General features: G+C 46.3%; 56 protein-coding genes (2 of these 56 running past the window's edge). 1 reads left to right on the top strand and 55 read right to left on the bottom strand.

Annotated features, from left to right (window positions below):
- The 47 genes from infB to AC1MEO_RS00910 all read right to left on the bottom strand — a co-directional run.
- Positions 1 to 1,376: the 5' portion of a translation initiation factor IF-2 gene (gene infB, locus AC1MEO_RS01140; protein ID WP_480333800.1), read on the bottom strand. Its footprint begins 985 nt before the window's first position; only the first 1,376 of its 2,361 coding nucleotides appear in the window; it begins with the start codon at positions 1,374 to 1,376; its stop codon lies off the left edge, out of view.
- Entirely contained in the window at positions 1,354 to 1,698 is a 345-nt protein-coding gene (locus AC1MEO_RS01135) for a YlxQ family RNA-binding protein (protein WP_480333799.1), read from the bottom strand. The genes infB and AC1MEO_RS01135 overlap by 23 nt, the downstream gene beginning before the upstream one ends.
- Entirely contained in the window at positions 1,698 to 1,976 is a 279-nt protein-coding gene (gene rnpM / locus AC1MEO_RS01130; protein ID WP_480333798.1) for an RNase P modulator RnpM, read from the bottom strand. The genes AC1MEO_RS01135 and rnpM overlap by 1 nt, the downstream gene beginning before the upstream one ends.
- 20 nt (positions 1,977 to 1,996) lie before the next feature.
- Positions 1,997 to 3,124 carry a transcription termination factor NusA gene (gene nusA, locus AC1MEO_RS01125; protein ID WP_480333797.1) on the bottom strand — a complete coding sequence of 376 codons (1,128 nt, stop codon included), beginning with the start codon at positions 3,122 to 3,124 and terminating at the stop codon, positions 1,997 to 1,999.
- A 20-nt stretch (positions 3,125 to 3,144) separates the two neighbouring features.
- Positions 3,145 to 3,630, bottom strand: coding sequence for a ribosome maturation factor RimP (gene rimP, locus AC1MEO_RS01120; RefSeq protein WP_480333796.1), 486 nt, complete (start codon positions 3,628 to 3,630; stop codon positions 3,145 to 3,147).
- Positions 3,631 to 3,755: 125 nt separating this feature from the next.
- A complete protein-coding gene (locus AC1MEO_RS01115) occupies positions 3,756 to 8,063 on the bottom strand; it encodes a PolC-type DNA polymerase III (protein ID WP_480333795.1) in 4,308 nt (1,435 codons plus the stop codon).
- A gap of 119 nt (positions 8,064 to 8,182) precedes the next feature.
- Complete coding sequence (locus tag AC1MEO_RS01110) at positions 8,183 to 9,886, bottom strand: proline--tRNA ligase (protein WP_480333794.1); 1,704 nt, start codon at positions 9,884 to 9,886, stop codon at positions 8,183 to 8,185.
- A gap of 99 nt (positions 9,887 to 9,985) precedes the next feature.
- On the bottom strand, positions 9,986 to 11,245 hold the full coding sequence (gene rseP, locus AC1MEO_RS01105; RefSeq protein ID WP_480333793.1) for an RIP metalloprotease RseP: 1,260 nt from the start codon (positions 11,243 to 11,245) through the stop codon (positions 9,986 to 9,988).
- A 42-nt stretch (positions 11,246 to 11,287) separates the two neighbouring features.
- Positions 11,288 to 12,433, bottom strand: coding sequence for a 1-deoxy-D-xylulose-5-phosphate reductoisomerase (gene dxr / locus AC1MEO_RS01100; RefSeq protein ID WP_480333792.1), 1,146 nt, complete (start codon positions 12,431 to 12,433; stop codon positions 11,288 to 11,290).
- A 16-nt stretch (positions 12,434 to 12,449) separates the two neighbouring features.
- On the bottom strand, positions 12,450 to 13,241 hold the full coding sequence (locus tag AC1MEO_RS01095) for a phosphatidate cytidylyltransferase (RefSeq protein ID WP_480333791.1): 792 nt from the start codon (positions 13,239 to 13,241) through the stop codon (positions 12,450 to 12,452).
- Positions 13,238 to 14,029 carry an isoprenyl transferase gene (locus AC1MEO_RS01090; protein ID WP_480333790.1) on the bottom strand — a complete coding sequence of 264 codons (792 nt, stop codon included), beginning with the start codon at positions 14,027 to 14,029 and terminating at the stop codon, positions 13,238 to 13,240. Before AC1MEO_RS01090 ends, AC1MEO_RS01095 begins: the two co-directional genes overlap by 4 nt.
- 152 nt (positions 14,030 to 14,181) lie before the next feature.
- The gene (frr, locus tag AC1MEO_RS01085; protein WP_480333789.1) at positions 14,182 to 14,739 is read right to left on the bottom strand and encodes a ribosome recycling factor; all 558 of its coding nucleotides are present in this window, start codon (positions 14,737 to 14,739) and stop codon (positions 14,182 to 14,184) included.
- Positions 14,739 to 15,464, bottom strand: coding sequence for a UMP kinase (gene pyrH / locus AC1MEO_RS01080; RefSeq protein WP_006828253.1), 726 nt, complete (start codon positions 15,462 to 15,464; stop codon positions 14,739 to 14,741). The genes frr and pyrH overlap by 1 nt, the downstream gene beginning before the upstream one ends.
- An 81-nt stretch (positions 15,465 to 15,545) precedes the next feature.
- Positions 15,546 to 16,430, bottom strand: coding sequence for a translation elongation factor Ts (gene tsf / locus AC1MEO_RS01075; RefSeq protein ID WP_480333788.1), 885 nt, complete (start codon positions 16,428 to 16,430; stop codon positions 15,546 to 15,548).
- Positions 16,431 to 16,520: 90 nt separating this feature from the next.
- On the bottom strand, positions 16,521 to 17,240 hold the full coding sequence (gene rpsB / locus AC1MEO_RS01070; RefSeq protein WP_215099839.1) for a 30S ribosomal protein S2: 720 nt from the start codon (positions 17,238 to 17,240) through the stop codon (positions 16,521 to 16,523).
- Between the two features lie 482 nt (positions 17,241 to 17,722).
- Complete coding sequence (gene codY, locus AC1MEO_RS01065) at positions 17,723 to 18,502, bottom strand: GTP-sensing pleiotropic transcriptional regulator CodY (protein WP_480333787.1); 780 nt, start codon at positions 18,500 to 18,502, stop codon at positions 17,723 to 17,725.
- Positions 18,503 to 18,588: 86 nt separating this feature from the next.
- Positions 18,589 to 19,986 (bottom strand): HslU--HslV peptidase ATPase subunit, encoded by a 1,398-nt coding sequence (hslU, locus tag AC1MEO_RS01060; protein WP_480333786.1) that lies wholly within the window; start codon positions 19,984 to 19,986, stop codon positions 18,589 to 18,591.
- Positions 19,986 to 20,531: an ATP-dependent protease subunit HslV gene (gene hslV, locus AC1MEO_RS01055; RefSeq protein ID WP_480333785.1), complete on the bottom strand. Its 546-nt coding sequence runs from the start codon at positions 20,529 to 20,531 to the stop codon at positions 19,986 to 19,988. The genes hslU and hslV overlap by 1 nt, the downstream gene beginning before the upstream one ends.
- Positions 20,532 to 20,547: 16 nt before the next feature.
- A complete protein-coding gene (gene xerC, locus AC1MEO_RS01050) occupies positions 20,548 to 21,441 on the bottom strand; it encodes a tyrosine recombinase XerC (RefSeq protein WP_480333784.1) in 894 nt (297 codons plus the stop codon).
- A gap of 67 nt (positions 21,442 to 21,508) precedes the next feature.
- A complete protein-coding gene (gene trmFO, locus AC1MEO_RS01045; protein ID WP_480333783.1) occupies positions 21,509 to 22,819 on the bottom strand; it encodes an FADH(2)-oxidizing methylenetetrahydrofolate--tRNA-(uracil(54)-C(5))-methyltransferase TrmFO in 1,311 nt (436 codons plus the stop codon).
- 20 nt (positions 22,820 to 22,839) lie between these two features.
- On the bottom strand, positions 22,840 to 24,909 hold the full coding sequence (gene topA, locus AC1MEO_RS01040; protein WP_480333782.1) for a type I DNA topoisomerase: 2,070 nt from the start codon (positions 24,907 to 24,909) through the stop codon (positions 22,840 to 22,842).
- Positions 24,910 to 25,011: 102 nt separating this feature from the next.
- A complete protein-coding gene (gene dprA / locus AC1MEO_RS01035; protein ID WP_480333781.1) occupies positions 25,012 to 25,908 on the bottom strand; it encodes a DNA-processing protein DprA in 897 nt (298 codons plus the stop codon).
- Positions 25,909 to 25,977: 69 nt separating this feature from the next.
- Positions 25,978 to 26,880 carry a succinate--CoA ligase subunit alpha gene (gene sucD / locus AC1MEO_RS01030; RefSeq protein WP_142826569.1) on the bottom strand — a complete coding sequence of 301 codons (903 nt, stop codon included), beginning with the start codon at positions 26,878 to 26,880 and terminating at the stop codon, positions 25,978 to 25,980.
- Positions 26,881 to 26,898: 18 nt separating this feature from the next.
- Positions 26,899 to 28,059 (bottom strand): ADP-forming succinate--CoA ligase subunit beta, encoded by a 1,161-nt coding sequence (gene sucC / locus AC1MEO_RS01025; RefSeq protein ID WP_480333780.1) that lies wholly within the window; start codon positions 28,057 to 28,059, stop codon positions 26,899 to 26,901.
- Between the two features lie 111 nt (positions 28,060 to 28,170).
- Complete coding sequence (locus AC1MEO_RS01020; RefSeq protein WP_480333779.1) at positions 28,171 to 28,950, bottom strand: ribonuclease HII; 780 nt, start codon at positions 28,948 to 28,950, stop codon at positions 28,171 to 28,173.
- Positions 28,951 to 29,104: 154 nt separating this feature from the next.
- On the bottom strand, positions 29,105 to 29,971 hold the full coding sequence (gene ylqF, locus AC1MEO_RS01015; protein ID WP_480333778.1) for a ribosome biogenesis GTPase YlqF: 867 nt from the start codon (positions 29,969 to 29,971) through the stop codon (positions 29,105 to 29,107).
- 11 nt (positions 29,972 to 29,982) lie between these two features.
- On the bottom strand, positions 29,983 to 30,540 hold the full coding sequence (gene lepB, locus AC1MEO_RS01010; RefSeq protein WP_480333777.1) for a signal peptidase I: 558 nt from the start codon (positions 30,538 to 30,540) through the stop codon (positions 29,983 to 29,985).
- Positions 30,541 to 30,639: 99 nt separating this feature from the next.
- Positions 30,640 to 30,984, bottom strand: a complete 345-nt coding sequence (rplS, locus tag AC1MEO_RS01005; RefSeq protein ID WP_191714049.1) for a 50S ribosomal protein L19 — start codon at positions 30,982 to 30,984, stop codon at positions 30,640 to 30,642.
- Between the two features lie 137 nt (positions 30,985 to 31,121).
- Positions 31,122 to 31,847: a tRNA (guanosine(37)-N1)-methyltransferase TrmD gene (gene trmD, locus AC1MEO_RS01000; RefSeq protein WP_480335995.1), complete on the bottom strand. Its 726-nt coding sequence runs from the start codon at positions 31,845 to 31,847 to the stop codon at positions 31,122 to 31,124.
- On the bottom strand, positions 31,847 to 32,362 hold the full coding sequence (gene rimM, locus AC1MEO_RS00995; protein WP_480333776.1) for a ribosome maturation factor RimM: 516 nt from the start codon (positions 32,360 to 32,362) through the stop codon (positions 31,847 to 31,849). Before rimM ends, trmD begins: the two co-directional genes overlap by 1 nt.
- A 67-nt stretch (positions 32,363 to 32,429) precedes the next feature.
- A complete protein-coding gene (locus AC1MEO_RS00990; RefSeq protein ID WP_142826576.1) occupies positions 32,430 to 32,663 on the bottom strand; it encodes a KH domain-containing protein in 234 nt (77 codons plus the stop codon).
- Between the two features lie 13 nt (positions 32,664 to 32,676).
- Positions 32,677 to 32,949 (bottom strand): 30S ribosomal protein S16, encoded by a 273-nt coding sequence (gene rpsP, locus AC1MEO_RS00985; RefSeq protein WP_480333775.1) that lies wholly within the window; start codon positions 32,947 to 32,949, stop codon positions 32,677 to 32,679.
- 93 nt (positions 32,950 to 33,042) lie between these two features.
- The gene (gene ffh / locus AC1MEO_RS00980; RefSeq protein ID WP_480333774.1) at positions 33,043 to 34,401 is read right to left on the bottom strand and encodes a signal recognition particle protein; all 1,359 of its coding nucleotides are present in this window, start codon (positions 34,399 to 34,401) and stop codon (positions 33,043 to 33,045) included.
- Between the two features lie 12 nt (positions 34,402 to 34,413).
- Positions 34,414 to 34,737 (bottom strand): putative DNA-binding protein, encoded by a 324-nt coding sequence (locus AC1MEO_RS00975; RefSeq protein ID WP_480335994.1) that lies wholly within the window; start codon positions 34,735 to 34,737, stop codon positions 34,414 to 34,416.
- Between the two features lie 67 nt (positions 34,738 to 34,804).
- Complete coding sequence (gene ftsY, locus AC1MEO_RS00970) at positions 34,805 to 35,821, bottom strand: signal recognition particle-docking protein FtsY (RefSeq protein ID WP_480333773.1); 1,017 nt, start codon at positions 35,819 to 35,821, stop codon at positions 34,805 to 34,807.
- 15 nt (positions 35,822 to 35,836) lie between these two features.
- Positions 35,837 to 39,385 (bottom strand): chromosome segregation protein SMC, encoded by a 3,549-nt coding sequence (gene smc, locus AC1MEO_RS00965; RefSeq protein ID WP_480333772.1) that lies wholly within the window; start codon positions 39,383 to 39,385, stop codon positions 35,837 to 35,839.
- 2 nt (positions 39,386 to 39,387) lie between these two features.
- Positions 39,388 to 40,143, bottom strand: coding sequence for a ribonuclease III (gene rnc, locus AC1MEO_RS00960; RefSeq protein WP_480333771.1), 756 nt, complete (start codon positions 40,141 to 40,143; stop codon positions 39,388 to 39,390).
- Between the two features lie 155 nt (positions 40,144 to 40,298).
- On the bottom strand, positions 40,299 to 40,535 hold the full coding sequence (locus AC1MEO_RS00955) for an acyl carrier protein (protein ID WP_480333770.1): 237 nt from the start codon (positions 40,533 to 40,535) through the stop codon (positions 40,299 to 40,301).
- A 40-nt stretch (positions 40,536 to 40,575) separates the two neighbouring features.
- The gene (gene fabG, locus AC1MEO_RS00950) at positions 40,576 to 41,322 is read right to left on the bottom strand and encodes a 3-oxoacyl-[acyl-carrier-protein] reductase (protein ID WP_480333769.1); all 747 of its coding nucleotides are present in this window, start codon (positions 41,320 to 41,322) and stop codon (positions 40,576 to 40,578) included.
- Entirely contained in the window at positions 41,319 to 42,257 is a 939-nt protein-coding gene (gene fabD / locus AC1MEO_RS00945; RefSeq protein ID WP_480333768.1) for an ACP S-malonyltransferase, read from the bottom strand. The genes fabG and fabD overlap by 4 nt, the downstream gene beginning before the upstream one ends.
- On the bottom strand, positions 42,247 to 43,245 hold the full coding sequence (plsX, locus tag AC1MEO_RS00940; protein WP_480333767.1) for a phosphate acyltransferase PlsX: 999 nt from the start codon (positions 43,243 to 43,245) through the stop codon (positions 42,247 to 42,249). The genes fabD and plsX overlap by 11 nt, the downstream gene beginning before the upstream one ends.
- Positions 43,242 to 43,826 (bottom strand): transcription factor FapR, encoded by a 585-nt coding sequence (fapR, locus tag AC1MEO_RS00935; protein ID WP_480333766.1) that lies wholly within the window; start codon positions 43,824 to 43,826, stop codon positions 43,242 to 43,244. The genes plsX and fapR overlap by 4 nt, the downstream gene beginning before the upstream one ends.
- A gap of 90 nt (positions 43,827 to 43,916) precedes the next feature.
- Positions 43,917 to 45,959, bottom strand: coding sequence for an ATP-dependent DNA helicase RecG (gene recG / locus AC1MEO_RS00930; RefSeq protein WP_480335993.1), 2,043 nt, complete (start codon positions 45,957 to 45,959; stop codon positions 43,917 to 43,919).
- Complete coding sequence (gene sdaAA, locus AC1MEO_RS00925) at positions 45,949 to 46,848, bottom strand: L-serine ammonia-lyase, iron-sulfur-dependent, subunit alpha (protein WP_142826585.1); 900 nt, start codon at positions 46,846 to 46,848, stop codon at positions 45,949 to 45,951. Before sdaAA ends, recG begins: the two co-directional genes overlap by 11 nt.
- Positions 46,849 to 46,864: 16 nt before the next feature.
- The gene (sdaAB, locus tag AC1MEO_RS00920; RefSeq protein WP_480333765.1) at positions 46,865 to 47,527 is read right to left on the bottom strand and encodes an L-serine ammonia-lyase, iron-sulfur-dependent subunit beta; all 663 of its coding nucleotides are present in this window, start codon (positions 47,525 to 47,527) and stop codon (positions 46,865 to 46,867) included.
- Positions 47,528 to 47,660: 133 nt separating this feature from the next.
- A complete protein-coding gene (locus tag AC1MEO_RS00915) occupies positions 47,661 to 49,313 on the bottom strand; it encodes a DAK2 domain-containing protein (protein WP_480333764.1) in 1,653 nt (550 codons plus the stop codon).
- A gap of 18 nt (positions 49,314 to 49,331) precedes the next feature.
- Positions 49,332 to 49,694, bottom strand: a complete 363-nt coding sequence (locus AC1MEO_RS00910; protein ID WP_146556566.1) for an Asp23/Gls24 family envelope stress response protein — start codon at positions 49,692 to 49,694, stop codon at positions 49,332 to 49,334.
- Between the two features lie 220 nt (positions 49,695 to 49,914).
- Here AC1MEO_RS00910 and rpmB point away from each other — a divergent pair, with 220 nt between their 5' ends.
- Positions 49,915 to 50,103: a 50S ribosomal protein L28 gene (gene rpmB, locus AC1MEO_RS00905; protein WP_058384914.1), complete on the top strand. Its 189-nt coding sequence runs from the start codon at positions 49,915 to 49,917 to the stop codon at positions 50,101 to 50,103.
- Between the two features lie 153 nt (positions 50,104 to 50,256).
- On the opposite strand, the gene AC1MEO_RS00900 is transcribed toward rpmB, so the two are convergent.
- The 8 genes in view from AC1MEO_RS00900 to def are tightly spaced (at most 33 nt apart) and all read right to left on the bottom strand, a layout consistent with a single transcriptional unit that may run on beyond the window.
- A complete protein-coding gene (locus tag AC1MEO_RS00900) occupies positions 50,257 to 50,898 on the bottom strand; it encodes a thiamine diphosphokinase (RefSeq protein WP_480333763.1) in 642 nt (213 codons plus the stop codon).
- Positions 50,895 to 51,560, bottom strand: a complete 666-nt coding sequence (rpe, locus tag AC1MEO_RS00895; RefSeq protein ID WP_480333762.1) for a ribulose-phosphate 3-epimerase — start codon at positions 51,558 to 51,560, stop codon at positions 50,895 to 50,897. Before rpe ends, AC1MEO_RS00900 begins: the two co-directional genes overlap by 4 nt.
- On the bottom strand, positions 51,553 to 52,449 hold the full coding sequence (gene rsgA, locus AC1MEO_RS00890; protein ID WP_480333761.1) for a ribosome small subunit-dependent GTPase A: 897 nt from the start codon (positions 52,447 to 52,449) through the stop codon (positions 51,553 to 51,555). The genes rpe and rsgA overlap by 8 nt, the downstream gene beginning before the upstream one ends.
- 24 nt (positions 52,450 to 52,473) lie before the next feature.
- A complete protein-coding gene (gene pknB, locus AC1MEO_RS00885; RefSeq protein WP_480333760.1) occupies positions 52,474 to 54,444 on the bottom strand; it encodes a Stk1 family PASTA domain-containing Ser/Thr kinase in 1,971 nt (656 codons plus the stop codon).
- A gap of 2 nt (positions 54,445 to 54,446) precedes the next feature.
- Positions 54,447 to 55,196: a Stp1/IreP family PP2C-type Ser/Thr phosphatase gene (locus tag AC1MEO_RS00880; protein ID WP_480333759.1), complete on the bottom strand. Its 750-nt coding sequence runs from the start codon at positions 55,194 to 55,196 to the stop codon at positions 54,447 to 54,449.
- Positions 55,197 to 55,229: 33 nt separating this feature from the next.
- On the bottom strand, positions 55,230 to 56,582 hold the full coding sequence (gene rsmB, locus AC1MEO_RS00875) for a 16S rRNA (cytosine(967)-C(5))-methyltransferase RsmB (protein WP_480333758.1): 1,353 nt from the start codon (positions 56,580 to 56,582) through the stop codon (positions 55,230 to 55,232).
- The gene (fmt, locus tag AC1MEO_RS00870; protein WP_480333757.1) at positions 56,579 to 57,511 is read right to left on the bottom strand and encodes a methionyl-tRNA formyltransferase; all 933 of its coding nucleotides are present in this window, start codon (positions 57,509 to 57,511) and stop codon (positions 56,579 to 56,581) included. The genes rsmB and fmt overlap by 4 nt, the downstream gene beginning before the upstream one ends.
- Positions 57,508 to 57,671: the 3' end of a peptide deformylase gene (gene def, locus AC1MEO_RS00865; RefSeq protein WP_480333756.1), read on the bottom strand. The gene runs 346 nt beyond the window's last position; 164 of the gene's 510 nt are visible here — the last part of the coding sequence; its start codon lies beyond the right edge, outside the window — the gene reads right to left on this strand; it ends in the stop codon at positions 57,508 to 57,510. The genes fmt and def overlap by 4 nt, the downstream gene beginning before the upstream one ends.

The following is a 57,671-nucleotide window of genomic DNA, read 5'->3' as shown; positions in this document are numbered from 1 at the left end:
GGATTGGCTTTTAATTCTCCAACTTCAGATACAAGAAGGATCATTTCAAGCAACGAATCAATGCCATCGCCGGTCAAAGCGGAAATCGGTACGAAAATCGTATCGCCGCCCCAAGCTTCAGCTACTAATCCGTGTTCAGTCAATTCCTGCATCACACGGTCAGGATTTGCACTTGGCTTATCCATTTTGTTGACTGCAATGATAATTGGAACTTCTGCTGCTTTGGCATGGTTGATCGCTTCAACCGTTTGCGGCATAACGCCATCGTCTGCTGCAACAACAATAATTGCAAGGTCGGTCACTTTTGCTCCACGTGCACGCATCGTCGTAAACGCGGCGTGGCCAGGAGTATCAAGGAACGTGATTTTCTTGCCGTTGTCGTCAACAACCTGATAAGCGCCAATGTGCTGTGTGATTCCGCCTGCTTCTCCAGCAGTCACTTTCGTGTGGCGGATCGAATCAAGCAAAGTGGTTTTACCATGGTCAACGTGCCCCATGATGGTCACTACCGGCGGACGCTCTTGGTTTAGGCTTTCGTCTTCAGGTTCAAAGTAAACTTCAAGATCCGTTTTATCTACTAAGATCTCTTCTTCCACTTCAACCTCATATTCAGCACAAATTAATTCAATCGCATCTTTGTCCAACTCTTGGTTAATGGTAGCCATTACACCAAGCATGAACAATTTTTTGATGATTTCAGAAGGCTCACGCCCTAATTTTTTTGCAAGCTCTGCTACCGTCAATGACTCACTGAACGTGATTTTAGCCGGCAGTTCTTTTTCTCTTTTCGGCATTGGCGGCAACGGATTTACCGGTTGCTGCTGCTTTCCTTTGCGGTTGCGGTTTTGGAAGCCGCTGCGGTTCCCGCCACCTGGACGTCCTGAAGAACGTTGGCCTGGACCTGCCGTAGGTTTAGCTGCTTTTGGAGTGAAGTTCGATCCTGATTTTGCTGGTGCAGCAGTTGGTCGTTGGCCATTTCCCTGTGAACGGGACTGCCCTATACTCGGTGCTGCTGCCGGACGCGACTGGCTTTGTCCAGATGGACGCGACTGGCCGCCTTGCGGACGGGATTGCCCTTGGCCTGATGGACGTGACTGGCCGCCCTGTGATGGACGGGATTGTCCCTGGCCTGATGGACGTGACTGGCTGCTGCCTTGCGGACGGGATTGTCCTTGGCTTGGTGGTCGGGATTGCGTTTGTGGACGCTGTCCAGCTGAAGCATTTTTGTAGATGCTGTCTAATTTCGTTACAGCATTGTCTTCTAATGTTGCCATATGGTTTTGTACCGTAATATTAAGCTTAGACAGCTCATTAATAATCTCTTTGCTTGGCTTGTCTACCTTCTTTGCGTATTCATGTACTCGAATTTTGGTCATCTGCTCGCCCCCGATTAATTTCTTCATATAAGCTGGTTATTTTCTTTGCAAATCCTTTATCTGTGATTGCAATTACTACCCGCTCTTCTTTGCCTATCGCATGTCCCAACTCGAAACGGGACCCAAAAACATGAAGGTCCACTCCATACGATTTACATTTATCCTGCAATTTCTTACTGGTGTTATCTGAAGCATCTTCAGATAGTATCACTAATTTCGCTTTGCCTTTTCGAACTTCGTTCACGGTCATTTCTTCACCGGAAATGGTCATTCGTGCACGTGTTGCCAATCCCAGTAATTGAAGAATTTTTTGTTTAGTCATTATTTCAACTGCTCTCTGAGAACGACGCGAATTAACTCATCATAGATTTCGTCTGGAATCTTGACTTCCAATTGCTTGTCCAGCACTTTCCTTTTACGGGCAGTCGCGATGGCATCTTCCGATTTCGAAAGGTATGCGCCGCGTCCTGATTTCTTGCCTGTCAAATCAACGGCGACTTCGCCTTCTTTTGAACGGACAATGCGGATCATTTCCTTTTTAGGATGCATCTCGCCTGTAGCTACACACTTTCGTAATGGAATTTTCTTTTGCAGAGCCAACGGACATCACCTTTTCTACATTATTCTTTTTCTTCGTAAAAATCAAAGTCGTCCAGTTCTTCACCGGATTCCACTAATTCGATATCAGCGTTCGGGTTCGGGTAAATCCCAAGTTCACGAGCGTCTGTTTCGCTTTTAATGTCTATTTTCCAGCCAGTTAATTTTGCCGCCAAACGGGCGTTTTGTCCGCGTTTGCCGATTGCAAGAGATAATTGATAATCAGGAACGACAACCGTAGTCGATTTTGCATCTTCATTCACCTGTACGTCCAATACTTTTGACGGGCTAAGCGCATTCGCTACAAAAATAACCGGTTCTTCTGACCATTCCACGATGTCAATTTTTTCTCCGCTCAACTCATTGACGATCGTCTGAACACGGCCACCTTTAGATCCAACACATGAACCAACTGGATCGATGTCGTCGCGGTGTGCAAAAACAGAGATTTTCGAACGGTCTCCAGCTTCACGTGCGATTGACTTGATTTCAACAATGCCATCGTAGATTTCAGGCACTTCATTTTCAAATAAACGGCGAAGCAAACCTGGGTGTGTACGTGAAACAAATACTTGCGGTCCGCGTGTCGTGCGCTCCACTTTCGTGATATACACTTTGATGCGGTCATGCGGCTTGTAATGTTCATTCGGCATTTGCTCTGTCTGCGGCAGCACAGCTTCAACTTTGCCAAGGCCTACATATAAGTTGCGTGGGTCCATACGCTCAACAATACCATTGACGATATCGTCTGCACGATCAACAAACTCCTCATAGATCAAGCCGCGTTCCGCTTCACGTACACGTTGTGTAACCACTTGTTTTGCTGTTTGAGCAGCAATACGCCCAAAATTGCGTGGTGTTACTTCTTCTTCCACGATATCTCCCAGCTCATAGGCCGGATTGATGACTTTGGCATCTTCCAACGAAATGTGAAGGCGTTCATCTTCAACTTCCTCCACAACGTCTTTACGTGAATAAACCAACATCGTGCCTGTGTCCAAGTTCAAATCTACACGGACGTTCTGTGCTTGGTTAAAATTCCGTTTATAAGCTGTTACCAAAGCCGCTTCAATCGCTTCAATCAGGACCTCACGTGAAATCCCTTTTTGTTTCTCTAATACTTCAAAAGCATCCAATAACTCACTGCTCATTTTATTCACTCCCAGGTTCTTCAATCAGGTTTAACAGAAAAATCAATGGCCAAACGGATAACGGCAATCTTGTCTTTCGGAAAGGTGATTATTTTTCTGCGTGTCTTGATTTTAATTTCAATTTCCACTTGTTCATCGTCATAAGATTTTAAATAGCCTTCAAATTCTTTCGCATCTTCAATCGGCTCATAGGTTTTGATATAAATAAACTTACCGATAGCTTTCTCGAAATCTTTTTCCTTTTTCAACGGACGTTCTGCCCCTGGAGATGAAACTTCCAGGAAATAGTTTTGTTCAATCGGATCTAATTGATCCAGGATTTCACTTAACTTTTCACTTACCAAAGCACATTGATCAATATCAATCGGTGCTTCCGGATTGTCTACATATACCCGTAAAAACCAGTTGCGTCCCTCTTTCAGGAATTCCACATCTACTAGTTCCAGTGCTAATTCACTGGTGATGGGCTGTGCTATCTTCTCGATTTGTTCTGTAATTTTGCTCATATATGCCTCCCGCCAATTTTATGCCATAACAAACAGAAAAGAGCGGGAGAACCCACTCTTCTGCGACAGAGCTATCAGTAAATGTTACTACAATAATACCACAAACGGCACCGTGGTGCAACTGGCTAGAAAAGGGACAGCTGGTTGGCGTCAGGCATCCCTTCCAGACAGCCGAGATCATCCATGTATTCGATGATTGTTTTCGAAACGCGGCCACGCTGCTGCAGATCTTCCTTGGACAGGAATTCACCATGCTCACGGGCGGCAACAATTGATTTCGCTGCATTCGTCCCCAATCCCGGAATGGCATTGAAAGGGGGAATCAAGCTGTTGCCATCAATGATAAATTGATCCGCAGATGATTTATACAGATCCACCTTCTGGAAAGCATAGCCGCGCTCGACCATTTCCAGCGTCAATTCCATAACCGTCAACAGGTTCTTCTCTTTTGTTGATGCTTCCAGACCTTTAGAGTTGATGTCATCAATTACGGCACGGATCGAGTGTGACCCCTTAGCCATGGCATTGACATCAAAATCTTCTGCCCGAACAGTAAAGTAGGCTGCGTAATAAAGAACCGGGAAATGCACTTTAAAGTAAGCAATCCGCACAGCCATCAAGACATAAGCCGCTGCGTGCGCTTTCGGGAACATATACTTGATCTTCTTGCAGGATTCAATGTACCAGTTCGGCACACCTTCTTTTTTCATGGCTTCTTCAAATTCAGGCGTTAACCCTTTCCCTTTACGGACGGATTCCATGATTTTAAATGCCAATGAAGATTCAAGCCCCTGATAGATCAAGTAGACCATGATATCATCCCGGCAGCCGATTACATCGGACAGCTGGCAGGTGCCGTTTTGGATCAGTTCCTGCGCATTGCTCAGCCATACATCCGTTCCGTGGGAAAGCCCGGAAATCTGGACCAGCTCAGAGAAGGTGTTCGGTTTCGTTTCCTCCAGCATCTGGCGTACAAAGCGCGTACCGAATTCCGGAATTCCAAGCGTACCTGTTTTACAGCCGATCTGCTCTTTGGTGACACCGAGTGATTCTGGCCCGGCAAAAATTTTCATCACTTCCGGATCATCGGTCGGGATGGTCTTCGGATCGATCCCTGACAGATCCTGGAGCATGCGGATCACTGTCGGATCATCGTGCCCGAGTATGTCGAGTTTCAATAGATTATCGTGGATGGAATGGAAATCAAAATGCGTCGTCTTCCACTCGGAATCCTGGGCATCGGCCGGGAATTGGATTGGCGTGAAATCATAGATGTCCATGTAATCAGGGACAACGATGATGCCCCCGGGATGCTGGCCGGTACTGCGCTTGACGCCCGAACAGCCTTGTACCAGGCGGTCGATTTCTGCGCCCCGCAAAGTCATCTCCCGGTCGTTGGCATAGCCGCGGACATAGCCGTAGGCAGTTTTTTCTGCAACTGTACCAATGGTTCCTGCGCGGAAGACATTATCTTCCCCGAATAATTCCTTCGTGTAATTATGGGCAACTGCCTGGTATTCACCACTGAAGTTCAAATCAATATCGGGAACCTTGTCTCCTTTAAATCCGAGGAAGGTTTCAAACGGAATATCCTGGCCTTCTTTTTGATACGGAACATCGCAATCCGGACAGTTCTTGTCTTTCAAGTCAAATCCGGAACTGACTGAACCATCATTAAAGAACTCCGATTTTTTGCATTTCCTGCAAATATAATGCGGCGGCAAGGGATTGACTTCGGTGATTTCAGTCAATGTCGCAACCAGCGAAGAACCAACCGACCCACGGGATCCAACCAGATAGCCATCGTCCAGGGATTTCTTGACGAGCTTATGCGAAATCAGGTAGATGACCGCAAAGCCATGTCCGATGATGGACTTCAATTCTTTTTCAATGCGCGCTTCCACAATTTCAGGCAACGGTGTTCCGTAAATCTGGCGAGCCATGTCGTAGCTCAATTCCCGGACCTCTTCATCAGCGCCTTCAATTTTCGGTGTATACAATTCATCTTTGATCGGCTTGACGACATCAATCATTCCGGAAATTTTAACCGAGTTTTCCACTACCAGTTCATGTGCCGTTTCAGCACCAAGAAAGTCAAAAGCATCCAGCATTTCATTGGTCGTTCTGAAATGGACCTTCGGCAATTTCTGGCGGTTCAGCGGGTTTGCCCCGCCTTGAGATCCAATAAGCACCTGACGGAAAATCGCATCCGTTTCATCCAGGTAATGGACATTGCCTGTGGCCACCAGCGGAATTTCCAATTTGCGGCTGATTTTCACCAATTTGCGGATGATGTCCTCTAAATTCCATTCATCACGAATCATTTCCCGTTCAATCAAATGGGAATAGACTTCTTTCGGATGAACCTCTAAATAATCGTAGAATTGAGCTGCCTTTTCGACTTCTTCCATCGACTTTTGCATGACTGCTTCAAAAACTTCGCCTTTGTCACAGCCGGAACCGACCAGAAGCCCTTTCCGATGCTTTTGCAGCAGTGAACGCGGAATTCTGGGCACCCGGTAGAAATAATCGATGTGCGAAGCGGACACCAATTTGAAGAGGTTTTTCAGCCCTTCGTCATTTTGTGCCAGCAATGTGCAATGCGTCGGACGCGACCGTTTATAAGCGTCGCCGCTGCCGACATAATCGTTGATCTGGTCGTGGTACAGTATGCCTTTTTGATCGGCTTCTTTTAAAAGGTGCGTCAACAAATACGAAGTGGCTTCGGTATCATAGATGGCCCGGTGATGCTGGGTCAGCTCGATGCCGAATTTCTTGGCTAATGTGTTCAAACGGTGATTTTTCAGTTCTGGATGAAGCATGCGTGCAAGTTCCAATGTATCGATGGTCGCGTGCTTTTTCTCAATGCCGAATTTTTTATAGCAGACATACAAGAAGCCCATGTCGAATGAAGCATTATGGGCAACCATAATATGGTCGCCTGCCCATTCGTGGTATTTGCGGATTACTTCTTCCACTTCCGGTGCATTCTTGACCATGTCGTCGGTGATACCGGTCAAATCTACCGTTGTCGACGACAGCTCATGGTGCGGATTGGCAAAGCTCTCAAATTTATCGATGATTTGGCCGCCTTTGATCTTCACGGCAGCGAGTTCAATGATCGTATCGTAGACAGCAGATAAGCCTGTCGTCTCCAAGTCAAACACCACAAAAGTCTCTTCTTCCAATAACGCATGGCGCTCTTCATACGCAATCGGCACTCCGTCATCGACTAAATTCGCTTCCAATCCAAAAATCGCTTTGATGCCATGCTTTTTGCTGGCAGCATAGGCATCCGGGAAGGATTGGACGCCGGCATGATCCGTTATGGCAATTGCGGGATGGCCCCATCTGGCGGCTTGGCTGACCAGGGATTCGACAGACGAAACTGCGTCCATTTGGCTCATCGGCGTATGCAGATGCAATTCAACGCGTTTCTCTTCTGCCGTATCCAGGCGAAGCACCGGTTTGATTTCCACCATATCCTGTGCCATCATCACCAAATCGCGGACAAAGGTGTCGGTTTGAATCGAGCCGCGTGCTTTTAGCCACATGCCTTTTTTGGCATTGGCCATGAGTTCAGCATCTTCTTTGTCACGGGAGAACATCTTCACGAGAATCGAATCGGTGTAATCTGTAATCTTCACCGTCAATAGGGAACGGCCGCTCCGAAGCTCTCTCACTTCCGCATCAAAGACATAACCTTCAATGGTCACTCGGCGTTCTTCGTCCACAATGGATTTGATTTCGACTATATTTTCATCCGGTTTGATGGCCGTACCCATTTGGAATGGACCAGATGGAGTGCCATTTTCTTTGCGGTTCGTCTCCCGCTTCTTCATGTCGGATAAGGCTTTATTTGCCATTTCCTCTTCTTCTCGGCGGCGTTCCACCATAAAGGCTTCATGTGCTGCTTCCTGGTTTTCATCTGACAGCTGAAAATCGATTGCCACATGGGGAAAGCCGAACTGGCGGTATACGCCTGCTAATTTTTCGCTGTATTTTGATTTTAAAGCCATCATTTCATGTTCGTGGTTGCATAACAATAACAGCTTATTGCCATTCCAGACTGGCGCCTGTGACAAGAGCCGTTCCCGCAGTGGGGGTGCCATGTCCGCCAGTTCTTCGACAGCGTATTTCCAGTAGGACAAGACCAGGGCTTCCTGCGCCGTCTCCTGATTTGACTCGATATTCAATTGAATTGAAGCAATCGGGGAAAACGTGCTATAAAGTCGTTCTTTTAATAATAAGTACAAATCGACAGGCAGGATATTCTTCAGTTTCACAAGGAATTTCCATGACCGCTCTTTTTTATGGACCGTCATCCGTGTCAGTTCAGCCTCTTCGAAAAAGGGCATATGTACATCGTCCGTTAAGTCGAGATGCTGAAGCAGCATTTTGAATCGCATTTTAGGGTCTTGCTGGTTTGTCATAATTATCCCCTTCGTGGTAGTGATTTAAGAAAAGCGCAAGAGCGCGTATATATGAAGCAGGCAGAAAAAGAAAGGAAAGTACATAATGTACTTTCCTTTCATCATATCAGATTTTGCTGTTATTTTTTAAAGAACTGCTGCAATTGATCGAGTAATTCTTCGCGCGTCCATTCGAACGTTTCACCTGTCCGACGTATTTTGACTTCCAATATTCCTTCGGCCGCTTTTTTGCCGATGGTGATGCGGATCGGCAAACCGATCAAGTCTGCATCGGTAAATTTTACGCCTGCCCGCTCCTTGCGGTCATCAAGCAGCACTTCATAGCGATTGGATTTCAGTAATTCATGCAGCTCTTCACCAAGCTCGCGCTGCACATCATCTTTGACGTTGACCGGCACAAGATGGACCTCATAAGGTGCGACGATATCCGGCCATGTAAAGCCATTGTCGTCCTGGAATTGCTCAGCGATCGCTGCCATGACGCGCGACACACCAATTCCATAACATCCCATGATATAAGGCATTGCTTTGCCTTGATCATTCAGGAATGTGCCTTTCAGCGGAATGCTGTAGGTCGTGCCCAATTTGAAGATATGGCCAACTTCAATGCCTTTGGCAAATTGGATCGTCCCTTGCCCATCAGGAGAAGCATCTCCTTCCTGGATAAAACGCAGGTCCTGGTAAGCAGCGACAGGAAAGTCTTTTCCAGGTGTCGCATTTTTATAATGATAGCCACTTTCGTTGGCGCCGGTTACCGCGTTGACCATGTTTTCTACTGCATGATCCGCAAACAACCGAATATCTGAAGGAAGATTGATCGGGCCAAGAGAGCCGATGTCGCAAGATAATAATTGTTGAACTTCTTCCGGCGTTGCCATTTCGATGACTTTGGCTCCGGTTGCATGCTTGACTTTGACGTCATTAATGTCGTGGTCGCCTCTTGCTAAAACGATAACCAATTCATCATCTGCTTTGAAGACCAGGGTTTTGATGCATTTATCAGCAGTGGTCTCAAGGAAATCAGCCACATCTTTAATGGTGTTTTTTCCTGGTGTCGCCACTTTTTCCATCGTTTCAGGTGCTTCATTGGAAACTGGATAACTTACATTGACTGCCGCCATCTCGATATTTGCTGCATAAGAGGAAGAATCGGAATAGGCAATCGTATCTTCGCCAATTTCCGACAGAACCATAAATTCATGGTTGTCTTTTCCGCCGATTGCACCTGAATCCGCAATTACCGCACGGAAATTCAAGCCAAGGCGTGTAAAGATATTGGTATATGCCTGCATCATGACATCATAAGTTTCATCCAGGCTCTCAGACGTGGCATGGAACGAATAAGCATCTTTCATCAGGAATTCACGGCCGCGCAATAAACCAAAGCGTGGACGTTTTTCGTCTCTGAACTTCGACTGAATCTGGAACAGGTTCAAAGGCAATTTTTTGTAAGATTTGATTTCATCACGCAGCAGGCTGGTGATGACTTCTTCATGCGTTGCCCCCAAAGCGAATTCACGGTCGTTGCGGTCTTTCAAGCGCATCAATTCGTCGCCGTAAGTATACCAGCGGCCAGATTCCTGCCATAGTTCCGCCTGCTGAAGTGCAGGCATAAAGATTTCAACGCTGTTGGCGGCTTCCATTTCTTCACGGATGACGGTTTCAACTTTTTGGAGTACGCGTTTGCCAAGTGGCAGAAACGAGTAGATGCCACTGGTGTTTTGGCGGATAAAGCCTGCGCGCAGTAATAGCTGGTGCGATTTCACTTCTGCATCGGCCGGAGTTTCACGTAAAGTAGGGATAAAAGTTGCTGTTTGTTTCATTCCAGAATACACCTCAACTGACTATAGGATTTTTATTGATGGGATAAAAGTTCAGGACAGGCAAAAATAGCTGCCTGTCCGGTAATACTCACTCAATTATTAAAAGAAATACTTTTGTATATCATTCCAGGTGACGACGATCATCAGCAGCATGAGGAGCATGATCCCGACAAAATGGACCATCCCTTCTTTTTGCCGATCGACCGGTTTGCCGCGCACGGCCTCAAGTATGAAGAACATCAGACGTCCGCCATCCAATGCCGGAAGCGGAAGCAGATTCATAATCCCCAAGTTGATGCTGAGCATACCCGCCCAGCTCATCAAGGTGAAGAAACCGTATTTGGCGACTTCTTCAGTGGTCTTATAAATCCCAACTGGACCGGATAAAGCATCAATGGTAAATTGGCCGGTTACCAACATTCCAAGCAGACGGAAGATTTCCTTGAACCAAAAGATGGTTTGTTCAGCGCCATAGACAAAAGATCCGAGAAAATCTTTTTCCACTGGGCTTTGGTACAATACGCCGATGACACCAATCTGTTCAGGTGACTGCTCTGAAATTTCAGGCGTGATGGTAAAGTTCAACGGTTCACCGTCTCGTTCAACACTGAAATCAAGAGCATTGCCGGCATTGTTCTGAACCGATTCAACCAGTTCGTCCCATGTGCCAATCGGATTTCCTTCAATTTCAGTCACCAGATCCCCATCCTGCATTCCAGCTTCTGCCGCAGGACTTTCTTCTGTCACTTCGGTGATGACAGGTTCAAAAGTCGGAATGCCCTGCATCATGCCAAGTGCTGTGAAAATCAGGAACGCCAGAATAAAATTGAATAGCGGTCCTGCGAAAATCGTCATAAAACGTTTGCCTACTGATTTTGAATCAAACTGGCGATCGTAAGGAGCCAGAATGGTTTCTCTGCCATTTTCTTCAACGACCGCATCGCGCGCCACTTCAATGCGCACTAGCTTTTCATCTTCATCATAGCCTTTGATCCATAACTCTTTTTCCAGGTCTGCTTCTTCCACTTCAAGAAACAGAATTTCCGGATAAACGTTCTTTTGGTTCAAAATGATTTTTTTAGCCTGGCCTTCTTTGTTCAAAAGAACACCGATGCGATGGCCCGCTTGAAGCTGGATCGTATCCATATCTTCGCCGGCCATGCGTACATATCCACCAATTGGCAATAAACGCAATGTGTATAGCGTTTCTCCTTTAGTGATGCCCAAAATTTTCGGGCCCATCCCTATTGCAAATTCACGGACCAAAATGCCGGCACGTTTTGCGAAAAGGAAATGGCCAAATTCATGGAAAAAAACTAAAGCACCGAAAATTATTATAAACGAGATAACTGTCTCCATTTCAAACCCATCCTTATAAAGTTATTCGGTTTTGATCTTTAGTTATTTTAGCATGTTTTTTACAGATTTTCTTGTTTCAGCATCCACATGCAGAATCGTTTCCAAATCAGGATTTGCCAGAACTTCGTGCTCGTCCATGGCACGCTCGATCATTTCCTCAATCTGCAGGAATTTGATTTCTTCATTAAGGAATAAAGCAACGGCCTGTTCGTTGGCCGCGTTTAGCACTGTCGTCATCGTTCCGCCTGCAATACCCGCATCAAAAGCCAGCTGCAAAGCACGGAATCGTTTGTAGTCCATTTCCTGAAAGTTCAACTTGCCGATCTCAGCCAAATTCAAACGCTTGGCCTCTTTGCGCGGAAGCCGGTCCGGGTAGGAGAGCGCATACTGAATCGGCACCCGCATATCCGGTGTTCCAAGCTGTGCAATTACACTGGTATCCTGGAATTCGACCATGGAGTGGATGATGCTTTCGCGGTGAAGCACCACATCAATATCGGCATAGGCAAAATCAAACAGAATATGCGCTTCGATCACTTCCAGCCCTTTGTTGACCATGGTTGCAGAATCTATGGTGATTTTCGAGCCCATCGACCAGTTCGGGTGGTTTAACGCATCCTGAACGGTGACGTTTTTCAGCTGTTCGCGTGTCAAGTCACGGAAACTGCCGCCGGAAGCCGTTAGGATCAGACGGCTGGCCTGCTCTTTCTTTTCACCGTTCAACGCTTGGAACAACGCTGAGTGTTCGCTGTCGACCGGTAAAATGATTGCACCGTATTGTCTGGCGCTATCCATGACCAAGTGGCCCGCAGTCACGAGCGTTTCTTTATTGGCAATAGCAATGGTGCGGCCAAGTTTGATTGCTTCCAGGGTCGGCTCCAGCCCTACACTGCCAAGTACAGCATTGACCAGGATATCGGCGTCGTAGACAGCAATTTCAATCAGCCCTTCAGCTCCTGCCACAAATGATACAGCCGGATATTCAGCTTTCAGTATTTTGGCATCTTCCGATTGCTGGACACAAACAATTTCAGGATTGAATTCCGCAATCAATTTACGGGTGATGTCCATATTTTTCCCAGCCGAAAAGCCAATCAATGAAAATTCTTGTGGATGTTCGCGGATAATATCAGCTGTCTGCACACCGATTGAACCGGTTGCGCCCAGCAGGATAATTTTCTTAACCATTCAGCAATTTCCTCTCTTAAATGAAATGTAAAAAGTGAAGCAACGGCATAACGAACAGAATACTGTCAAAACGATCCAATATCCCACCATGTCCCGGCAGGATCGACCCAGAATCTTTCACGTTGAAATGGCGCTTTAACGCAGATTCCACCAAGTCACCCATCTGGCCGAAGACCGATGCGATGATGGTGACAATGATGATTAGGATAATTGAGTGATTTAATGGGATGAAATAATTGAAGACCAGTGCAATTCCAATGGCCCAGATGATGCCCCCGACGAAGCCTTCAATTGTCTTGTTCGGTGAAATCTCCGGCCATAGTTTTCGTTTGCCGATTTTGCGTCCTGTGAAATAAGCTCCAGAATCTGTGAACCAAACCACCAGCAAAGCAAAAATCAAAAAGCTGAGGCTGGCTTCACGCGTTTCAATAAAGTAGAAGAAACCGATGCCAACATATAAAGTGCCTAATATAGCAAAAGCAGCATCATCAAAAGTAAAGCTGTTTTTCACAATGACTGTATGTATTAAAAGAAGAATGACGGCTAAAAAAGCAAATTCAACTTTCTCATAGCCTGTCCATTCATAAACCTGAACCGCCCATTGGTCCGGCAGCATAAATGCGTAAAGCGCCAATAGTGAAATAAGGCCGGGAATGCTCCGTAAGCTCCGGCCCTTCATTTTCAAAAGCTCCTGCAATGCTATGGTTCCAAGCAAATAAACCAGCAGAATAAATGGGACGCCGCCATAAATGACAAATGGGATAAAAAGAGCTGCTGCAATGGCGCCCGTTATGATCCGTTGCTTCATTTCACTTCGTCTCCTTTCAACCCACCATACCGGCGATTGCGTTTTTGGTAAATCTCAATCGCTTCCAATAAGGAATCTTCATTAAAATCGGGCCACAAGGTTTCCGTGAACCAAAACTCGGTATAAGCCAATTGCCAAAGCATGAAATTGCTTAAACGGACTTCACCGCTTGTGCGGATCAACAAGTCAGGTTCTGGCAGGTCTTTCGTCATCAGCCCGCCTGAAATAAGGTCCTCATTAATGTCAGAGACATCCAGCGTACCCGCCGCCACCTGCGCAGCAATATCTTTCACAGCATCCACAATTTCTGCACGGCTGCCGTAATTCAAAGCAAAATTCAGGATCAGTCCTGTATTGTCTTTCGTTGCCTCTTTTGCTTTTTTTATGGCTTTGAGTGTATGCAGAGGCAAATTATGATGATACCCCATCATTTCCACCCGAACATTCTCTTCAATCAGTTCCGGCAGAAAAGTTGTCAAAAATTCTTCCGGCAAGCGCATCAAAAAATCCACTTCGATTTTTGGCCGTTTCCAATTTTCAGTGGAAAATGCATACAAAGTCAATACACTGACCCCAAGTTCGCTGGCAAGCTTCGTCACCTTCCGGACAGTCTTCATTCCTTCATGATGTCCAGCAACTCGTGGAAGTGAACGTTTTTTGGCCCAGCGTCCATTGCCATCCATAATAATCGCAATATGAGCCGGAACGGCTTCGTTCGAAATCAAAACTGAGCGATCTCCATTTCCCAAGACCAAATCAGTATTTCGTTTTAGTAGTTTATTGAACATAGTTAATCCTCCACCTATTACAAATCGGCATGTCTATTGCTTATCATATCAAAAAAAACAGCATTGTGCGCTTCTTTCAGGAGACAGCGTTAATTTTTGGCATGAAAAAGCGTCCTGTTTAACAGGACGCCCCACATGAAATGAAGTTCGTTTTAAACTTCCATAATTCCTTTTTCTTTATCTTTAGCCATTTCATCAATTTTCGTGATGTTATCGTCTGTCAACTTCTGGACGTCATCTGTGTAACCACGCAAGTCATCCTCTGTGATTTCACTTTTCTTCTCCAGTTTCTTGAACTCATCATTCGCATCCCGACGGATGTTGCGGATTACCACTTTTGCTTCTTCCGCTTCTTTTTTCACTTGCTTCACAAGATCCTTGCGGCGCTCTTCCGTCAATGCCGGAACTGCCAATCGGATTACTGAACCATCGTTTGATGGGCTTAATCCAAGATCAGATTTAAGAATGGCTTTTTCGATATCGCCAAGAACCGATTTGTCATACGGCTGGATCATGATCAAACGAGCCTCAGGGATGGAAATCCCCGCAACTTGATTGACCGGTGTTGGAGAACCATAATAATCAATCGTCAATTTATCCAGCACAGATGGCGTTGCACGGCCCGCACGGATAGAAGCTAGATCACGGGAAAAAGCCTGGATCGCATTGGTCATTTTAGATTTGGTTTCGTTCATCACTGATTTCGGCATTATATTGTTCTCCTCACTACTGTCCCGATTTTTTCTCCGAGTACAGCCCGTTTTATATTTCCATTTTCCATAATTGAGAATACTACGAGTGGGATGTCATTGTCCATACAAAGTGTGGAAGCAGTCGAATCCATCACCTGCAAGCCTTGTTGAATCACTTCGAAATAAGATAGTTCTTCATATTTCACAGCAGTGGAATCCGTCTTCGGATCAGCTGAATAAACGCCGTCAACATTGTTCTTCGCCATTAAAATGACATCAGCTTCAATTTCGGCCGCGCGCAATGCTGCTGTTGTATCAGTTGAAAAATACGGGTTTCCGGTACCGGCTGCAAAAATGACAACCCGCTTTTTCTCTAGATGGCGGATAGCTCTTCTGCGGATATAAGGCTCAGCAACCTGACGCATTTCAATAGATGAAAGAACGCGGGTTTCAACGTCCTGTTTCTCCAAAGAATCCTGAAGCGCCAATGAGTTCATGACTGTTGCCAACATGCCCATATAGTCTGCTGTCGCACGGTCCATTCCCATTTCAGAACCGACTTTGCCTCTCCAGATATTGCCGCCGCCTACTACGACTGCAACTTCCACTCCGAGTTCAACCACTTCTTTTACTTGGCTCGCTACTGATTTGATGATTTCTGGGGACAATCCGAAACCTTGTCCTCCTGCCATTGCTTCACCACTTAGTTTTAATACAATGCGTTTATATTGCTGAACACTCATCGGTACCCTCCATTACATAGTTATTGAAAAATAGGGAACACGTACTCGTGTTCCCTAAGATGAATCATATGATAAACAATCTTATTTTTTGTTAACCTGGCTCATAACTTCGTCAGCGAAGTTATCTTCACGTTTTTCAATGCCTTCTCCAACTTCGTAACGGATGAATTCTTTAACAGATCCACCTGTAGAAGCTGCAAAATCACGAACTTTTTGGTCTGAGTTTTTAACAAATGCTTGGTCAAGCAAGCAGATATCTTCGAAATATTTACCAAGGCGGCCTTCAACCATTTTAGCAACGATTTTTTCCGGCTTGCCTTCGTTCAATGCTTGCTCAGTCAAAATTTTGCGCTCGTGCTCTACTTCGTCAGCAGAAACTTCGTCGCGTGATACATATTTCGGGTTCAACGCAGCGATGTGCATAGCGATGTCGCGTGCAGCGTCTGAATCCGTAGAGTTTTCAAGAACAACAAGCACTGAAATACGTCCACCCATGTGAAGGTAAGGACCGAATGCGTCAGCATCTGTTTTTGTGCGCACTTCAAAGCGGCGCAATGTGATTTTTTCACCAATTTTTGCGATTGCATTTGAAATGTGGTCTGCAACTGTCAAACCGTTAGGCAAAGTAGAAGCATTAGCTTCTTCAATTGTTGCCGGCTTTGTCGTGATCAAGTGCTCGCCCAATTCTTTTACTAAAGTTTGGAAACCTTCGTTTTTCGCAACAAAGTCAGTTTCTGCATTCACTTCAAAGATTACCGCTTCGTTTTCTTTTACAAGAATTGAAGTAATTCCTTCAGCTGCGATGCGGTCCGCTTTTTTAGAAGCGCTTGAAAGACCTTTTTCACGCAAGAAATCTAGAGCCGCTTCCATATCTCCGTCTGTTTCCACTAAAGCCTTTTTGCAATCCATCATACCTGCGCCTGTTTTTGCACGCAATTCTTTTACCATCTGTGCTGTAACTGCCATGATTAAATTCCTCCTCTATAATTTGGTACCATTTTCTCAAAAAAAGGTGATAAGAGGGGTTGGCCGCTTATCACCTGTGTAAATTGCGAATTACTCAGCAGATTCAGCTTGAGTTTCTTCTTCTTCTTCTTCCGGTTTTGACTCAAGCAAAGCGTCCGCCATTTTACCAGTCAACAATTTAACTGCGCGGATTGCATCGTCGTTTGCAGGAATAACATAATCGATTTCATCCGGATCACAGTTAGTATCAACGATACCAACGATAGGGATGTTCAATTTCATTGCTTCTGCAACTGCAATGCGTTCTTTACGTGGATCAACTACGAACATTACGTCCGGTAGTGAACTCATGTCACGGATACCGCCAAGGAATTTAACAAGGCGTTCGTGTTGTTTCTTCAACTGAACAACTTCTTTTTTCGGTAGAACTTCAAAAGTTCCATCTTCTTCCATGCGCTCGATCTGTTTCAAACGGTTCACACGTTTTTGGATTGTACCGAAGTTAGTAAGTGTTCCACCCAACCAACGTTGGTTGATGTAGTAGTTGCCAGAACGTTCTGCTTCTTCTTTGATAGCGTCTTGAGCTTGTTTTTTCGTACCGACGAAAAGTACTTTTCCGCCTTCTTCGCCCACTTGTTTCATGAAGCTATAAGCTTCCTCCAGTTTGCGGACTGTTTTTTGAAGATCGATGATGTAGATGCCGTTACGTTCCACGAAGATATATTTTTTCATTTTCGGGTTCCAGCGGCGAGTTTGGTGGCCAAAGTGTACACCAGCTTCTAACAATTGTTTCATTGAGATTACTGCCATGATTTGTTTCCTCCTGATAGGTTATTTTTTCCCTCCGCATTTTTCTTCTCTGAACCGTTACCCAGTTGGGCACCTGCGACTCAAATCGAAATGCGTGTGTATTTAACACCATTTGAAATTATACCATGCTTTTCCTTTAGACCGCAACAAGTTTCTCTCATAAATTTGCAACAGCCAAAAGAAAATTTCAGCGTCCCTAAAATGACAGCTATAAGTAGTGGAGCCTTTTCTTCTCACAAGGCAAAAAAGTTCACTAAGCGGTTGGGAGAAATGTCCGCTCGCAAAACCTTCCGCATCGCTGCGTTAGCCCCAAAACATTAATAGGCATTTCCGCTTTTCACATTTCAACTTAAAGACATTGGCCGGAATCCCGCAGAAAACGTCTGCGCACTGGACAGCCGCTATTTCTTTGGGATACAAAAAAGGGCTGCCCCGGAAAGTCATTTTCATGACATTTGGGACAGCCTCTTCTGAAGTTCAATTTAGTTCATTTTCAATTGTTCAAGTTCAGCTAGGAATTTCGTGTTCAATACTTTGATGTATGTCCCTTTCATTCCTAGAGAGCGTGATTCGATAACGCCTGCGCTTTCAAGCTTACGAAGTGCGTTAACGATAACCGAACGCGTAATGCCAACACGGTCAGCAATTTTAGAAGCGACCAGCAAACCTTCGTTGCCGTCAAGCTCTTCAAAAATATGTTCGATAGCTTCAAGCTCGCTGTACGAAAGTGAAGAAATCGCCATTTGCACAACAGCTTTGCTGCGGGCTTCCTCTTCGATGCGATCGCCTTTTTCGCGAAGGATTTCCATCCCTACTACTGTAGCGCCGTATTCTCCAAGAATTAAATCGTCGTCGTGGAATTCTGCGTCTACACGTCCAAGAAGAAGTGTTCCTAAACGCTCGCCGCCGCCATTGATCGGAACGATTGTTGTCAGACCATTTTTAAACAATTCACGTTCTTCCACAGGGAAGATTGTGTGTTCACTGTTAACGTCCAAGTTTTCAGTCGTTTCAGTGATGTTTGAAAGTTTTTGGGTATACTCAAGCGGAAATTGACGCTCTTCCAGCATCCCTTTCATGCGTTCGTTCTCGATTTGCTGATTGATTGCGTAACCTAATACTTTACCTTTGCGGCTCACTACGAATGCGTTGCATTCAATTACTTCACTTAGTGTTTGAGCCATGTCTTTAAAGTTAACTTTTTTCCCGCCAGCTGCTTCCAGCATCGAGTTGATTTGTCTTGTTTTTCCTAATAAATTCATTTAAATGAACCTCCTACATAATTCGTACCATGTTTATTCAATATTCTAAAGCTTTTTACTCTTTAATGGAACTAATTCGCCTTGTTTTACAGAATAAATTGTGACAAGTCTTTATTTTTCGCCACGTCCTCGAGTTTCTCATTTACATATTGAGGGGTTATGTCAATTTGTGCTGGAGAAATTTCGGAAGCTTCGAAAGATAAATCTTCTAACAGACGCTCCAGTATTGTATGCAACCTGCGCGCGCCGATGTTATCTGTGTCCTGATTTACTTCATATGCAATTTCTGCAAGTCTGACTATTGAGGCATCATTGAAGTGTACCACAACTCCCTCTGTTTCGAGAAGGGCTTTGTACTGATTTATTAAAGAATGTTTTGGTTCCGTTAAAATTTTGACAAAATCTGCGACTTCAAGCTTCTGCAATTCGACACGAATCGGAAAACGTCCCTGCAATTCCGGAATCAAATCAGAGGGTTTCGACATATGAAAAGCCCCTGCAGCAACAAACAACACATAATCCGTCTGCACTGCCCCATACTTAGTGGACACGGTGGAGCCTTCAACGATTGGCAAGATATCGCGTTGGACACCTTCGCGCGAAATATCAGCAGAAGAAGAACCGTTCTTGCTGGCTATCTTGTCCATTTCATCGATAAAGATGATGCCGTGCTGTTCAGCGCGGTCGATCGCTTCTGACGCCACTTCTTCATCGTCCACTAATTTAGCCGCTTCTTCAGTTGTTAAAATCCGGCGGGCTTCTTTTACCTGCAAGCGCCGCTTTTTCTTTTTCTTCGGCATCAGGGATGACAAGGCATCTTGCATGTTCGCGCCCATTTGCTCCATTCCCGACCCTTGCATAGCGTCAAACATGGAAAGTGAATTCTCAACCACTTCAACGGTCACCCATTCGTCTTCCAATTTTCCAGTTTTCAAGTCTGCAGCAATTTCTCTTCTCTTGACCCGAACTTCCACTTCAGCAGTTGGTTCTTCTTCTTCCTGCTCAAGCTTCTGGCCAAAAAGCATTTCCAGCGGATTCTGGTTCGCCTGTTTTTTACGCATCGACGGAGCCAGCAATTTGACGATCCGTTCGTTGGCGGCCGATTCTGCCTGGAATTGGACCGCTTCATATTTTTCATCTTTAACGATCCGCACAGCTGCTTCGACCAGATCGCGCACCATGGATTCAACGTCCCGGCCGACATAGCCGACTTCTGTAAACTTCGTCGCTTCTACTTTGACAAAAGGTGCACCGGTCAGTTTGGCAATCCGGCGGGCGATTTCTGTTTTCCCAACGCCGGTCGGACCGATCATCAGGATATTTTTCGGGATCACTTCGCCCCGCATTTCTTCATCCAAACGGCTTCTCCGGTAGCGGTTGCGCAATGCGATGGCAATCGAGCGCTTCGCATCTTTTTGGCCGACGATGTAACGGTCCAGGTGGTCAGTAATTTGTCTTGGCGTTAAATCAGATTGATTTTTCATTAGGACAATTCCTCCACTACGATTTGATGATTGGTATAAACACAGATATCTGCCGCTGTCTCCAAGGCAGATTGCGCGATTTGTGCAGCCGTCATGTTATCTCCGGCATACTTTTTCAAGGCACGCCCTGCTGCCAGCGCATAGTTTCCGCCTGATCCGATGGCCAGAATGCCATCATCTGGTTCAATGACTTCACCGGTGCCTGATACCAGCAGCAATTCATCTTTGTTCATAATGATGAGCATCGCTTCCAATTGGCGAAGCATTTTGTCTCCACGCCATTGTTTTGCCAGTTCGACTGCCGCCCGCTGAAGGTTGCCATTATATTCGGTCAGCTTTCCTTCGAACATCTCAAACAGCGTAAAAGCATCTGCAACTGATCCTGCAAATCCGGTCAAAACTTGGCCATTGTATATTTTCCGTACTTTTCTTGCGGTATGCTTCATGACGACAGCATTGCCGAATGTCACCTGGCCGTCGCCTGACATGGCGCATTCGCCGTTATGCTGAACCGCGAATATTGTGGTTGCATGGAATTGTTGCATGATAAAATTCCCCTTTCTAAGCTCTCGGGTGTGACTTTAAATAGGTGTTCCGTAAATGCTCTTTGGTGACATGCGTATAAATCTGAGTCGAACTTAAATGGGTATGTCCAAGCAGTTCCTGGACAGTCCGAATATCAGCACCATTATTAATCAGATGAGTCGCAAATGTATGGCGGATCATATGCGGATAAATAGACGAATTGACAGAAGCTTTCTTCATGCACTCACTCAAGATATGGCGGACGCCCCGATCTGTTACAGCTTCTCCCCGGCTATTCACGAACAGGTAATCATGTTTTTTGTTCTTCATCAGTTTAGGACGCGCATCTTCCATATAATGTTCCAGCGCGTCCTGAGCAAACTGGCCATACGGGATGTAACGCTCTTTCCTGCCTTTTCCCATCACTTTGACAATCTGCATCGTCTGATCCAGGTCGCCCAGGCGAATAGAGACGCATTCACTGACACGCATACCCGTCGCATAAAGAAGTTCCAGAAGCGCAGTATTGCGGATCGACAGTTTGTCTTCACCCAGAACCGACTTAAAAAGTTGCGCCAGCTCTTCCTCATAGAAGAATTGCGGCAGCCGCTCTTCTTTCTTCGGATGGTAAAGAGATCTGAATGCTGCCTCATTCAATCCAAACTCACGATTGCCATAACGGAAAAATGAACGGATCGCTGAAATTTTTCTGGAAACTGTGGTTCTCGATAACTTGGCATCATATAGCTTGGTGACATAATTCCGGGCATGTATATACTCGACTTCTCTAATATCAGGAACGCCTTCAGCATTCAAAAACAGAAAAAAATCCGCCACATCGTGTTCATAATGGTGGACGGTGTGTTCCGAATAGTTCTTCTCCAATTGAATGTAGGTCATAAAAGATTCAAGCATCTTTTCTTTCTGCATATATGCTCCACCTTTCACCAAATACAAAAGCCTCTAAATTATACCAACATTTAGAGGCTTTTATCAATTAAACAGTCACAGTATTCATATAGTTTTGAATTGAAGCAAGTGCCCGGTCTGCGTGTTTTTCTGCGCGTTCCTGTTTCGAACGGATGCGCTCACCAAGATCCGGGAACAAACCGAAGTTGACATTCATCGGCTGGAAATTCTTGCTGTCCGCCTCTGTAATATAACGGGCCATACTGCCTAAAGCTGTTTCAGCCGGGAATACCAACAACTCTTCACCCAATGCCAATTTCGCTGCATTGATCCCAGCCAGCAATCCGCTGCCTGCAGATTCAACATAGCCTTCGACACCGGTCATCTGGCCGGCGAAGAAAATGTTCCCGTCAGCCTTTAATTGATAGGTCGGCTTTAGGACACGAGGCGAGTTGATGAAGGTGTTGCGGTGCATCACACCGTAACGCACGATTTCCACGTTCTCCAACCCGGGAATCAATTTGAGCACTTCTTTTTGAGGTCCCCATTTCAAATGCGTCTGGAATCCGACGATATTGTAAAGTGTTCCAGCTGCATCATCCTGGCGCAGCTGAACGACGGCGTACGGAATTTTCCCTGTTTTTGGATCTTCCAATCCTACTGGCTTCATCGGTCCGAAAGTTAAAGTTTTCTCACCTCTGGCGGCCATCACTTCAACCGGCATACAGCCTTCGAAATAAATTTCTTTTTCGAACTCCTTCAACGGCACAACCTCGGCTTCGACAAGTGCGGTATGGAAACGCATAAACTCATCTTCAGTCATTGGACAGTTCAGGTAAGCCGCTTCCCCTTTGTCGTAACGGGATTTCAGATAGACTTTATCCATATCGATGCTGTCTTTTTCAACAATCGGTGCTGCTGCGTCATAAAAGTACAAGTATTCTTCACCTGTCAGGTGGCGGATCTTTTCAGCAAGTGCCGGTGACGTTAATGGTCCGGTTGCGATGATGGTGATGCCTTCCGGAATTTCAGTCACTTCCTCATTGATCACTTCCACTAATGGATGGTTTCTGACTTTGTCGGTAACGGCTGCTGAAAACTCGTGGCGATCCACAGCAAGTGCTCCGCCGGCTGGCACAGAAGCCCGGTCTGCTGAATCGATGATCACCGAATCCAGTTTACGCATTTCCTCTTTGATGACACCGACCGCATTGGTCAGGGAATTGGCTCGAAGCGAGTTGCTGCAGACAAGCTCTGCAAATTTGTCAGTATGGTGAGCAGCCGTCTGTTTTACCGGACGCATTTCGTACAAACGGACGTTAACTCCTCGTTTTGCGATTTGCCACGCTGCTTCACTACCGGCTAATCCGGCTCCAATTACGTTTACATACTTCGTCATTTTCAAACACCTCTATATTATTATTGAACTTCTTCTTTATAATCACAGCTTGTGCAATTGATTTGCACGCCTTTTTTCACTTTTTTCTCAACCAGCAATTCGTTGCATTTCGGACAAGGACGTTCAATCGGTTTGTCCCATGATACGAATTCACATTCCGGATAGCGTTCGCAGCCATAGAATATACGGCGCTTCTTGCTCTTTCTTTCCACAATTTCGCCTTCTTTACATGTCGGGCACTTCACTCCGATATGTTTGACGATAGCTTTTGTATTGCGGCATTCCGGAAAATTGCTGCAGGCCATGAATTTGCCGTAGCGCCCCAATTTGTAGACCATCGGGAAACCACATAATTCACAATCTTCACCAACAGGCTCATCTTTGATCTGGACTTTCTCCATTTCTTCTTCAGCCACTTCAACATTTTTCTCGAACTTCAAATAAAATGCATCGATGATGGAGCGCCAGTCAATTTCCCCTTCTTCTACGGTATCCAAGTCGTGCTCCATTTTAGCGGTAAACTCGATATTAAGGATGTCCGGGAAAAACTCAAGTACCAGTGAGTGAACAATTTCACCTAATTCGGTTGGCATAAAACGTTTGGCATCCAATGTGACATACCCGCGTTTCTGAATCGTATCCAAGGTTGGTGCATAGGTCGACGGACGGCCTATCCCAAGCTCTTCAAGTGTCCGTACCAAACGGGCCTCTGTAAAACGTGGAGGCGGCTGCGTAAAATGCTGATTCGGCGTAACTTCAACCGCTTTAACGACATCACCTTCAGCCATTTCCGGCAAAATATTATCTTTTTCTTCTTTTTGATCATCAGTACCTTCGATGTAAAGTTTCATGAATCCAGGGAATTTAACTTGTGAACCGTTTGCCCGGAATACTGCTTCACCATTCTGCAGTTCCGCCATAACCGTATCCAACACTGCCGGTGACATCTGGCTGGCTACAAATCGGTCCCAAATCAGTTTGTACAAGCGGTGAAGATCCCGTGAAAGAATGCTCTTCATCGATTCCGGTGTCCGCATCACACTTGTCGGACGCACCGCTTCGTGGGCATCCTGCGATTTCGCTGATTGCTTGGCAGCGACTTTTTGGGTTACGTATTCTTCTCCATAGTTTTCATTGATGAAATCGATGGTGTCTTTTTTTGCTGTATCGGAGATTCGCGTGGAATCTGTCCGCATATACGTGATTAAACCGGTGATGCCTTCTTTTCCTACTGCAATACCTTCATACAATTGCTGCGCAAGCATCATTGTCTTTTTGGCTCGGAAGTTTAATTTGCGGGCTGCTTCCTGCTGGAGTGAAGAGGTTGTGAAAGAAGGGGATGGATTTCTTTTTCTCTCTTTTTTCACTACGCGGTTTACGGTAAAGTCTTTGCCTTTCATCGAAGCCATAACGGCTTTGACATCAGCTTCATTCTGCAATTTCATTTTTTCTTTTGTATTGCCATAAAATTGAGCTTCGAATTTCTTTTTGGCTTTTTCAAATTCTCCGGTGATGGACCAGTATTCTTCCGGTTCAAAGCTTTTGATTTCATTTTCCCGGTCGATCACTAATCGAAGCGCTACGGATTGTACACGTCCAGCTGATAAACCTTTTTTCACTTTTTTCCAAAGCAGAGGGCTGATGCTATAGCCGACGAGACGATCCAAGATTCGGCGCGCCTGCTGGGCATCGACCAAATCCATATCGATTTTCCGCGGATGCTTGAATGATTCCTTAATGGCATCCTTGGTGATTTCGTTGAAGACCACACGGCAATCCGAAGTTTGGTCTATGCCGAGTGCTGTGGCCAAATGCCATGCAATCGCTTCCCCTTCTCTGTCAGGGTCAGCCGCGAGAAAGACTTTCTTCGCTTTTTTCGCTTCTTTTTTTAGGTCTTGTAAGATCGGGCCTTTGCCTCTTATTGTAATATAACGAGGTTCATAATTGTTTTCCACGTCCACACCCATTTGACTCCGGGGCAAATCGCGTAAATGTCCAAGTGAAGCACGGACTTTATATTTCTTACCCAAATACCGTTCGATTGTCTTAGCCTTTGCAGGCGACTCAACAATCACTAAAAAATCCGCCATAACTATTTCCTCCTCATAGAGGTTTCTCAAAACTGCTTAAAAGAATTACCTGTTGCAAAATGTATAACAGATTTTGGCTTAATGCAAGGCTTTTCATTTTTTTCATTGTTTTTCAGCTGTCATTTGCTGGTATTCTTCTAGCACCTGCCAGCCATTCCAGACCGGTTTTGCGCCTTCTGAAATTAATTTATGCGGCCCCTCAGATAATGGCGATGAAATATCTCCAGGAACGGCGAAAATATCTTTTCCATGGTCCAGTGCATGTTCAATTGTACTCAAGGTACCACTTTTCACAAGAGCTTCCGTTACAATTATTCCCTTGGACAATCCGCTGATGATGCGGTTTCTCATCGGAAAATTCCATTTTCGCGGCTCCATATACGGCGGATATTCAGTCAAAACCAGATGATTTTCTTCTATTATATGGTTTAATGGTGCATTTACTTTCGGATAAGGATGCCGAAAACCGCTGCCCGTGACGGCGATTGTCCGCCCGCCCAAATCAATCGTTTTTTGATGAGCCATGGCATCCGCTCCTATCGCCAGACCACTGACAATGATAAAGCCGTTTTCAATGAGCGGCGGAATTATTTTTTGCATGGCTTTTTCGGAATAGGAGGAAGCTTTACGCGAGCCGATAACGGCTATCTTTTTGGGTTCTGCCAATAAAGCGGCGTCACCTTTCGTATACAGGACAGCAGGTGGATCGATCAATTCCAGCAGGCTTCCGGGGTATAGGGGATGCTGATAAGATATGGGGAGTATCTTATGCTTGTCGTAGGTTTCACTTAAGGGGAATGTCAGGGATTGTAAGTAAGAAGATTTCAGTTTTACGGCCTGATCCATTTTTATATTCAAGAGCAGCATCAATTCATACGGGGATTTCTGCTCAAGCCTTGACAGGTCTGGATCCTCTGCCAATAGCGGCAATAATTTCTGCAAACTTTTCGGGTATACATAATGCAAGGCCAATAAACGCTCTGTAAATTCTTTGTTCATTTCGTTCCTCCTGTTCTATTTTGGGATAAAAAATAAGGTGCATCAGCTAAGACGCACCTTATCTCCATATTAATGGGTTTTACACTTATCGTATAGCCCTTTTTCTCTAATAACTTTAATCAAAGTTTCTCCGATAACAGATGGAGTGTCTGCAACTTCGATGCCAGCTTCGTTCATCGCTTTGATTTTATCAGCAGCTGTTCCTTTACCACCGGAAATGATCGCACCGGCATGGCCCATACGTTTTCCTTCTGGTGCAGTTTGTCCACCGATAAATCCTACTACAGGTTTCGTCATGTTCGCTTTAACCCACTCAGCAGCTTCTTCTTCAGCTGTTCCGCCGATTTCACCGATCATAACCACTGCATAAGTATCTTCATCTTCGTTGAATTCCTTCAATACGTCGATAAAGTTTGTGCCGTTCACTGGGTCTCCGCCGATGCCGACAGCTGTCGACTGGCCAATTCCCTCTTCAGACAATTGGTGAGTCGCTTCATACGTCAATGTACCTGAACGTGAAACAACGCCGACATGCCCTTTTTTGTGGATATATCCAGGCATAATGCCGATTTTACATTCGTCCGGAGTAATAACGCCCGGGCAGTTTGGTCCAACAAGACGTGTTTTCTTGCCTTCCATGTAACGCTTCACTTTAACCATATCCAATACAGGAATGTGCTCAGTGATGCAGATTGCCATGTCAAGCTCAGCTTCAACAGCTTCAAGAATTGCATCAGCTGCGAAAGGTGCCGGTACATAAATTACAGATACGTTTGCTCCTGTAGCTTTTACTGCGTCTTCCACAGTATTGAAGACAGGTACGCCTTCAGCTTCAGTTCCGCCTTTACCTGGTGTTACACCCGCAACGATTTTCGTTCCGTATTCAAGCATTTGCTTTGTATGGAAAAGGGCAGTTGACCCTGTAATTCCCTGTACAAGCACTTTTGTGTCTTTATTAATGTATACACTCATTTTTGTCCCTGCCCTTCTTTAGCCTACAAGTTCTACGATCCGTTTAGCGCCGTCTGCCATCGTACCAGCAGCCACAATATTAAGACCTGATTCATTAAGCAGTTTTTTACCGATTTCTACATTGGTTCCTTCAAGACGGACGACAAGCGGTACATCAAGGCTTACTTCTTTCGCAGCCTGGATTACGCCTTCCGCAATGATGTCACACTTCATGATACCGCCGAAAATGTTAACGAAAATTCCTTTTACATTCTTATCAGAAAGAATGATTTTGAAAGCTTCCGTTACTTTCTCAGCAGTGGCACCGCCCCCAACGTCAAGGAAGTTAGCGGGTGTTCCGCCGTAATAGTTGATCGTATCCATTGTTGCCATAGCAAGTCCGGCGCCGTTAACCATACAGCCGATGTTCCCATCCAAAGAAATATAGCTCAAGTCATACTTGGAAGCTTCAATTTCTTTTGCATCCTCTTCGTCGAAATCACGAAGTTCCACAATGTCTTTGTGGCGGTAAAGAGCGTTTTCATCGAAATCGAATTTTGCATCAAGCGCTAGAATATTGCCGTCGGCAGTTTCTACCAACGGATTGATTTCAACGATTGAAGCGTCTTTTTCGATGAATACAGTGTAAAGGCCAAGCATGAATTTCGCCGCTTTGTTTACAAGCTTAGGCGGAATGTTCATGTTGAAAGCCATACGGCGTGCCTGGAAACCAGTCAAACCGACTATTGGATCAATAACTTCCTTGAAGATTTTTTCAGGATTGTTTTCAGAAACTTCCTCGATATCAACTCCGCCTTCTTCAGAACCCATAAGAGTGACACGTGAAGTTTGGCGGTCAAGCACCAATCCGATATAATATTCCTTTTTAATATCAGATCCTTCTTCGATCAACAAGCGTTTGATTTCTTTGCCTTCTGGACCTGTCTGGTGAGTCACAAGAACTTTGCCTAACAGCTCTTTTGCGTATGTACGGACTTCATCCAGATTTTTAGCGATTTTAACACCGCCGGCCTTGCCTCGTCCACCTGCGTGGATTTGTGCTTTTACCACGACAATATCCGTACTCAGTTCTTTAGCTGCCTTTACTGCTTCTTCCGGAGAAAAAGCAACAATGCCGTAAGAAACTGCTACGCCGTATTGTCTGAGAAGTTCTTTCCCTTGATATTCATGGATATTCATCTGTCATCCTCCAATCAAACATCTCTATCTTAATTCTTTTACCTCTACCATTGTATTAAAGTTGACACAGAATGTCCAATGTTGTTAGCTGTTCCGAAAAACTTCATCCCTTTAAAACAAAAGACTTTGCATTAAAAGCGATTTGACCGGTTCGAATGTCTTCCGATGGATTTCACTTGGACCGTGTTTTTCAAGTGCCAATACATGTTCTTTCGTTCCATATCCGGCATGTTTTTCGAAACCGTACTGTGGATACTGAACGGCATACTCAGCCATAATGGCATCCCTTCCCGTCTTCGCCAAAATTGAAGCTGCAGCAATGCTCAAGCTCTTGGCATCGCCTTTGATGATGGATTCACACGGCATCGGCAAATCCAGCTTCATGGCATCAGCCAGCACGATGTCAGGTGCGGGGGTCAACATTAAAGCAGCGGAAGTCATGGAACCTCTTGTCGCCTGATAGATGTTCACACGATCAATTTCTTCCGGTGGCTGAACATGGACCGAGTAGCTGACAGCTATCTTTTTGATGGTTTCAGCAAACTGGTCGCGTTTGGCTTTGCTCAACTGCTTGGAATCGTCCAAACCGACAAGGCTTGAACAATCTTCCGGCAAGATGACCGCTGCCGTTACGACCGGACCGGCGAGCGGACCTCTTCCCGCCTCATCGATGCCAGCCACTAAATCACCGGTTCCGGTTCTGTATGCCGCATCAAATTGCAGCTTCAGGCTATGGTTCTGCAGCAGCTTATCACGCAGTTCCTGTTTCCGCTGCCAGGATGCCAATAAAGTCTGGACACTCTTCCGCGAATCGCTTTGAAGTTCCTCCATCCAAGACTGCCATTCCGTCACACCATTCAATTTCTCTTTTATTTGCGCCGTAGTTTGCATCTCTTCAACTTCTCCCTTGAATAATTTCTTAAAATGATGCTGCTGCGAATTAAATAGAGCGATTGATGAAACCTTATTTATTTTCCGCAGCTTAATCCCAAAAAGGCTGCTCCTCAAAATCGAGGAACAGCCGGTTTTCGGATAGAGCAGACTCTCACTCTTCTTTTTCAATCATTTCATCTCTATAATCGAAAGTCACTTTGCCTAAGTGTTGGTTACGGATATCCCGGACAATCACTTCAGCGGTTGTTTCGTAATCAACATCGCCATGCTGATCATAACAGCCGCGTTTTTTGCCGATATGGTCAAAGGTATTGACGATTTCTTCATCGACATGGTCAATGCCGTACCGTTCCATCATGCGGTCTGGATAGCGTTCTTCCAAGAACTTCAGGGCGTAGATGGCCAACTCCTGCATTTGGATAACTGAATCCTTGATCGCTCCCGTAACCGCCAGTTTCAATCCGATCTCCGGGTCTTCAAACTTCGGCCATAAAATACCTGGCGTATCCAGTAATTCAATTTCTTTGCCGACTTTGATCCATTGCTGCGCTTTCGTGACTCCTGGCATGTTTCCGGTCTTAGCCAGGCTCTTTTTCGATAAGCGGTTAATGAGCGTCGATTTCCCAACGTTCGGGATGCCGACAATCATCGCGCGAATGGCACGTGGGTTGATGCCTTTGGCAATCATCCGGTCCCATTTTTCTTCCAGTATTTCTTTTGATGCTTTCGTCACTAACTGCAGCCCTCTGCCTTCAAGCGAATTGATGGCGACTGCCCGGGTACCTTGATCCTCAAAATAACGAATCCATTTTTTCGTTTCAACTTCATCTGCCATGTCCATTTTATTTAAAATAATGAGACGCGGTTTTTGCTGAATCACTTGATCGATCATCGGATTTCGTGAAGATAAAGGCAACCTGGCGTCAACAAGTTCAAAAATGATATCCACCAATTTCAGCTTTTCGGTAACTTGTCTGCGGGCTTTCGCCATGTGTCCAGGAAACCATTGTATCGTCATAAAACCACTCCTTATTTTACAATTCCCGCTTCAGGCAACGGCCAGAAAACGAAACTTGTGTCCCCGATCACTTCGTCGGTCGGGACCAACCCAATATGGCGGCTGTCTTTGCTGGCACGGCGATTATCGCCCATGACAAATACAGAGCCTTCGGGTACGACGCTTTCACCAGTGACGTCTTCCAGAACAAAATCTTCTGTCAGGGTACCGGTGATTCCTTGCTTGTAAATATCCAGATAAGGCTCTTCCACTGCTTCTCCATTTATATATAACTGGTCGTCTTCATAGGCTATATGATCGCCCGGCAAACCGATTATGCGCTTGATATAATCTTTTTGCTCCGGTGCATGAAAAACGATGATGTCAAAGCGGTCAGGTTCGCCGACTGAATAACCGATCTTGTTGACGATCATGCGGTCTCCATGTTCCAAAGTCGGCATCATCGACTCACCATCTACGACAATCGGCGTGAATAAAAAGAAACGGATAATTGCTGCCAAACCGAAGGCGATCAACAGAGCTTTGGACCATTCCCATATTTCATTCTTCTTCTTCACTTCAGTCTCCATGCGTGTTCCTCCCCATGCTTACTGCTTTAATTGTACAAGGAAATAAACTTTTTAGCAAAAAGAAAGAGGGCGCAAGCGCCCTCTTTCATCCATGCAATCTTATCGAATTTCTTTGATACGAGCTGCTTTACCGCGTAGGTCACGCAAGTAGTACAATTTCGCACGGCGTACTTTACCACGACGGGTAACTTCAAGCTGTGCAATTTTTGGTGTGTGTACAGGGAATGTACGCTCAACACCAACACCGTAAGAGATTTTGCGAACAGTGAATGATTCACTGATTCCGCCTCCGCGACGGCCGATAACGACTCCTTCGTATACCTGAATACGTTCGCGTGTACCCTCGACAACTTTAACGTGGACGCGGACAGTATCTCCAGGACGGAACGTTGGAAGGTCCGTACGAAGCTGTTCTTTAGTGATTTCTGTAATAATGTTTTGCATTATTTTTCTCTCCTTCTACAGATGCTCTTACACCCAAATGGATTGTTGCAGCGGAACATCGTGATCCTGTACTTCACATAAAAGTACAGTGTCCATAATACCACTAAACAATTGCTTGCGCAAGAGCACTCTGCGATCTATTTTTGTTTTTTCAGTTCCGCGATGATTTTCTTTTGCGTGTCGCTCTGCTCGATTTTATCGAGCAGATCAGGGCGGCGTTCAAGCGTCCGTTTCAGGGTCTGTTCTTCGCGCCATTGATCAACTTTGCCGTGGTTGCCGGAAGTCAGCACGTCCGGAACCTTCCATCCTCTGAAATCGGCCGGACGCGTGTATTGCGGATGTTCCAAGAGGCCTGTAGAGAATGAGTCGCGAACAGGTGAGTCGGCATTGCCCAGCACCCCTGGAAGCAGTCTGACGACACTGTCGATGACAGTCATGGCCGCGAGCTCTCCGCCAGTCAGCACAAAATCCCCGATGGAGATCTCGTCTGTCACCAAATGCTCCCGGATTCGCTCATCGTAGCCTTCATAATGGCCGCAGATAAACACCAATTCCTGTTCATTTGCCAGTTCTTCGGCTTTTTGCTGCGTGAAACGCTCGCCTTGCGGGCACATCAGGATGACACGCGGCTTGCTGTTCGGGGTCAAACTTTCTACAGCATTAAAGATCGGTTCCGGCTTCAGCACCATGCCAGCGCCGCCGCCGAATGGGTAATCATCCACCTGCCGCTTATTGTCGGCAAATTCCCGGATATCTACAACATTCAAGCTGACTGCGCCTTTTTCCTGCGCTTTTTTCATGATCGAGTGCTGAAAGACCCCTTCAAACATTGGCGGAAAAAGCGATAAGACATTTATGTTCATCAAGACAACAAACCTTCCATGACTTCGATGATCACTTTCTTTTCTTCTATATTGATTTCTTTGACGATGTCTTCGATATATGGAATGTAATGCTTTTTCCCGGCTTTTGGCGTAACTTCCCAGACATCATTGGCACCCGTTTCCAAAATTTCACTGATGGTTCCGAGTTCCTGTCCTTCTGTCGTGAAAACTGTACACCCTAAAATTTCGTGATGATAGAATGCGTTCTCCTCGAGTTCAGTCAAATCGTGTTCAGCAATTTTCAAATAGGATTCTTTGAACTGTTCTACGTCATTGATATTCGGATAGCCTTCAAAAGTCACCAATTCAAAGTTCTTATGCTGGCGATGGCTGGCAATTTTCACCATAATCGGTTTTTTTGCATCCGGTGTAAAAAGCCCAAGTTTTGTGCCGATCGCGAACCGTTCTTCCGGAAAATCAGTACGCGACAAAACGCGCACTTCTCCATTGATTCCATGGGTATTGACAATTTTTCCTACATTAAACCATTGCACAAGCAAACATCCTTCCAGTACTATTTTTCTGAAAAAAAAAGAAGGAACCTAGGCTCCTTCTTCTTTCTTAATCGACAATATCAAGGTACGTTTTCTTCTTATGGTAACCACCTGCTGCTGAGTACACAATTGAACGCACAGCTTTCGCTACACGCCCCTGCTTCCCGATCACTTTCCCTGTATCCTCTGGATGCACAGAAAGCTTGTAGACAATTCGGCTTGCGTTTTCGTCAGTTTCGACACGAACTTCTTCCGGATAATCAACTAACGGTTTCACAATGGTCTCAATCAGCTGCTTCATAAGAAAATCTCCCTTACTTGCTTAATTTTTCGTTATGGAATTTCTCCATAATGCCTTTTTGAGAAAACAAGTTGCGTACAGTGTCAGATGGTTTTGCACCATCATGAAGCCATTTCAACACTTGCTCTTCGTCGATCTTAACTTCAGCTGGGACTGTAAGTGGGTTGTAAGTACCTACTGTCTGGATTTGACGGCCGTCACGTGGGGCACGTGAGTCAGCTACTACAATACGGTAAAAAGGAGATTTCTTAGCTCCCATACGTTTCAAGCGAATTTTAACTGCCATTTCTTAAAGCACCTCCGAATAGTTTCACACAAGATATTATATTAGCAAGCTTTAAATAGTTTGTAAAGCATTTTCTCTTAACACCTTAAATTTTTACTTGAAAAATGAGTCCAGGCCTGACATACCCATTTTCTTTTTGCCTTTTTTCGTGTTCATGCCAGACATTTGTTTCATCATTTTCTTCATATCTTCGAACTGTTTCAAGAGTCGGTTGACGTCTTGAATCGTCGTTCCTGAACCTTTGGCAATCCGTTTTTTGCGGTTTGCGTTGATGATTTCAGGTGTGGTTTTCTCTTTTTTCGTCATGGAATAGATAATGGCTTCCACACGATCCATTTGGCTTTCATCCACTTTTGCGTTTTCGAGCCCTTTGATTTTATTTGCGCCTGGGAGCATTTTCAGAATTTCATCCAATGGCCCCATCTGTTTGACCTGCGACATCTGTTCAAGGAAATCGTCAAAGGTAAAAGTGGAGGTTCTGAACTTTTCTTCCAATTCTTTTGCTTTTTCTTCATCGACGCTTGACTGCGCTTTTTCAATCAGCGACAGCATATCGCCCATCCCCAGAATCCGTGACGCCATACGTTCTGGATGGAAAGCTTCAAGCGCGTCCAACTTTTCGCCCATTCCGACAAATTTAATCGGTTTTTGGGTGACTGAACGGATGGACAGAGCGGCACCACCACGTGTATCACCATCAAGTTTTGTCAGGATGACGCCTGTGATGCCGATAGCTTCATCAAAGTTTTGAGCTACATTGACAGCATCCTGTCCGGTCATGGAATCGACCACCAGGAATATTTCATCCGGCTCTTTAAGGGCGCGGATATCCTTCAATTCCTGCATCAATGCTTCGTCTATGTGCAGGCGGCCTGCCGTATCGATGATGACCGTATCCAAATGCTCGGCTTTTGCATGCTCAATTGCTTGGCGCGCTATCTCCACAGGAGACAGTTCTGTCCCTTTGGAGAAAACCGGCAGGGATAGCTGCTTGCCAATCGTTTCAAGCTGTTGGATAGCTGCCGGACGGTAGATGTCGGCTGCCACCAAAAGCGGCTTGCGGTTGTGTTTTCTGCGTAGCAGGTTAGCGAGTTTTCCCGAAGTGGTCGTTTTACCGGCACCCTGCAGACCGACCATCATGATGACAGTCGGCTGTTTTGTAGAAAACTCGATTTTCCGTTCTTCGCCGCCCATCAATTCAGTCAGCTCATCTTTTACGATTTTAACAACTTGCTGGCCTGGTGTCAGGCTATCCATAACATCCTGGCCGATTGCCCGTTCGCTGATTTTCTTGACGAATTCCTTGACGACTTTTAAGTTGACATCCGCTTCGATTAAGGCAAAACGAACTTCGCGCATCATTTCCTTAACGTCTGCTTCGTTGACTTTTCCTTTGCCCTTGATCTTTGTCATGGTGCCTTGCAGGCGTTCGGATAATCCTTCAAATGCCATTCTTTCCGCCTCCTAGTCCCATTCCTTCAGTTCGTCCAAAAATTGCCGGACGCGTTCTTCTGTGAATGGCTGTTTTTCAAATGACGAAACCAATTGCTGCCGTTTCTGGAATTTCTCAAACAACTGCAATTTGCGTTCATATTCTTCCAGCATCGCTTCTGTCCGTTTTATATTGTCGTAGACAGCCTGGCGGGTGATGTTATATTCTTCAGCAATTTCGCCCAGTGAATGGTCATCTAAATAATACAGCATCATGTAGCTGCGCTGTTTAGGTGTCAGTAGCTCCTGATAGAAATCAAACAAATAATTCATACGTGTTGTTTTTTCCAGTCCCATCATTGACGCTCACCCCATTCATACTACTGTTTAGAATACTGAAAACCGAAATAGCTGTCAAGTAATTTTACTTGTCTGCCCCAGCATCTTCTAATTGCTGCTCTTTGTCCAATCCTTCAGCAAATAGACCGTAGACATATTTTTGTGCATCAAATGGCTGCAAGTCATCCAATTTTTCACCAAGCCCAACAAATTTAACGGGAATCTTCAGCTTATTGCGAATGGCCAAAACGATTCCGCCTTTTGCCGTTCCGTCCAGTTTTGTCAGAACGATGCCTGTAACATCTGTGACTTCTTTGAATGTTTGCGCTTGGATCATGGCGTTTTGTCCGGTCGTCGCATCAAGAGCCAGTAGCACCTCGTGAGGCGCCCCAGGAATTTCGCGCGAAATGACACGGTGCACTTTCTGCAGTTCATTCATCAGATTGACTTTGTTCTGCAGACGCCCTGCCGTATCACAGATCAACACGTCCACTCCGCGGGATTTGGCTGAACGGACTGCGTCATACATGACAGCCGCGGGATCCGAGCCCTCGCTTTGCTTAATGACGTCGACGCCGACGCGCTGGCCCCAGACATCCAATTGCTCGATGGCACCGGCACGGAATGTATCGCCGGCAGCTAACATCACGGTTTTCCCTTCATTCTTGAAGCGGTGGGCCAATTTTCCGATGGTCGTGGTTTTGCCGACACCGTTGACACCGACCATTAGAATAACCGTCAGTCCATCAACAAAATTGATTTCGCTGGTTTCTGCTTCGCCCGCCTGATAGATCTCCACCAGTTTTTCTGAAATGACGGATTGTACGTTGGACGTGTCCCGCACATTTTTTCGCTGCACTTCAAAACGCAGGTCATCCATCAGTTCAATCACTGTTTCAAAACCAACGTCTGCCTGCAGCAGGATCTCTTCCAATTCCTCAAAAAAGTCTTCATCCACTTTACGGTATTTCGCTACCAAGTCATTGATCTTCGAAGTAAAGCCGGTTCGTGTTTTAGCTAATCCCTCTTTGTATTTTTCAGTTGATTCTTCAGCCTCGGCGTTTCCGGCAAATTTTTCTTTTAATTTTTTAAAGAAACTCACGTGACCACTCCTCTTTTAAATTTTCTCTTCAAGTTTAACAGACACCAATTTTGAAATCCCGGATTCCTGCATCGTAATGCCATACAGGACGTCCGCACCTTCCATCGTTCCTTTACGGTGTGTGATGACAATGAACTGTGTATCTTCACTGAACTTCTTCAAGTACTGACTGTAACGCACGACATTTGATTCATCAAGCGCTGCCTCAACTTCGTCAAGCACACAGAACGGCACAGGGCGCACATTCAAAATCGCAAACAGCAGCGCGATGGCAGTTAGTGCGCGTTCTCCGCCCGACAGCAGACTTAGGTTCTGCAGCTTTTTGCCAGGTGGCTGGGCGATGATTTCAACGCCTGTCAGCAGCATATCTTTCGGATCGGTAAGCACCAGATCCGCAGAGCCCCCGCCGAACAGTTCTTTGAAAGCCAATTGGAACTGTGTACGAATAGCATGGAAAGTATCGTCGAAACGACTGGTCATTTCTCCATCCATCTCCCGGATCAAGGTACGCAAAGTGTCTTTGGCTTCGTTCAGATCATTGCGCTGCTCTGTCAAAAAGGCATGGCGATCGGAGACATGGTCGAACTCTTCGATAGCTCCAATGTGGACAGGCCCCAATTCTTCAATGGATTGCTTCAGCAGTTTGACTTTTCTGCGGACAGCTGCCTCTTCGTCCATCATTTCAAATTGTTTCGCCTGCTCGAGCGTCAGCTGGTAATTGGTTTCGAGCTGGAGGATAAAGCTCTGGATCTGCACGTCCAGTCGTGTCGATTTGACTTCGCAGATTCGAATCGCTTCTACATATCCTTTGTAGATGCGCTGCTGTTCTTTCACAACTTCTTCTAGACTATTCAACTCACTTTGCTGCTTTGCACGCTGCTCTTTCGTCTGGTTGACAGTTTGTTGGATCTGCAGTTTTTTCGCTGACCACGATTCAATTTCCTGAAGGATCTCTTCATCAGAATAAACTTTTGCCGCTTCTTCCGACTGAATCCATTGCAGCTCTTTTTGATGCCCCTGCAGCTTGAGGCTGCTTTTTTCCAGGCGTTCAAAAAGCTCTGCTTCACTGTTGGTCAACTGGAGGACGCGTTCTTTCGTCACGGCATGGAGTGATTTCTGCTCCGCCAATTTCTCCAGAACCTGATCGCGCGCAGATTCGTTTTGTTGCTTGAATAAAGACAATTCGTCAATTTTGACTGTTATCGCGCTCAGTTCCCCGATAATGCTGTCGAGACGCACAGCTGCAGTTTCCTTGCGTCCAGTTATGGCCGTTAAATCGTATTCCCTGTTTTTCTGTTCAGCTTCGAAAAGCCGGAAACGCTCTAAAGTGGTCTTTAATACCGCTTCGATTTCACGCAGGATTATGGAGCTTTCCGCTTCCGAGTCCCGGTATTTTTCGCCTTCGATCCGAAGAAGCTGAATAGACTCTTCGGCTTCCTTTACTTCAGCTTGCTCTTTCTGGACTGTTTTCTCGGCATTCAAGATTGTTTCTTTCAGTTCTCCTGCCTGCACAAGCAATTGCTCGAGCTCGGCTTTTCGGGAAAAGAAAGAGGCTTGTGTTTTATTGGCTCCACCGGTCATCGATCCACCGGCATTGACGATATCGCCTTCAAGTGTGACCACGCGGAACCGGTTGCCTATTGCTTTGGCGATGGCCGTCGCGCCTTTTAAGTCTTCGGCGATAATGACGTTGCCCAATAAATTTTCAATGATCATCCCATATTGCGGATCGTAATTGACCAATTCAAATGCCATCTTGATGTAGGAAGGGTGCTGGCTCACAGTGGCCAGGGTATGTTCTGGAATCCTTCTTGGCTTCATGACAGTCATCGGCAGGAATGTGGAACGGCCGGCTCTTTTTTTGCGCAGGAAATCGATCGCGTCCCGGGCATGCTGCTCATTTTCCGTTACGATGTGCTGGCTGGAAGCCCCTAAAGCCGTTTCAATCGCTTTGGCATAATCTTTCTCAACCTTGGCAATTTCAGCGACGGCTCCTCTGATTCCCGCTAAATGGCCTTTTTCACGCGCCACCAATACTTCACGGACACCTTGGAAAAACCCGGAAAAATCAGCTTCCAGTTCCTGCAACGTGTCAATCCGTGCCCCTAATTGCTTCTGCGACTGATATGCCTGGAACAGCATGGATTGTTTCTGGTCAAAAGCCTGCTTCTGCAATTGATAGGAAGCTTCACTGTCTTTATACTGTTGGCGCTTGCCTTCAAGCAGCGTCCGGATTTCCTGGACGCTCTTTTGGGCTTGGGCTTGCTTCTTTTCCAACAGTGCTAATTCTGCTGTAAAGTCTGTTCGCTGCGAAGCAATGCGTCCAGTGGATTCTGACAATTGCTGTGCCTGCAAACCGATATTTTTCAATTCATTTTTGACTGTGGCCTGTTCATTCATCAAATCGATATAAACCGACTTGCAATTTTCAATCTCGTTGTCGATATCAGCCGGAGTCCGGTTCAGCTGGTCTTCGAGTTCTTTGATAGCCGTCCGCATAGTTTGCTGCTCTGCTTTTCGTTCTTCCAGCAAAGCCAGCTGTTCGCTGTGCTTTTTCTGCAGGAAACCATTTTCCAGTTTTTCTGCTTCAAGATTTTCCTGCAGCTGCTGGGCTTGGCGATGGGCATTGCTTTTTTTCTCGGACATGAGCAACTTGCGCCCTTGCCATTTTTCTGTTTCTGCACTGGCTTCTACAAGGGCATTTTGCGCCTGATCTATTTTGCTGTCCAAATCTGACAGCGATTGGCGCGTTTTGGTGACAGTCTGTTCTTTCAGATTGATTTCTGCTGATAACTGCTGTTCCTTTTCTGAATGAGCCGCGGCTTCACGCGTCAACTGAGCCAGTTCGCGCTCCAGGTTGCCTGCATCATAAGCCAATAAGGCAATGTCGGCATCTTTCAGCTGCTCATTCATATCCAGATAATCCCGTGCCGTGGAAGCCTGAATTTGCAGCGGCTCCATCCGGCCATCCAATTCATGCAGAATATCAAGCACGCGATTCAGGTTTTCATCGGTTTCATTTAATTTTACTTCAGCTTTTTTCTTGCGCTGTTTGTATTTCAGAACACCTGCAGCTTCTTCGAAAATCGATCGGCGCTCTTCGGCTTTTGAATTCAGGATTTCATCCACGCGTCCCTGCGAAATGATGGAAAAGGCTTCTTTGCCAAGGCCAGAATCCATAAACAGATCTGTTATATCCTTTAAACGGCAATTTTGCTTATTTAACAGATAAGCACTTTCTCCACTGCGAAAAACCCTTCTGGTTACGCTGACTTCGCTGTAATCAAGAGGGACACGGCCATCTGTATTGTCTAAAATCAAGGTGACTTCCGCAAAGTTCAGCGGTTTTCGGGAATCGCTGCCGGCAAAAATAACATCTTCCATTTTAGCGCCGCGCAGTGATTTTGCCGATTGTTCGCCGAGCACCCAACGGATGGCATCGGTGACATTGCTTTTGCCGCTGCCATTCGGTCCGACAACGGCTGTTACGCCGGGTACAAAATCAATGCCGATGCGATCGGCAAAAGATTTGAACCCCATGATTTCCAATCTTTTCAAAAACATTGTTACTCCTCCGCCGCTTCCTGCAATTTACGGATCGCCAGCTGAGCTGCCTGCTGTTCCGCCTCTTTTTTCGAACGGCCGTTGCCAACACCGAGTTCCTGCTCCGCAAGAGAGACACGCGTTACAAATACCCGACTATGGGCTGGTCCGATTTCGTCAATAATTTCATAATTTAATGCTCCAGTATTTTTCTGCTGGATCAATTCCTGCAATTGGCTCTTATAATCCATCACATGCGAAAAAGCACCGAGTTCCACTTTCGGAAACAAGATCATTTCCAAAAATGCGACAACAGGTTCCAGTCCCTGGTCAAGGTAGAGAGCGCCGATATAGGATTCGAAAACATCAGCCAGCAACGCTGGGCGTGTTCGGCCGCCTGTCAACTCTTCGCCTTTGCCCAATAGGATGTATCTGCCGAAACCAAGTTCATTGGCAAATAAAACCAGTGAAGGTTCACAAACGATGGCTGCACGCAGCTTCGTCAATTCGCCTTCGCTCATTTCAGGAAATTTCATGTACAGGTAATGCGAAACGGATAATTCCAATACCGCATCCCCCAGAAATTCCAGGCGCTCGTTGTCGGTATATTGTTTTCTTCGATGCTCATTCACATAAGATGAATGCGTGAAGGCTTGATACAGTAATGCAGGTTTGTTAAATGAAACATTCAGCTCTTTTTGCAGTTGTTCAAATGCCGCTTTAGCGCTTTCTTTTATAGAGCCTAGCTTTTGTTGATTTGATTTTTTATTCATTGCCATTTTTATCTGCCTTCCTTTGTGTACTTCCATCAATTTTACCTTTTTTTCAGCTATTGTGCAAAAAGAGAATTGACGCACAACTGCTTAGTATAACAGCAATTGTGCGTCAATGGGTGTTTAAGTATTTGCATGCGGCAGAAGGATCTATTGATCGCTTACGCTTGTTTCTTCTCGATATACGTTACTGCGTCGCCTACTGTAGCCATGTTCTCAGCGTCTTCGTCAGAAATTTCCATGTCGAATTCATCTTCAAGTTCCATAACCAATTCCACTACGTCCAATGAATCTGCACCTAGGTCACCGGTAAATGAAGCTTCAATTTTCACTTCGCTCTCTTCTACACCTAGACGATCCACGATTACTTTAGTTACTCTCTCTAATACTGTTGACAATGTCGTCACCTCCCCTCAAATCAGTATACAAAAATCTTTCTTACATGACCATTCCGCCATCCAGATGGAGCGTTTGGCCTGTCATATAGGATGCATCATCAGAAGCCAGGAAGAGTGCCGCTTTTGCGACATCTTCAGGTGCTCCGAAACGTCCCAATGGAATTTGTCCCAGCATCGCTTTTTGGACTTCATCCGTCAATTGGTCCGTCATATCCGTGGTGATGAAACCAGGTGCTACGGCATTTGCCGTGATGCCCCGGCTCGCCAATTCACGCGCTGTTGTCTTGGTCAAACCGATGACGCCAGCTTTTGACGCGACATAGTTTGCCTGTCCCGCGTTGCCCATGACGCCTACGATTGACGCGATGTTGATAATCCGTCCGGCGCGTTGTTTCATCATTTGGCGCGTGACCGCTTTTGTACAGACAAAGACACCTTTTAAGTTGGTGTTGATGACATCGTCCCATTCATCATCTTTCATCCGCATTATCAGGTTATCACGGGTAATGCCGGCATTGTTCACCAAAATATCCACCGAACCGAAAGCTTTCATCGTTTCATCGACCATCGCTTTGACGGATTCAGCATCCGAGACATTGGCTTTGACAGCAATCGCTTCTCCGCCATTTGCTTGAATTTCAGCTACAACGGCTTCTGCTTTTTCCTGGCTGCCGCTGTAATTGACGACCACTTTGGCGCCATCAGCTGCAAATTTACGGGCGATTTCTGCTCCGATTCCGCGCGATGCTCCTGTAATGATAGCTGTTTTCCCTGCTAATTTACTCATTTCGCCAACTCCTCTACCGCTTTTTCGAATGACTCCAGGTCATAGACCGGCAAAGTTTTCACTGAGCGGTCAATTTTTTTGACTAATCCACTCAATACTTTTCCCGGACCGATTTCGATAAATACCGTGACGCCAAGATCGATCATTTCACGGACTGACTGCTCCCAAAGAACTGGTGAATACAATTGGCGAACGAGAAGATCCTGGATTTGAGTGGCATTGGTTTCCGCTTTTGCGGTGACATTCGACACCACCGGAACTTTTGCATCCAACAGAAACGAGCTGCTTAATTCTTTCGCCAGGTCCTGCGACGCCGAACGCATCAATTCAGAATGGAAAGGACCGCTGACGTCAAGCGGAATTGCGCGTTTGGCTCCACGTTCTTTAGCAACCAGACAGGCTTGCTCGACTCCTGCTTTTGTTCCGGAAATGACGATTTGCCCCGGACAGTTCAAATTGGCCAGTTGAACGACACCCGTTGTGTCCGTGACTTCATTGGTCACTTTCTCCAATTCATCACTTTCCATGCCCAAAATAGCTGCCATGGTTCCTTCTCCTGCCGGAAAAGCTGTATTCATGAATAATCCGCGTTTATGTACAATTTTGACCGCTGTTGGAAAATCCAACACATTTGACGTTACAAGCGCACTGTACTCCCCGAGGCTATGCCCGGCTGTATAGTCGGGTCTTATGCCCGCGCGAATCAGCCGTTCGGTAATCATTGAACTGACGGTCAACAAAGCCGGTTGGGCATGATACGTCAGCGTCAATTCTTCCTGTGGCCCTTCAAGCATCAGCTTGGACAATTCAAGGCCAAGCGCCCCATCTGCGCTTTTGAAAAAATTGCAGCTTGTGTCATCTGCCAAAAAGCTTTCGCCCATTCCGACTGTCTGCGATCCTTGTCCTGGATAAATAAATGCAATCTTAGTCTTCATGTAATGTCTCCTTTTTCAGCGTACTGTAGATTGTGCCCGTTACATCGTATTCCACCATCGTGCGTGTTTGGCGTATGGCATTGAATAAGGCCGTAGCATTTGATGAACCATGCGCTTTGATGACAGGTGCCTTCAAGCCGAACAGTCCGGCGCCGCCATATTCGCTGTAATCCAGCATGCCCTTGAGGCCTTTCATATCATCTTTGACCAAAAAAGCCGCAACTTTGGTTTTGGCAGAGCTCATGAAGACGCCTTTGATCATTGCGAAGACATTCATTGCCGTGCCTTCGATTGTCTTCAACACCATATTTCCGGTAAAGCCATCTGTTACGACCACGTCAGCCACGCCGTTCAGCAAATCACGCGATTCCACATTGCCGATAAAATTGACCGGCGCTTCTTTCAATAACGGAAAAGCGGCTTTGGTTAAATCATTGCCTTTTTTCTCTTCGGTTCCGATATTCAGTAAACCGACTGTCGGATTCTGAATGCCGCGGACTTTCTCCGCATAAATGCTTCCCATAATGGCGTATTGCACCAGATGTTCCGGCCTTGCTTCCGCGTTTGCGCCCATATCCAGCATAACAAATCCTTTGCCGTCAATGGTCGGCAAAGTCGGAGCCAGCGCCGGCCGGTCCACGCCTTCGATGCGGCCTACAATAAATAGCCCCGCTGACATAAGGGCTCCTGTGTTTCCGGCTGAGACACAAGCATCAGCTTCGCCATCTTTTACTGCTTGTGCCATCCGGACCATGGAAGCGTCTTTTTTACGTTTTACAGATCGGACAGGATCGTCTTCCGATTCAATGACTTCTTCACAATGGACGATCGTCAGGCGATCATGTTCCTTCAGGAATTCCTGCATCTTTTCCTGATGGCCAAAAAGTTGAATTTCAATATCCGCAAATTCGTCCAATGCTTTATATACACCTGCGATAATTTCTTTCGGGGCATTGTCTCCACCCATTGCATCTACAGCAATTTTCATTTTACGTCACCTTCACTTTGCTCTGTCATTCGATACATTTCAAATGTGCCGATAAAAACCGTCTGCTGTTCGACAGAAGAAACCACTTTTACAAAGGCCCTGTTTTTTTCAGGATGGCTTTCGATCACTTCCGCTTTCGCAACAACACGCTGGCCGGCTGTTACCGGCCGTAAAAACTGCAGCTCCGATTTTACGGTCAACGCCAATTCATCATTCATTACTGCAACCGCCAACGAATTGGCTTGCGCGAATAAATGATGGCCTCTCGCGATTTTATTGCGCTGGAATACGTGTTCTGGTTTTACATCGAAAATTGAAATCGCTTTTTTATCCAGTTCAATATCGATAATCTCTCCGATCACTTCGTCGATCGGCAAAGATTTCACTTCATCTTCAAAAGTTTTCACGGCTACATGTTTAATGCGTTCCCGCAGTTCCGGAATGGCTAGCTCCATTCGATCTAAACGGATCGTCTGCACACTGACGTCAAATTCAACCGACAGTTCTTCATCCGTCACAAAAGGATTCTCTTTTATAGAGTCTTTCAACGCCTGTTGCCGCTGTTTTTTCGATCTTTTCACTATGTCACCGCCCGCTATTAGCACTTGGTACTAATATGAGTATATAAATAACAAAAAAAGAATGCAAGGAAAATAATGATCCCTGCATCCCTAATCCAGTCTGCCGCCTGATAATACACCCGACTGTTCTATCTGCTGCCGCAGGCAGCGCATGTCTTCAGCATGCCAGAATTCTTCGCTGCTGATCAGTTTCTCAGCATCTTTTCTGGCCGTTTCAAGCGCCCGGTAATCATGGACCAGATCGGCCATTTTAAATTCCGGGATCCCGCTTTGCTTGCGGCCGAAAAAGTCACCCGGCCCCCTCAGCTGCAGGTCCTTTTCCGCCAGCACGAAGCCGTCATTGGTTTCCGTCATAGTCGTCATGCGTTCTTTGCCGATTTCCGTTTTCGGATCCGCCAACAGCACGCAATAGGATTGTTCGCTGCCCCGGCCGACACGCCCCCGCAACTGATGCAACTGGGACAAGCCAAAACGCTCAGCGTCATAAATGAGCATGAACGATGCATTCGGCACATTGACGCCAACCTCTACAACCGTCGTTGACACCAATACATCGATTTTGCCTTCTGTAAATTCACGCATCGTTTGCTCTTTTTCATCTGAATGCAGACGGCCGTGCATCAAACCGACCGTGAAGCGGTCCTTGAAATACATCGTCAGCTGCTGGAATAGGTCCACTGCGTTCTGGTAATCCAGTTTATCCGATTCTTCGATCAGCGGACAGATGACGTAAGCTTGCCGTCCAGCGGCCAGTTCTTTTTCCATCCGGCCGACAATTTTGCCAAACATATCTTTTTTCATCCAGTAGGTTTCAATCTCTTTTCGGCCGACCGGCATCTCGTCGATGACCGACACGTCCATTTCCCCAAAGGCAGAAATCGCCAAGGTCCGGGGAATCGGTGTCGCCGTCATGAACAGCACATCCGGATTATAGCCTTTGTCTTTCAAGACACGCCGCTGGTCCACTCCAAAACGATGCTGCTCGTCTGTAATGACGAGCCCCAATTTATGAAATTTCACTTCAGGCTGGATCAAGGCATGGGTGCCGATCAGGAGGTCGATTTCTCCCGCTGCCAATTGCTGCAGAATCAATTGCCGCCTTTTTCCTTTAACCGAACCGGTCAACAGCGCGATGTTCATTGAAAACGGACGGAACCACTGCTCTAATGTATTGGCATGCTGTTCGGCCAGGATTTCAGTCGGTGCCATTAAGGCACCTTGAAGCCCCGCGGTATGGGCTGCATACAGCGCAATTGCCGCCACCACTGTTTTGCCGGAACCCACATCGCCCTGGAGCAGGCGGTTCATGCGGAACGGCTCTTTCATGTCCTTGCAGATCTCATTGACCACCCGTTTTTGTGCGGCTGTCAGATCAAAAGGCAGATCTTCAATAAAAGCCTTCAGGCGATCCAGGTCATAATCGATGAAAGAACCGCCTTCTTCCTCACGGTTCTTTTTGCGCAGCGCCTGCATCTTCAACTGGAACACCAACAGTTCTTCGTAGACAAAACGTCGGCGTGCTTGTTTGACCGCTTCGCCGTTCGGAGGAAAATGAACCCATTCCAATGCATCTTGAATTGGAGCCAATTGATAGGCTTCAACCAAACTGTTGGGCAGGCAATCTTCTATATCTTCTTTTGCCAGATCAAGTGCCTGCCGCATCAGCTTCCGGAAGGTTTTTTGATGGATGCTGCCTTTCAGGCTATAGACGGGCTCAAAATCCGCTCCATCCGTACGTGGGCCGATGGAATGGCTTGATACGGTGATGACTTGACGGCCACGGTCCCATTTTCCAGTTAAGGTGATGATTTCCCCCAGATGCAATTTGGCTTTGACGTAGGGCTGATTGAAGAAAATCGCTTTGACCAAATGCCGGCCAACCAACACACGAACTTGAGTTCGGGATTTTTTCTTGCCTAAAAAAAGGACGGAAGGCTCGCTTTCGACCCTTCCCTCCACGGTAACGCGTTCATTATGAGGCGTATCCGCCAGATCCTTCAATTGAAAATCTTCGTGGCGATACGGAAATGTCATGATCAGGTCATGGATGGTTTCGATTCTCATTTCCTGCAGGGTCTCGGTCGCTTGCTTGCCTACCCCTTTTAATGTGGCGACAGAATCTTTACTGCCCACTTCCAACAACTGCTCCCCCGAAAATTTTGGACTCGAGCCATTTTCCGGTTGGAGTTGCGGCAAGTCCGCCTTTTGCGGTTTCCCTTAGCGCACTCGGCATGGATTGCCCGATTTCAAACATCGCACCGATGACTTCATCGCACGGAATGCGGCTGGTGACACCGGCTAACGCCATATCCGCAGCCACTACTGCATTGGCTGCTCCCATCGCATTACGCTTCACACAAGGCACTTCCACTAATCCCGCCACTGGATCGCAGACCAGGCCAAGCATGTTTTTCATGGTGATGGCAAATGCTTCCGAACTTTGCTGCGGGGTGCCGCCAGCCATTTCAATGATTGCCGCTGACGCCATTCCTGCAGCTGATCCCACTTCTGCCTGGCAACCGCCGGCAGCTCCTGAAATCGAGGCATTATTGGCCACGACAAAGCCGAAAGCTCCTGCCGTGAATAAATAACGGATCATCTGCTCCCGTGTCGGGTTCAATTTATTTTGTACAGCAAATAATGTACCCGGTACGACGCCTGCAGACCCTGCTGTCGGCGTTGCACAGATGGTCCCCATCGCTGCGTTGACTTCATTGGTCGCTACCGCTTTGCTGACTGCGTCAAGCAACAAATCTCCGGAAAGCGTATTGCCTTTTTCACGGTATGCCTGCAACAGAACAGCATCGCCGCCTGTCAGACCAGAAACTGAATGGACACCCTTCAGCCCTTTTTCCACCGCTTCTTCCATGACCGTCAAATTGCGGTCCATCTGGATCATAATATCTTCACGTGAACGGTCCGTCATGAGGATTTCCTGCTCAATCATGATTTCTGAAATCAGCTTCTGCTCTTTTTCAGCCCGTTCAACCAATTCTCTAACATTACGGAATAAAGCTTCCATCGTTATACCCTCCAATTTAATCGGCGATTCTGGTCACCTGCGTGATATTCGGAAGTTTTGTCAATTCGTCCATCACTTCTTTGTCGACATTTTGATCTACTTCGATAACCATCAATGCCATATGCCCTTTTTCTTTCCGGGATACTTCCATGTGGCCAATATTGATGTCGTACTTGTACAGGCAATTCGCGACATTCGCAATGCAGCCTGAACGGTCTTCGTGGACGACGAGAATTGCCGGATGGTTCCCCGACAAACGGAGCGGAAAGCCGTTTAACTCTGTAATCTCAATTTTACCGCCGCCAATGGAAATGCCCATCATCGACATCTCGGATTTTTGATCCCCAATGACGATGCGCGCTGTATTCGGATGGTCGACATGGCCGGTCTCAGGAATGAATTCATAGGACATTCCTGCTTTTTGTGCTTCTTCAAAAGAAGTTTTGATGCGTTCATCAAAGGTATCGTAATCTAATAATCCACCAATGATCGCAACATCTGTACTATGTCCTTTATAAGTTTCGGCAAATGAACCATAGAGATGCACCCTTGCCCATTCCGGCTGTCTCCCAAACAAGTCCCTCGCTACTCTTCCGATGCGGGCTGCTCCCGCAGTATGCGAAGAAGATGGCCCGATCATGACCGGACCGATTATATCAAAAACAGATTTGAACTTCATGGCTCAAACCCCTCACTTTCGGTTACGTATACTCCTAGTTTACATGATTCCGGCATATTAAACAAAAATAAAAAGCGCATACATCCGTATGCGCCTTAGCTTTATGATTATATGATCAAATTGAAAAGAAAAACTATTCTACAGCAAGAATAAATGGATACAAAGGTTGCTTGCCATCATGGATTTCAACTTCGACTTCACTATTAAGCGTTTCGATGAATGCCCCCAGTTTTTCAGCATCTGCCATTGTCACGTCTTCTCCAAACAGAATCGTGACAATTTCAGCTTCGCTGTCCACCAGTTTTTTAGCCAGTTCTTCTGTTACGTGTTCAAGGCTGCTGTCAGAAACAACGATTTTGCCTTCGGAAATGCCCATGAAATCATCTTTCTTGATGCCAATTCCGTCGATAGATGTATCGCGGACCGCAAATGTCACTGAGCCTGATTTCACGTGTTTTGAAGCACTCGCCATGGCAGTTTGATTGTCCTGCACTGATGCGCCTGGATTAAAGGCCAGCAATGCTGACATGCCTTGAGGCACATCTTTTGTCGGAACAACAGCCGCTTCGATATCCAAAAGCTCAGCTGCCTGCTCTGCAGCCATGATGATGTTTTTATTGTTCGGCAAGATCAGTACACGCTCCGCACCGATTGACTTGACTGCATTGACGATATCTTCCGTCGAAGGGTTCATGGTCTGGCCGCCTTCGATGACATATGATGCACCGATGCTGCGCAATAATTCCGCAATTCCTTCACCCATTGCAACAGTCACTACTGCATAAGGATGCACTGCTTCCTGTTTTGGCGCATTTTTCTGGAAGTCTTCGCCGACAATATCAATATGCTGCTGGCGCATATTTTCTATTTTCATGCTGATCAAGCTTCCATAGTCCTGGCCATATGTAAGCACTTTTCCTGGCTCTTCCGAATGGATATGAATTTTCGCAATTTCATCATCAGAGATGACCAATAGCGAATCGCCATATTCACTCAAATCAGAACGGAATAAAGCTTCGTTAAACTCTTTTTTGCCTTTTTCGAATTTCACCATGAATTCTGTGCAGTAGCCAAATTCAATATCGGCCGTATCCATGAAGCTGGCAATATTTTTATGGTGTTCCGCACTGACCAGATCAGTCATCGTGTTATGCGCGTGTTTTGCAGGCAATTCTTCACCTTTCAGTGAAGCCAGGAATCCTTCGTAAACATAAACGAGGCCCTGTCCACCGCTGTCGACGACACCTACTTCTTTAAGAACAGGCAAAAGGTCCGGCGTCCGCTCTAAAGAAGCTTTTGCTTCTGTGACAACCGCTTCGAACCAAACGATGATGTCCTCTTCCGTTTTTGAAACTTCCATGCCTTTGGCAGCAGCATCTTTCGCCACTGTCAAAATTGTGCCTTCAACCGGTTTCATCACGGCTTTATAGGCAGTTTCGACACCATGCTGAAGAGCTTCTGCGAACTTAAGCGCTGTCAATTCCGATTCTGATGCAATGTACTTGCCGAAGCCTCTGAAAAGCTGTGAAAGAATAACACCTGAGTTTCCGCGTGCACCCATCAAGAGCCCTTTGGATAAAGCACTCGCTGTCTTGCCGATATGCTCTTCTGCCTGAGCAGTTGTTTCTTTCGCTCCAGAAGTCATAGATAAATTCATATTTGTTCCCGTATCGCCATCAGGGACCGGGAAAACATTTAATGCATCAACATAATCCGCATTTTGAAAAAGATGATGGGATCCCATCTGTACCATTTCCGCGAACTTCACTCCGTTTAATGACTTCATAACCGATTCTTCCTCCTCCTACGGGTTCGTTACACGAACTCCTTGGACAAAAATATTTACCGCTTTTACTGACATACCCAATGTTTTGTTAATCGTATATTTCACTTTGGACTGGACTTGATAAGCCACTTCGGAAATTTTTGTTCCATAGCTGATGATGACATACATATCTACAACCAAATCTTCATCTTCCTGCCGTACCAGAACTCCTTTGGCAAAGTTTTCTTTGCGGAGTATATCCGTCAGACCATCGCGTATTTGATGTTTCGTTGCCATGCCTACAATTCCATAGCATTCAATTGCTGCGCCGCCTGCTATTTGAGCAATTACATCATTGGAAATATCGATTTGACCATACTCGTTCTTTAATTCAATCGACATTGAAATTCCTCCTCGAGTCCTATTTCACTCTTATCATTCTACCTTAAAGACTTATAGAAGAAAAGCCACCGTTTGGGGGTGTAAAGGTTTTTTTCTTTAAAGACCTCCAAATATAGTTGCAAACCCGATATGTCTGTGGTAAATTATTAAAGTATGTGAAACGAAAAACGAACTGGAATTCTATCATAATTTTCAGCTTCACTTGTGAGGAGGGACTTACATGCCTAAAGTATGTGCAGTTAGTGGACGTAAAGCTCGCGCCGGAAATGCCCGTTCGCACGCAATGAATTCGACAAAACGTACATGGGGAGCAAACCTTCAAAAAGTTCGCATCCTTGTAAACGGTAAACCGAAACGTGTATGGGTTTCTGCAAGAGCAATGAAATCAGGAAAAGTTGAGCGCGTATAATCGCTCATCGATAATGCCGGTGCTGATCCTATCAGCCCGGCATTTTTTCTTTGTTAAAATAGGCAGTAGACTCGGTAGAGGTCAACGCAAAATATAAAACAGGCAACGAAAAGGATTCCCCTTTTCGTTGCCTGTTTTTTTATAGCAGTGCTTTCACAAATCTGAACTCTCCACCATCAGGCATTGGCCGCTTTGAATGGTTATACTTCCCTGGCCCAATAGCTCATTGCTGACAAAGCGCGTCGTGCCGAATGGGACGGCCTCGTTCATGACAGGGTATTTAAATCCGGTCAAGGTCAAGCCGCCGATTTCTTCCGCAAAAGGATAGAATGACACATAGCGGTAACGCTCCTCTTTTTGAAGGTCATGAGTGCCAGGACTAAGGAAACGGATGCGGTTCTGGTTATTCAATAGAACAAAACGGGTGGCGGGAAATTCCTGCTGGAACTTGAACATGGTGTGCAATGCACTCAAGTAATGGTCGAGCCGTCCGCCCGTGACACCCGTGAGTATGACTTGCTCCGGCTGATATCCCATCGCCCTTTCAAGCCCCAATTCTGTATCAGACTGTTCTTTTTCGGCAGGAAAGCGCTCCAATTCGGGCAATGCAGCACGTATTTTCTTATAGTCCTCATCGGTCACTGAATCGAAATCTCCGACAGCGGCTGTTGGCTGAATGCCTTTTGCCAACAGTACCAGCGTCCCCGAATCGATTCCTATATAAAGAGCTTCTGGAAAAAAAGAGAAGTCCGGCAGTTCGCCTGCCGGACCTCCCGCGATTAGAATGACGTTCACGAGATCGCCTCTTCTCCCGCTTTCCTGATTGCTTGAAGAGCTTGCGTCCGGTCTGCTTTGCTGTAGATGGCTGAACCGGCAACAAAGACAGTTGCCCCAGCTTCTGCGCAAGGTATGATGGTTTCTTCATTGATGCCGCCATCAATTTCAAGTTCGATGGACAGGCCCTTCTCTTTGATGATGTCAGACAGCTGTTTGACTTTCGGTATAACAGAATGAATGAACTTCTGTCCCCCAAAGCCTGGATTCACGGTCATGAACAGGACCAAATCGATATCTTCCAGTACATGCTGAATCGTTTCAATCGGTGTATGGGGATTTAATACGACACCCGGCTTGACGCCAAATGAACGGATCAATTGGATGGTCCTATGCAAATGAGGGCAGGCCTCCACGTGGACGGTGATGAAATCAGCACCCGCTTTTGCAAAATCCTCAATATATTGATCTGGGTTTTCAATCATCAAGTGGACATCCATCGGCAATTTGGTTAACGGCCGTATGGCATTCAGGACAATCGGCCCGAATGAAATATTCGGTACAAAATGGCCATCCATGACATCGACGTGGATCCAATCGGCTCCTGCTTTTTCCACTTCCAAAACTTCTTCTCCAAGTTTCGCAAAATCTGCTGCTAGAATAGACGGTGCAATTTTAATCATTTGAATACCTCGGCTTTCGGCTCATGATTTCTTCTAAAAACTTCAAGTAATGCTTATAGCGGTACTCCGGTATTTCTTTGGCCTCGACGGCAGCTTTGATGGCGCATTTCGGTTCATTCATGTGCAGGCATTCCCGGAATTTGCAGGCGTTGGAACGTGCAGCAAATTCTGGGAAGCATGCAGACAGCTCTTCCCGTTCCATGGTCTCGAAGTCGAACGAGCTAAAGCCTGGTGTATCCGCAAGCAGTCCATTGTTCACAGCAATCAGCTCCACGTGCCGTGTGGTGTGCTTGCCCCGGTTCAAGGCTTTGGAAATGTTGTCTGTCTTCAACTCCAGCGATGGCAGGATCGTATTCAGCAAAGTCGATTTCCCGACACCTGACTGGCCTGCCAGAACGCTGATTTTCCCTTCCAGCACCGGCATCAGACGGTCTTTCAAGGCAGGATCGCCAATAAATGTCGGAATCACTTCATAGCCGATTTTTTCATAATCCGCGATGTAATGCTGGATTTTTTCTTTCTCTGATTCTTTCAGCAGATCCATTTTCGTCAGGCAGATGATCGGTGTGATCGAGTTGGATTCGATTGCTGTCAAAAAGCGATCCAATAGCAAAGGATGAAAGTCAGGCTGCTTGGCTGAAAAAACCAGGATGGCCTGGTCAACATTCGTAATCGGTGGACGCACCAATTCATTTTTTCGTTCATAGACGTGCAGGATTGTTCCTTCCAGGTCGTTATCCGCTTTATAATCGACGTAATCTCCGACCAGGGGTGTTATTTGGCGGTTGCGGAAAACTCCACGCCCGCGGCATTGGATATACCGTTTTCCGTCTTCATCCAATACATAATAAAATCCACTCAATGCTTTTCTGATTTGACCTTTCGGCATCATTTCACTCCTTTTGCTGTTGTATTAGTCTACGCTTGAATAATTAAAAGTTTCTTCCAGAATCACCGTGGAATCCCGGACAATCCGGTAAGATGCGCTTCCGCCTTCTGCAATCTGCATTTCAATGCGATGCGACCGATCCTCGGTGATCGTAAACTCCTCGACCGGTTCCACCATTGTCTGTGAGTTATCCTGTATATAGATTTGGATGTTCTGCTCAACAGGGTCTTCGCCTTCTGCGGCCGGTTCGGCAGGTTCATAAGGAATCTCCACCGTATGAATATAAGTCTTCATCGGCTGTTCGGCTATGCCGGCCGACAAAGTCACTTCAATCGTGCTGCCAGCTACGAGCTGTTCTCCTGCAGCAGGAGTCTGTGACATGACTTTCCCCGCTTCAACTGAATCCGACGCCTGTTCTGAGACAATGCGGATATTAAAACCGGAAGAACGGGCATATTCGTTGAGGTTTTCTTCAGTAAAGCCTGACAGGTCTTCAACGTCCCGCATATCTCTTCCTTTGCTGACAATAAATTCTATGTCGGTTTCACTGACGATGACGTTTTCGCCGGCTGCCGGTTCCTGGTTCAAGATGGTGCCAACCGGTTCTTCAGAAAATTCTTCAGCAGACTCCACCGATGCAAAATTCTGGTCTTCCAGGGCTTCAGATGCTTGTTCAATGGTGCTGCCGACAAAATCGTCCATTTCAGTCATTTCTTTTCCCAAGCTGACAAACAATTGGATTTCCGTTTCACGGTCCCGCATTTTTCCGGCTTCCGGAATCGTTCGGATAATGTGATTTTCTTCTATTTGTTCCGAAAATTCCTCGGTTTCTTGGCCTGCAATAAAGCCAGCCGCCTGCAATTCTTCCACTGCTTCGTTTTGCTCCATTCCTGAAACATCCGGCACAGCAACTTGCCTTGGTTCAAACAGGCCTGGAAAAGCAATTGCCTGAACCAGTCCGCCAATGAGCAGGAAAACCAAAATGCCGACAATCCACGGCCATTTCTTTTTCTTTTTTTTAGGAGCTTTTGTTTCTTTTTTTGCTTGATTCAGCGGAAGAGGCATTGTTTTGGTCTCTGCAGCGCTGGTATAGGCCGCCGGATCTTTAATAGCCGGCATCGCACGTGTCTCATCCTGATCTACTGGCACCTCGAATTTTGGTTCATTCAACCGTTCCGGCAATAGCACCGTAGCCAGATCGGCTTCCATTTCATCAGCAGACTGGTAGCGATGCTGAATGTTTTTGGCAGTTGCCTTCAAGACGACATTTTCCAGGCTTTGCGGCAGGTCGGGGACCGTATCTCGCAAAGAAGGAGTTTCTGTCTGGAGATGCTTTAACGCGATCGATACAGCCGACTCACCTGAAAATGGCAGCTTTCCTGTAATCAATTCGTACATGACGATACCGAGTGAATAGATATCGGATTTTTTATTGGCTGTTCCGCCGCGTGCCTGCTCAGGCGATAAATAATGGACGGTTCCCAACACGGAATTTGTCTGGGTATAAGATGTTGCACTCAAAGCCATCGCAATGCCGAAGTCTGTTATTTTCACATTGCCTTCCGCATCCATCAGAATGTTCTGCGGCTTGATGTCCCGGTGAACAATTTGGTTATGGTGGGCATGCGCCAAAGCCGATGCCAGTTGTTTCATAATCTCAACAGCCCGCTCAGGGGATACTGGTGAATGATCGATTATGTAATCTTTCAAAGTTTTTCCAGGAACGTATTCCATGACCAGGTAATGGATAGAGCCGTCTTCGCCCACATCAAAAATATTGACGATGTTCGGATGCGCCAAACTGGTGGTGGACAGAGCTTCTCTTTGGAAACGCCTGCGCAGTTCTTCTTCATTGGAAAAATCATAGCGCAGAATCTTGATGGCGATATCCCGATCCAGGATCATGTCATGTGCCAAATACACATTAGACATTCCGCCGCCGCCAATCAATTCCTTGATTTTGTAGCGGCCGTTGATGCTTTTGCCGATCAACATGCCTACACCTCCTTATCCATAGAGGACAGAAGAACCAATGAAATATTATCTTCTCCTCCACGTTCGTTGGCCGCAGTTACAAGCTCCTGGCCTTTTTGAGACAGGGGAGCCGATGAGCGAACGATGGAAGCCAGTTCTTCTTTTGGAATTTTATTGCTTAGGCCATCTGAACAAATCAGCAGATAAGATGCACCTGCAAATGAAAAACGGATCAATTCTCTTTCAATGTCCGCTTCGGTGCCAAGCGCACGGACGATCCAATTTTTCTTCGGATGCACTTCCGCTTCTTCTTGGCTGATTTCCCCGCTGTCCACCAGCATGTTGACATAGGAATGGTCCCGTGTAATCTGATCGATGCTGCCATCTATGAGGTATGCACGGCTGTCCCCGATATGGCACAGGATGCCTTCATCGCCTTCAATCAACGCTGCGATCAAGGTGGTGCCCATCCCTTTGCACTCTGGATTTTCCATCGAATGGTCAAACACCGACCGGTTAATCATCTGGATGCGCTCAGAAAGCCATTTTTTCTTATTGGCCAGTGTTGAAAATGCCTCTTCATCCTCTTCCAGAAAGTAGCTGCTCAACTGATCGACAGCCATTTTGCTGGCGACATCGCCTGCTTTGTGCCCGCCCATTCCATCTGCCACAATTGCCAAGAGGAGTCCGTTTGGACGTTTCAGGACAGCCACGCTGTCTTCATTCACTTCACGGATTTTACCTGTATCACTTTCCACTACATACTGAAACAATTCATGACACCCCAATCCTGATCTTTTCCTGCTTTATGCTGTTGCTGTCTTTTCGGTCTTTTTAAAAGCCGCAATGAAAAAGCCGTCGCTTCCGTAATCCTGCGGAAATACCTGGACAAAGCCAGTGTGTTTGATGCCCATGGCCGCCGGCAAGGCTGCCTGGATTTTCTCCATTTCAGGATGTTCTTTCAAGAACCGTTCAGCTGTGCCACGGTTTTCGACTGCATCCACTGTGCAGGTGCTGTAAACAAGGATGCCGTCTTGCTTCAATAAACGGGCTGCCTGATCGAGCAATTCAATTTGGATTTCCTGCAAACGCGCAAAATCCTCTTCTTTTTTCGTGTATTTAATATCGGGTTTCCGTTTGATGACACCCAATCCGCTGCAAGGTGCATCCACTAGAATGCGGTCAAACTTTTCTTCCCCGAAGCGTTCGACACTTTGCTTGCCGTCGCCCACTAGAGTTTCGATGACCGTATGGCCTAAACGCTGGGCTGTTTCATCAATCAGCTTTACTTTATGCTGATGCAGATCAAGCGCATAAAGCGTGCCTCTGTTATTCATCTTTTCAGCGATATGAGTGGTTTTTCCGCCGGGTGCTGCACACATGTCAAGCACCGTCATATCCGGTTCGACCTGCAGGGCATAGGCCGGAAGCATGGAACTCTCATCCTGGATGGTGATGAACCCTTTTTCGAATGTTGCCGTTCTCGCAGGCTGGCCATTCGTAACGATCAAACATTCTGGGATCAACTTACTCGGTACAGCTTCCAACTCTTCAGACTGGAGCATTTCAATCACTTCTTCAACAGTTGCCCGCGCAGTGTTGACGCGTACTGTCTGTGACGGTGTTTTATTGTTTTCCAATGCCATTTCACGTGTTTTTTCCAAGCCGAACTGCTCTGCCCAGCGTTTGATCATCCAGATCGGATGGCTCGTTTCGATGGAAATCTTTTCGTATGGATCACTGATCGTATTGAACGACCGGACACCGTTGCGCTGAACCGAGCGCAGGACGCCGTTGACGACAGAAGCAACTCCCCCATGGCCGCGGCGTTTAGCGATTTCAACCGCTTCGTGGACGACTGCGTGTGCCGGAATCCGGTCCAGGTAGACAATCTGATACAGAGACAACCTCAGCAAAGTTTTGACCCAGGGCTCAATTTTCCCTTTCAAATAAGGTTCCAGGTAATAGTCCAGTGTCATTTGATGTTGCAAGGTGCCGTAAGTGATTTCAGTCAGTAAGCCTCTGTTTTTTGCGGCGATGCCGTAGCTTTCGATCGTCTGGTGAAGCAATAGGTTGCTGTAGGCCTGCTTGTTTTCCACTGCCCATAGAATCGAGAATGCGGCGTCGCGGACATTGCCTTGAAGTTTTTTGTTTTTCATTCGAATAAATCTCCTGCCTGGATTTTAGGTCCTTTTAAATACTCTTTTGCTGTCATGCGCTTTTTGCCGGATGGCTGCAGTTCAGTGATGGCCAAAACGCCATCGCCAGTCTGCACTTCTATTGAATCTTCGGTCAATCCGATCACTTGGCCGGCTTGGCCGCTTGCCTGGGATGAAGTTTTTTCCGTCCACCAAATTTTCATATTGGCGCCGTTGAATGTTGTATACGCAACCGGCCACGGGTAGAGGCCGCGCACCTGATTGTAGATGGCTGTGGCTGATTTTGACCAGTCTATGCGTTCCTGCTCACGTGAAATATTGCGCGCGTAGGTAACTTTCTGTTCGTCCTGTGGAATCCGTTCGTTCGTTCCGTCAATAATCGACGGTAAAGTTCTTTTCAACAGGTCCCGGCCGGCAATGCTCAGTTTATCGAACATGCTGCCGGTGTGATCCTGCTCTGTAATCGGCACCGTTACCTGCGAGATGATGTCGCCCGCATCCAGACGGTCCACCATGTACATGATGGTGACGCCTGTTTCGTTCTGGCCATCCATAATAGCCTGATGGATCGGAGCGCCACCGCGATATGCCGGCAGCAGCGAAGCATGGACATTGATAGCTCCAAACTTTGGTGCTTCCAGCACTGCACTCGGCAAAATCTGCCCAAAAGCTGCGGTAATAATCAAATCTGCTCCCATATCAAGCACATGCTGCAGCTCTTCAGGATTCTTCAGTTTTTCCGGCTGGTATACCGGCAAGCCAAGGCGCATCGCCTCTTCTTTGACCGGTGTCGCCGTCATCACTTTTTTTCGGCCGACTGGCCGGTCCGGCTGCGTCACGACGGAAATGACTTCATAGCCTTCTTCAACGAGCATGCGCAGGATTGGCGCGGAAAAGGCAGGTGTTCCCATAAATACAATTTTGGTCAAACCTGTTCCTCCTCTTCTTCCTGTTGGCGGATCATTTCGTCCAATTCTTCCTGTGTTACATATTTAGTAATTTTGCTGGTGAACAGGATGCCATCCAGATGATCCATTTCATGCTGGATCGCACGGGCTTCAAAGCCTTCCGCTTCCAGTTCATACCACG

The sequence above is a fragment of the Planococcus sp. BI3 genome (genome assembly GCF_056680115.1).
Note: the sequence above shows the minus strand (reverse complement) of the source record. Positions and strands in the feature narration are given on the sequence as shown.

What these genes read in the sequence shown, in the direction of transcription:
- sdaAB (WP_480333765.1), bottom strand. Translation starts at nt 47,527, where the DNA reads ATGAAGTTCAAATCTGTTTTTGATATAATCGGTCCGGTCATGATCGGG.
- AC1MEO_RS01020 (WP_480333779.1), bottom strand. Translation starts at nt 28,950, where the DNA reads ATGCAAACTACGGCGCAAATAAAAGAGAAATTGAATGGTGTGACGGAA.
- AC1MEO_RS01110 (WP_480333794.1), bottom strand. Translation starts at nt 9,886, where the DNA reads ATGAAACAAACAGCAACTTTTATCCCTACTTTACGTGAAACTCCGGCC.
- smc (WP_480333772.1), bottom strand. Translation starts at nt 39,385, where the DNA reads ATGTTTTTGAAAAGATTGGAAATCATGGGGTTCAAATCTTTTGCCGAT.
- hslU (WP_480333786.1), bottom strand. Translation starts at nt 19,986, where the DNA reads ATGAAAAATCAATCTGATTTAACGCCAAGACAAATTACTGACCACCTG.
- rpsB (WP_215099839.1), bottom strand. Translation starts at nt 17,240, where the DNA reads ATGGCAGTAATCTCAATGAAACAATTGTTAGAAGCTGGTGTACACTTT.
- rplS (WP_191714049.1), bottom strand. Translation starts at nt 30,984, where the DNA reads ATGCAAAACATTATTACAGAAATCACTAAAGAACAGCTTCGTACGGAC.
- rpsP (WP_480333775.1), bottom strand. Translation starts at nt 32,949, where the DNA reads ATGGCAGTTAAAATTCGCTTGAAACGTATGGGAGCTAAGAAATCTCCT.
- rimP (WP_480333796.1), bottom strand. Translation starts at nt 3,630, where the DNA reads ATGAGCAAAATTACAGAACAAATCGAGAAGATAGCACAGCCCATCACC.
- AC1MEO_RS00915 (WP_480333764.1), bottom strand. Translation starts at nt 49,313, where the DNA reads ATGAAGTCATTAAACGGAGTGAAGTTCGCGGAAATGGTACAGATGGGA.
- xerC (WP_480333784.1), bottom strand. Translation starts at nt 21,441, where the DNA reads ATGCAGAAAGAAAAGATGCTTGAATCTTTTATGACCTACATTCAATTG.
- ylqF (WP_480333778.1), bottom strand. Translation starts at nt 29,971, where the DNA reads ATGACGATACAATGGTTTCCTGGACACATGGCGAAAGCCCGCAGACAA.
- nusA (WP_480333797.1), bottom strand. Translation starts at nt 3,124, where the DNA reads ATGAGCAGTGAGTTATTGGATGCTTTTGAAGTATTAGAGAAACAAAAA.
- lepB (WP_480333777.1), bottom strand. Translation starts at nt 30,540, where the DNA reads ATGGAGACTGAAGTGAAGAAGAAGAATGAAATATGGGAATGGTCCAAA.
- topA (WP_480333782.1), bottom strand. Translation starts at nt 24,909, where the DNA reads ATGGCGGATTTTTTAGTGATTGTTGAGTCGCCTGCAAAGGCTAAGACA.
- tsf (WP_480333788.1), bottom strand. Translation starts at nt 16,430, where the DNA reads ATGGCAGTTACAGCACAGATGGTAAAAGAATTGCGTGCAAAAACAGGC.
- sdaAA (WP_142826585.1), bottom strand. Translation starts at nt 46,848, where the DNA reads ATGGAAGCTTTATTCCGTAATGTTAGAGAATTGGTTGAACGGGCTGAA.
- hslV (WP_480333785.1), bottom strand. Translation starts at nt 20,531, where the DNA reads ATGCAACAATTCCATGCAACCACAATATTCGCGGTTCAGCATAACGGC.
- AC1MEO_RS01095 (WP_480333791.1), bottom strand. Translation starts at nt 13,241, where the DNA reads ATGAAGCAACGGATCATAACGGGCGCCATTGCAGCAGCTCTTTTTATC.
- trmFO (WP_480333783.1), bottom strand. Translation starts at nt 22,819, where the DNA reads ATGACGAAGTATGTAAACGTAATTGGAGCCGGATTAGCCGGTAGTGAA.
- frr (WP_480333789.1), bottom strand. Translation starts at nt 14,739, where the DNA reads ATGCCGAAATCAGTGATGAACGAAACCAAATCTAAAATGACCAATGCG.
- ffh (WP_480333774.1), bottom strand. Translation starts at nt 34,401, where the DNA reads ATGGCATTTGAAGGATTATCCGAACGCCTGCAAGGCACCATGACAAAG.
- codY (WP_480333787.1), bottom strand. Translation starts at nt 18,502, where the DNA reads ATGAATTTATTAGGAAAAACAAGACAAATCAACTCGATGCTGGAAGCA.
- AC1MEO_RS01090 (WP_480333790.1), bottom strand. Translation starts at nt 14,029, where the DNA reads ATGTTCAATAAACTACTAAAACGAAATACTGATTTGGTCTTGGGAAAT.
- sucD (WP_142826569.1), bottom strand. Translation starts at nt 26,880, where the DNA reads ATGAGTGTATACATTAATAAAGACACAAAAGTGCTTGTACAGGGAATT.
- rpmB (WP_058384914.1), top strand. Translation starts at nt 49,915, where the DNA reads ATGCCTAAAGTATGTGCAGTTAGTGGACGTAAAGCTCGCGCCGGAAAT.
- rsgA (WP_480333761.1), bottom strand. Translation starts at nt 52,449, where the DNA reads ATGCCGAAAGGTCAAATCAGAAAAGCATTGAGTGGATTTTATTATGTA.
- AC1MEO_RS01115 (WP_480333795.1), bottom strand. Translation starts at nt 8,063, where the DNA reads ATGACAAACCAGCAAGACCCTAAAATGCGATTCAAAATGCTGCTTCAG.
- rpe (WP_480333762.1), bottom strand. Translation starts at nt 51,560, where the DNA reads ATGATTAAAATTGCACCGTCTATTCTAGCAGCAGATTTTGCGAAACTT.
- sucC (WP_480333780.1), bottom strand. Translation starts at nt 28,059, where the DNA reads ATGAATATCCATGAATATCAAGGGAAAGAACTTCTCAGACAATACGGC.
- fabD (WP_480333768.1), bottom strand. Translation starts at nt 42,257, where the DNA reads ATGAAGACTAAGATTGCATTTATTTATCCAGGACAAGGATCGCAGACA.
- plsX (WP_480333767.1), bottom strand. Translation starts at nt 43,245, where the DNA reads ATGAAAATTGCTGTAGATGCAATGGGTGGAGACAATGCCCCGAAAGAA.
- AC1MEO_RS01135 (WP_480333799.1), bottom strand. Translation starts at nt 1,698, where the DNA reads ATGACTAAACAAAAAATTCTTCAATTACTGGGATTGGCAACACGTGCA.
- rseP (WP_480333793.1), bottom strand. Translation starts at nt 11,245, where the DNA reads ATGGAGACAGTTATCTCGTTTATAATAATTTTCGGTGCTTTAGTTTTT.
- trmD (WP_480335995.1), bottom strand. Translation starts at nt 31,847, where the DNA reads ATGAACATAAATGTCTTATCGCTTTTTCCGCCAATGTTTGAAGGGGTC.
- AC1MEO_RS00975 (WP_480335994.1), bottom strand. Translation starts at nt 34,737, where the DNA reads ATGGGACTGGAAAAAACAACACGTATGAATTATTTGTTTGATTTCTAT.
- dprA (WP_480333781.1), bottom strand. Translation starts at nt 25,908, where the DNA reads ATGAACAAAGAATTTACAGAGCGTTTATTGGCCTTGCATTATGTATAC.
- pknB (WP_480333760.1), bottom strand. Translation starts at nt 54,444, where the DNA reads ATGTTGATCGGCAAAAGCATCAACGGCCGCTACAAAATCAAGGAATTG.
- AC1MEO_RS00910 (WP_146556566.1), bottom strand. Translation starts at nt 49,694, where the DNA reads ATGTCGATTGAATTAAAGAACGAGTATGGTCAAATCGATATTTCCAAT.
- dxr (WP_480333792.1), bottom strand. Translation starts at nt 12,433, where the DNA reads ATGGTTAAGAAAATTATCCTGCTGGGCGCAACCGGTTCAATCGGTGTG.
- AC1MEO_RS00990 (WP_142826576.1), bottom strand. Translation starts at nt 32,663, where the DNA reads ATGAAGCAGCTGATTGAGACCATTGTGAAACCGTTAGTTGATTATCCG.
- rnc (WP_480333771.1), bottom strand. Translation starts at nt 40,143, where the DNA reads ATGGCAATGAATAAAAAATCAAATCAACAAAAGCTAGGCTCTATAAAA.
- rsmB (WP_480333758.1), bottom strand. Translation starts at nt 56,582, where the DNA reads ATGAAAAACAAAAAACTTCAAGGCAATGTCCGCGACGCCGCATTCTCG.
- fabG (WP_480333769.1), bottom strand. Translation starts at nt 41,322, where the DNA reads ATGAGTAAATTAGCAGGGAAAACAGCTATCATTACAGGAGCATCGCGC.
- pyrH (WP_006828253.1), bottom strand. Translation starts at nt 15,464, where the DNA reads ATGAGTGTTCAGCAATATAAACGCATTGTATTAAAACTAAGTGGTGAA.